Below are 57,671 nucleotides of genomic sequence, written 5' to 3'. Positions count from 1 at the left end.
GGCCGGCGCTGTGGCCGCCAGAGCGGCATACCGACGCTCGAACTGGGTGGTGCGACCCGCGGAGCTGATCCGTCCAGCCCAGAAGAGGTACTCCAGCGCCTGCTTCACCTCCGACCAGTTCCAGCCCCAGTTGTCGTTTCGGCGCGGCTGGTCGTGCTCGAGTGCGACCTCGACCTCGCGCGCTGTCATCGGCCCGCGGGCCTCGACCTCGGCCTGGACCAGGTCGACGAAGTCCGGTCGCTCGGCCAGGACCCGCCGCATCGAGCCCCACGCCTTCTCGGCCGCCACGCGCATCCGGTGGTCGAGCAGGGGCCAGGTCGTGGGCGGGATGAGGCTCGCCTCGTGTGCCCAGTACTCGACGAGGCGCCGGGGGGCTCGGTCGCGGGCACGGTCGAGCAGCGCGGTGTCGTACGGGCCGAGCCGCGAGAACAGCGGGAGGTACTGGCTGCGGGTGAGGACGTTGACGCTGTCGATCTGGATGACGCCGACGCGGTCGATGACGCGCTGCACGTGGCGCATGGTCGCGGCGAAGGGCGCGGGGCGTGGGTCGAGGAAACCCTGCGCGGCGATCGCGACGCGCCTGGCCTGTGCGCGGGTCATGGGGCGCGTCGGGGTGCCCGCGCTGTGGGCAGACCCGTTGGTGGTGGGGGTGGGAGCGGCACCGCTCGGGCGCGTCGTCATGGCTTCCGCCGCCGGCGTGAGGCTCACGCGCTCACTCCCCGATGTCGATGAGCCGCTGGCGGACGGCATACATCGCCGCCTCCATGCGCGAGTGCATCTGGAGCTTGTCCAGGATGTTGCGGATGTGGTTGCGCACGGTGTTCTCGGAGATGAACAGGTCGGCCGCGATCTCACGGTTGAGCTTGCCGCGGGCAACCTCCTTGAGGATGCCGAGCTCGCGCTCGGTCAGCCGGGGCAGCTCCAGCCCGGGCGAGGGGTCCGGCTCGGTCGCCTCCGCTCGCTGGCTGATCTGCGCGAACTCGGTCAGCAGCTTGGAGGCCATCATCGGCGACAGCAGCGACTGGCCGTGGAAGACCCCACGGATGCCCGTGGCGACCTCCTCGGGTGGGACGTCCTTGAGGAGGTACCCGTTCGCGCCGGCGCGGACCGCCTCGAACAGGTTGGCCTCGTCGTCGGAGCTGGTCAGCATGAGGATCCGGACCGACGGCACGCGCTGCTTGATGACGCGGCAGGCGTCGATCCCGCCGCGCTTCGGCATCCCGACATCCATGACGATGACATCGGGCATGGTCTCCTCGGCCTGGTCCACGGCCTCGACGCCGTCTGCTGCCTCGCCCACGACCTCGATGCCCTCCTCGGTGGCCAGCACCGTCTGCAGGCCGCGGCGGTAGAGCGCGTGGTCGTCGACGATGAGGACACGGATGACGTCGGGGGGCGGGTTCACCGTCTTATCTTGGCAAAGAACGCCGACATCGCACGCGCGTAGCCTGGTCGTTTCGACGGCATAGGTTCCCGTATGCCGCCAGGCCCGTCAGCCGTAGCGGCCACATCCGCCTCCCGGCGACGACGACGGGGCGCCACCGGCGTGTGCCGGTGGCGCCCCGTCGGGCTCACGGGAGCAGAGGTCAGCCGGTGGCGGCGACCTCCGCGTCGGTCTCGAGGTAGAGCACGCCGTAGCTCCAGCCGCGGCGCCGGTAGACCACGCTCGGGCGGTCCGTGTCGGCGTCGTGGAACAGGAAGAAGTCGTGGCCCACGAGCTCCATCTGGTTGACCGCGTCCTCGAGGGTCATCGGTGTGGCCGTGTGGATCTTCTCGCGGACCTCGATCGGCGAGTTGCCGAGGGCCCCGAACCGGTCGAGGTCATCGACCCGGCCCTCGCCGGTGTCGGGCTCACTGGGCGCCGAGCCGTTGCTCGCGACCGCCACACGCGCGGTCGCCTGTGCGACCGACTCCGGGATTCGTCGTCCGCGGCTCACCCGCCGCTTGTCGTGCATCCGCCTGAGGCGTTCCATGAGCTTGTCGACCGCGGCATCGAGGGCGGCGTACTTGTCGTTGAGGCTGGCCTCGGCCCGGATGACCGGGCCCTTCGCGTAGCAGGTGATCTCCACCTTCTCTGACCCCGACCCGCGAGACACCTTCTCGTGGGTGACGACGACATCGATGCGGTGCACCTTGGGCGCGAGTGCCGGCACCTTGGCCAAGCGCTCTTCGAGCAGCTCACGGAATCGGTCGGGGATCTGGACGTGACGTCCAGTGACGACGATCTCCACGGTTCCTCCTTGATCGCGCACGTCTTCTTCGTGCGGCGCAGTGTGGTGGTCCGGGGCCCGACTTGGTAGACAGGCCCACCTGTCAGCTCGGCACCACCCCTTCCGCTCGATCACGCCCCGAGGAGCGACCTGCTGGCCACGTCGTAGGACGGGGGTCTGTGTCTCCGACAGTACTTCGGTGCTGCGTCCGCTGGGAAGGCATCGGCGGAAGCCGGATAAACATCACAACGCGTCGCCGGTTCAGCTCGCTCCGGAGCGCTGCGTGGCCGCGATCGTGGCACCGACGACGTCTGCCGCCCCAGCGCTCCGCAGTGCCCGTGCCGCTTCGGCCATGGTCGCTCCGGTGGTGACCACGTCATCGACCACGATGCACCGTCGACCGCGAACCACGTTGTGCCACAGGGGTTTCACTCCCATAGCGCCACTGAGGTTGGCCCGTCGCTGACTCGTGTCGAGACCAGACTGGTCCCGCACCGTACGCACATGGACCAGGGCTGGCGACACCTCGAGGGACGTTCCGACCCCCGCGCCCGGCGTGTCGCGACAGATGCTCACCGCGGCCGCGCAGAGGCCTATGAGCGGTGCGTCGCCGCGGGCCCGCACCGAACGCCGCGAGGAGGGTGCCGGGACCACCAGAACCGGACCCTTCACCCACCCGGCCGCGCCCGCCGCACCCAGCAGAGCGGTGGCCAGCCGCGGCGCGAGCACTCTCCCGAGGTCGCGGCGGCCGGCGTCCTTCCACGCCGACACCGCGGAGCGCAGCGGGTCCGCGAACACACCCCAGGCGTGGACCGGGGGAAGGCCTCTCGGCGACGGCCGAGGAACCACACGGTGGGCCACGTCGCCTCCAGGGCCCGCCCGTGGCTCGAAGGCCAGGGACCCCAGCGCCCGGTCACACCGGGCACACCACTTCGGTCCGGCCCGGTGGCATCCCCCACACTCCGCCGGAAGCACGAGGTCGAGCAGAGCCGAGCCGAGCGTGCGCAGCCGACCCAACGAACTCGACGCCGGTCCTGGTCCTCCCATCGCTCCATCGAAGGGCACCGCATCCCGCGACGGGGCGGAGCCACACGCGCCTGTGGACGGCATACCTCGGCGAGGCCGGGGATGTGGACGCTAGCCGCCCGGGACGAGGACGTCGGTGCCGCTCTTGATCTTCTGCCAGGTCGAGCCGGTGCGCGCCAGCACCCGGCTGTCGCTGGTCACGATGAGCAGCCCTCGCGGACCGCCGACGGTCATGATCGTCGTCGCGCCGGGCACCGCCGTCAGCTGGCCACCCTCGCGTATGCCGTCCAGGCCGGCGCCGAGGGTGCCCAGCCACGGCCGCATGGGGTCGGTCGCCGCAGGCTGGCCCAGCACGGCATACGTCGTGGTGTCGATCCACGTGACGTCCTGGATGTTCACGAGCGCAGGTGCCTCCCGCAGGGGTGGCGCGAGTGCCGTGGGCTCGCCGTTGGCCGACCGGACGATGCCCGTCAGGCTGAGCTGGATGTCCATCCCGTTGCGGTCACTGGAGACGACGAGCAGACGCGTGGCGTCTGCTGCGACGCTGAGGGCGAGCACCCGGCGGTTCGCCAGCCATGGCGCGGACACGGCCTTGGGCGCAACGGACGGGTCGCTGGAGACTGAGTCGAGGATGTACATGCGGTCGGCGCCCGGGCGATCGGCACCCGCGATCCACAGGTAGCCGGTCGAGTCGAAGGCGGGACGAGTCATCGACGTGGCGAAGCCCTCCACGAAGCGGGGCTCGGCGTTGGCCCGCCACAACGACAGTCGCGAGCCGTCGTTGAGCACGGCAGCGATCTGCTTGGAGTCGACCGACAGCGCCAGCTTTCCCCAGCTGTTGGGGATGCGGGCGACGTCGGTGTCGCGGCGCTGCAGATCGGGCTTGCGTGAGGTCGTAGAGGTCTCCGGGGTGAACCTGGGGTCCATGCGCGCGATCGTGTCGCCCTGCCGCAGCAGGGCCGTGTCGACCGTGAGGCGGGGCACCGTGGCGTACCCGAGGTCGGCGGCCGATGACACGCGGGTCACCCCGTCGGGCAGCTCGAGGGTCGTGTTGTCGACCGCGAGCGACACCGAGGTCACGCCCTGCACCTGGGACAGCGCCGCCGTCAGCTGCGCCAGCATCTTGGTGCGCCCGTCCGGGTCTGCCGACAGGGCTGTCGCGGAGAGACTGACCGTGGCCAGGCCGTTGTCCACCGGGACGGCGTCGACCGCGAGGCGGGTCCCTGTCGGGACACCCGTGACGACGGCTCCGGCCAGGTAGCCAGGCACATCGTCGAGCTGCGCTCGGGCGATCGTCGTGGCCAGGCGCGGGCCGGCGGGGAACCATCGCGAGTCCGGCACGAGGTCTCGACCGGTCTTGGTGACGTAGTAGAGGTCCTGGTTGATGTACACGCGGTCGAACTGGTCGCTGTCGAGCCACATGCCGAAGCCCGAGGGCGGCAGCTCGATTCGCCACTCGCCGCCGACCTTGGTCATCCCGAACGTGACCTTCGCCGTGGTGCCGGCGCGCATCTCGACGTAGCGGCCGTCCGTGGTGAGGCGCCCCACCTCCCGGGCGGACACCTCGACCTTTCCGTGGCCGAGCTCGCGGACGCTGACCTCACCGCTGTAGATGACGACCTCCTGGCTCGACCAGCGCCACAGGTCGACCGACTGGGAAGCGAGGAAGAGCTTCCCGGTCTGATGGGTGTCGTCAGTGTCTTCTGCTGCCGCCAGGAAGCCGCGGACGATCGCCGCCTTGCTCGCGCCGTCCACCGGGCCCGATGCCGACACGCGCACTCGGGGGTTGAGCACCTCGCCGAGCATCCGTCCCTCGGTGACGGGGCCGGTGCTGGGCAGGCCTCCACAGGACGACAGCGCCAGCGCCGCGAGCATCGCGACGAGGGCGGCGGCAGCCCGGCGCCTCACGGCGCACGCTCCACGGTGATCCGGCGGAGCCGGAGGGTGTCGTCGTCGGCCGCCGGCGCAAGCGCGTCAGCGGCGGCGCCCCGGGCCTCGGAGGAGTCGGCTTCGTGCGTGCCGCCGCCTGGCCGCGATCCGGCAGGACGCTCCCTGGCGAGGCGAGCGCGCGCAGCCTCGGCCGCCAGCGGGCTCAGCGGCAGCGGGGAGCTGGTGATGGTGGACTCGGCCCGTCGTGGCAGGGTCAGCCGGAAGCACGAGCCCTCCCCCAGCGCGCCCCAGGCCTCGAGCCGCCCGGCGTGCAGACGGGCGTCCTCCAGGGCGATCGCGAGGCCGAGGCCCGTGCCGCCCGTCGTCCGAGCCCGCGCGGGGTCGGCCCGCCAGAAGCGCGTGAACACCAGGGCCGCCTCGCCCGGGCGGAGACCCACGCCGTGGTCGCGGACCGTGACCGCCACCGCCGTGTCGTTCGCCCCGACGGTGACCTCGACGGGCCGCCCCTCGCCGTGCTCGATCGCGTTGGACACCAGGTTGCGAAGGATCCGCTCGATGCGCCGGGAGTCCATGTCCGCGACCACCGGCAGGGAGGGCATGTTGAGCACCAGGGAGGTGCCCTTGCGGGCAGCGAGCGTGCGGTGCGCGTCGACGGCACGGTCGACCGAGGCCCGCAGGTCGCCGGCCTCGACGTCGAGCACGGCGGCCCCGGCGTCGAACCGGGAGATCTCGAGCAGGTCGCTGAGCAGCTCCTCGAACCGGTCGAGCTCGCCGCGGAGCAGCTCGGCCGAGCGGGCCACGGTCGGCTCGAAGTCACCGCGGGAGTCGTGGATCAGGTCGCCGGCCATGCGGATCGTCGTCAGCGGCGTGCGCAGCTCGTGGGACACGTCGGAGACGAACCGCTGCTGGACGCGAGACAGGTTCTCCAGCTGGGCGATCTGCTGCTGGATCGAGGCCGCCATCGCGTTGAACGAGTTGCCGAGCCGGGCCAGGTCGTCCTCGCCCTTGGCGCGCATCCGCTCGTTGAGGTTGCCCTCGGCGAACTTCTCGGCGACGATCGCCGCCCGACGCACGGGGTCGGCCACGAGGCGGGTGACGACGAACGCGATGGCCCCGACGAGCAGGATCAGCGCCGCGCCGCCGAACAGGAAGGTCTGCCCGATGAGCGAGATGATCTCGCGCTCGCGGTTCATCGGGTAGATGAAGTAGAGGCCATAGTCGCCCGCGACCTGGGTGGCGATGCGCTGGCCCACGATGACGGCCGAGATCGAGTCGTTGCCCTCCTCGATGGTGGCCACCTGCAGGTGCTGCCGGTCAGGCTGGGCCGCCACCTGCTTGCGCAGCTCGTCGGGAATGAACCGCATCCCGACGCTGCCGCTCTCGATGAGCGGGAGGATGAGCTGGCTGGTGTTGCCGTCCAGCCTCGAGAGCACGACATACCGCGTCTCGTTGTCCGCGTTGCGGCTGTACTTCTTGACCAGGTCCGTCGCGAACTGCTTCAGCTGCTCCTGCGTCTTGTTCTGGTCCGTCGTGTCGAACGCGCCCTGGATGGCCGTGGCATCGCTCAGGCTGTCCTCGGCGGCGATGCGCTGCCGGCTGTCGACGAGGCCCTGGGCGATCGACCCGTAGAGGTACGTGCCGACGGCCGTGAGGACCAGAACCCCGAGCAGCATCGTCACGACGACGACGCGGAAGCCGAGCGAGGAGCGCCACAGGTGGAGCGTGCGGTTCCAGAGCGAGCGCAGGCCTCCGCCGACCCGTGAGACCAGGCCTCCGAGTGCTCCGGCGCCGGTCCGCTCGCTCATGTCAGGAGGGACCGGCCTTGTAGCCGACACCGCGCACCGTCACGACGATCTCGGGGCGCTCCGGGTCGTGCTCGATCTTCGAGCGCAGGCGCTGGACGTGGACGTTGACCAGGCGCGTGTCGCCGGCGTGGCGGTAGCCCCAGACCTGCTCCAGCAGCACCTCGCGGGTGAACACCTGCCACGGCTTGCGCGCGAGCGCGACGAGCAGGTCGAACTCGAGCGGCGTCAGCGACAGCGACTGGCCGTCGCGCTTGACCGAGTGCCCGGCGACGTCGATCTCGAGGTCGCCGATGGAGAGCTTCTCGGGCGCGGGCTCGTCGCCGCGACGCAGCCGGGCGCGCACCCGCGCGATGAGCTCCTGCGGCTTGAACGGCTTGACGACGTAGTCGTCCGCGCCGGACTCGAGGCCGACGACGACGTCGACCGTGTCCGTCCGGGCGGTGAGCATGACGATCGGCACGCCACTCTCGGCACGGATGCGACGGCATACCTCCATGCCGTCCAGCCCAGGAAGCATGACGTCCAGCAGGACGAGGTCGGGACGGGAGTCGCGGAACGTCGCGACGGCCTCGGAGCCGTCGGCGACATGGGTCACCTCGAGCCCCTCGTTGCGCAGCACGATCCCGAGCATCTCGGCGAGTGCGAGGTCGTCGTCGACGACCAGAACCCGACCCTTCACGACACACTCCTTCCTGGGACCGTGTGCACGCTCCCCTGCTTCCTCAGCAAATCATCACACAGGTATGCCGTGTGACCCGTCCACGCACAAACGCCCAGGGGCGCGGGTCGGTTCCCGCAGCCCTCACGTCGACCTGTGGTGGCGCCTCAGCCCTCGGTGATGTACCACTTGCCGCCCACCTTGACCGCCTTGAAGGTTGCGACGACGTCGGCGGCCATCGGCGGCTCGGTGGTGACGCTCTCGAAGGTGGCGCTGTTGCCGTTGACCGTCGCGCCCTTGATCGACAGGCCCTCGAAGGCCCCGCCGAGCTGCTTGATCTGGGCGAGCATCGGCTCGATCTTCGAGGCGCAGGCGTTCGCGGCCCCCGGGATGCTCTCGATCGTCTTGCCCTTGATGGCCATCAGACGGCATACGTTGCCGGCGTCGCCTCCGACCATGGCATTGAGCCACGATGTCATCGCCAGCTCTGGCGTCGACTGGTCGACCGGCGCCCCCGTGGCAGGGGCCGTGGAGGTGTCGGACGTCGTGCCGCCGCTCGCGTCCGTCGACGCCGATGTGGTGGTCGTGTCCGTGGATGAGGTGGACGGCTCGTTGGTCGCGGTCTTGGAGCAGGCGGCGAGCGAGATCGAGATGGCCAGTGCCAGTGCACCGGTCATGAGCTTCTTCATGGAGGGAGGTCCCTGTCGGTGGCGGTCGGGGCGGTCGGTGGCGGTCGGTGGCGGATCAGGACCCCAATCCTTGCACGGCCTGATGTGTCCGGTACGCGTAGTTGCCGGCGCAACCCGACCTGGACGGTCGGGACCGCGCGACCCAGCACGGATGACCGGGCAATCCGCCCGAACTCTCCCGCTCATCCTGCCGAGCGGGGATGATCGCCCGGTGACGAGTGACGCGACCGACACCGCAGCGGCAGAGCCGCCCACGGCCGCAGCAGTCGACTCGTCGTCCGCGGCGGCCCTCGACGCGGGGACCGCCCAGACACGGGCGCGGTTGGGGGTCCTGCCCCTGCGCCTCCTGCAGTTCCTGCCCGGAGTGGCCACGGTCATCGTGGTCCTGCAGGTGATGCGTCCGGTCAGCGACCCGGACACGTTCTGGCACCTCGCCGCCGGAGACCGGCTGCGCGAGACGTGGACGTTCAGCGGGCCGGACCCGTGGAGCACGATGTCGACCCTGCCGTGGCGCATGCACGAGTGGCTGCCGGAGCTGCTCATGAGCGTGGTCCAGCAGGCGGTCGGCCTCGCAGGCGTCTCGTGGCTGCTCCCGCTCGGCGCCGCCGCGATCGCTCTGACGCTGTGGGCCGTCCTCCGGCGACACGCCGGCCTCCTCGTCACTGCCGTCGTCATGCTCGTGGCAATGCTCGCCATGAGCGCCAGCATGTCGCTGCGCCCGCAGCTGGTGACCTTCGCGCTGACAGCCGTCACCGCGGGCGCCTGGCTGCGCACGCGGAAGGACCGGCGGCCGCGGTGGTGGCTCATCCCCCTCACCTGGGTGTGGGCGTGCAGCCACGGAATGTGGTTCGTCGGCGTGGCTGTGGGGGTGGTTGCGCTGGTCGGCCTGTTCCTGGACAGGACGGTCCGCGGTCGCGCGTGGCTGCGGCTCGCGGTGCTGCCGTTGGGATCCCTTGCCGTCGCGGCCCTCACACCCGTCGGGCCAGAGCTGCTTACCGCACCGTGGGCGGTCCGCGGGTACGCGCAGTTCATCAGCGAGTGGCGCTCGCCGTCGCTGACCGACATCGGCTTCGTCGGTTTCCTGGTGCTGGCCGGGGTGGCCCTGCTCGTCTGGGTCCGGTCGCCGCGCCGACCGTCCTGGACCGAGATCCTCCTGCTCGGCCTCGCCGTCGGCTTCGCACTGCTCTACGTCCGGACCATCGCCGTGGGCGCCGCCATCGCGGCCCCGGTCACCGCCATGGCGTTGCAAGGTGTGCTGCCGGCCGCGCCGGAGCCGGTGCGGCGCCGTGAGGTGTTCCTCACCCTGTCGCTGGCCGCCGCAGCGCTGGCCGTTGCCGGGTTCGTGGCGACGATGCGCGGAGCCGAGCCTGCGCTGGGCGCGAACGACCTGGACACGCCGATCGCCGCGCTGCCTGCCGGCACCGTCCTCTGCAACGACTACACCGTCGGCGGCTGGTTGATCTGGAAGCACCCGAACGTGCGCCCGGCCATCGACGGCCGCGTCGAGGTGTACTCCGTCCAGCACCTGCAGTCATATGTCGACTTCCAGGCCGCCGTGCCCGGCTGGCAGAAGTACCTGACCCAGACGGGATGCCGGTGGGCCCTGGTGCCGAACAACCTGCCCGTCGCCGAGGCGCTCACCGCTCAGGCGCACTGGAACGTCGCCGCGCGCGGCACGGGCTACCTGCTGCTCAAAGCACCCGGCTGAGGCCCAGACCCGATGGGCCCGAGCACGACGTATGCCGCCCGCCTGCGAGGCGGACGGCATACGTCCTGGTGTGGCCGGGTCGGCCCGCTCAGTAGCGGTAGTGGTCGGCCTTGTAGGGGCCCGCGACGTCGACGCCGAGGTACTCCGCCTGGCCCTTGGACAGCTCGGTGAGCCGGACGCCGAGCGCGTCGAGGTGCAGACGGGCGACCTTCTCGTCGAGGATCTTCGGCAGCGTGTAGACCTGCTTGTCGTACTCGGCCGTCTTGGTGAACAGCTCGATCTGGGCGATCGTCTGGTTGCTGAACGAGTTGCTCATGACGAAGCTCGGGTGGCCCGTCGCGTTGCCGAGGTTCATCAGCCGGCCCTCGGACAGGATGATGATCGAGCGGCCCGACGGGAACGTCCACTCGTGGACCTGCGGCTTGATCTGGGTCTTGGTGACGCCGGGCACCCGCGCCAGTCCGGCCATGTCGATCTCGTTGTCGAAGTGGCCGATGTTGGCCACGATCGCCTTGTCCTTCATCCGCTCCATGTCCTCGGCGCGGATGACGTCGTAGCAGCCGGTGGTCGTGATGAAGATGTCGGCGGTCTCGACGACGTCCTCGAGGCGGGCGACCTGATATCCCTCCATCGCGGCCTGCAGCGCGCAGATCGGGTCGACCTCGGTCACCACGACGCGCGCACCCTGGCCGGCGAGCGACTGGGCGCAGCCCTTGCCGACGTCGCCGTAGCCGCACACGACGGCGACCTTGCCGCCGATGAGGACGTCGGTGGCGCGGTTGAGGCCGTCGATGAGCGAGTGGCGGCAGCCGTACTTGTTGTCGAACTTGCTCTTGGTCACCGCGTCGTTGACATTGATGGCCGGGAACAGCAGGTCACCGGTGCGCGCCAGCTCGTAGAGCCGGTGCACGCCGGTCGTCGTCTCCTCGGTCACGCCCTTGATGCCGGTCGAGATGGCCGTCCACTTCTGCGGGTCGGCCGCCATCGTCTGGCGCACGAGCTCCTTGAAGACGCCGAACTCCTCCGAGTCGTCCTCGGTCGTGGCGGGAACCTGCCCGGCCTTCTCCCACTCGGCACCCTTGTGGACGAGCATCGTGGCGTCGCCGCCGTCGTCGAGGATCATGTTCGGGCCCTCGCCACCGGGCCAGGTGAGGATCTGGTCGGTGCACCACCAGTACTCCGGCAGGGTCTCGCCCTTCCAGGCGAAGACCGGCACGCCCTGGGGGTCCTCGGGCGTCCCGTTGGGGCCGACGACGGCAGCTGCGGCCGCCTCGTCCTGCGTGGAGTAGATGTTGCAGGAGGCCCAGCGGACCTCGGCGCCGAGCGCGGTGAGCGTCTCGATGAGGACCGCAGTCTGGACGGTCATGTGCAGCGACCCGGCGATGCGGGCGCCCTTGAGGGGCTGGGCGTCGGCATACTCGGCGCGGATCGCCATGAGGCCGGGCATCTCGTGCTCGGCGAGTCGGAGCTGGTGGCGGCCTGCCTCGGCGAGGCTCAGGTCGGCAACCTTGTGGTCGAAGGACATGGGTGATCTTCCTGTCGATGGTCGGTGTGCAGACCCGGCGCGCCCCTCTGGGCTCATCTGGCGGGTCATCACCCACGCCGGCGGTGCACCAGTCTAGCGAGGTCGGCCACCCGAGGTTTCCGGGCGAGTCCGGTGGCGTCAGTGCGCGGAGGAGGGCGTCTTGCGGCGGGGCAGGACGTGCAGCACGGCCACGATGACAGCGCCGACGACGAGACCGATCAGGGCCGAGGCCAGGGTGTTGACGAGCCAGGCCAGCAGCCCGCCGACGCCGGCAACGCCGGACACCGCCTCTTCGAGGTGGTGGACCTGGTCGTACAGCCAGTGCCAGCCGAGCTCGTCGACACCGGCGAGCAGGATATGACCACCGACCCAGAGCATCGCCGCGATGCCGACCGTCGACAGCACCTGGAGCAGCACCGGCATGGCCTTGACCAGACCGCGCCCGACCCGCTGGGAGGCACCGGACTCGCGGGCCGCGAGCCGCAGGCCGAAGTCGTCCATCTTCACGATGAGCGCGACGACGCCGTAGACGAGTGCCGTGATGAGCAGCGCGACGATCACCAGGATGATCAGCCGCGACAGGAACGGCTCGTCCTCGACCTCGTTCAGCGCAATGACCATGATCTCGGCGGACAGGATGAAGTCGGTCCGGATCGCGCCGCTGACGACCTTGTCCTCGTCGACGGCCTCGACCCCCTCGCCGTCCTCCTCGTGGTGGCCGGAGACGGCCTCCCACACCTTCTCGGCGCCCTCGTAGCAGAGGTAGGCACCACCGATCATGAGGATGGGGGTGAGCAGCCATGGCACGAACTGGCTGAGCAGCATGGCCGCGGGCAGGATGAAGACCAGCTTGTTGCGCAACGAGCCGAACGCGATCTTCTTGATGATCGGCACTTCTCGTTCGGGCGACAGACCCTGGACGTACCGCGGGGTCACGGCGGTGTCGTCCACCACGACCCCGGTGGCCTTGACGCTCGCCCGCGCAGCGGCGGCGCCGACGTCGTCGACCGATGCTGCCGCGAGCTTGACGAGAGCGGCGACGTCGTCGAGCAGCGCTACCAGTCCACCTGCCATGCGGACAGCCTATGGCCACGCAGCCCGCTCCCAGGAACGCATCTCAGCACGGCTGGGAGGACTGCGGGCCCTCCCGTCGGCAGGTGCGGATCAGCCCGGTGACACGAACTCCCCTGCGCCACCGGCATTCTCGTCGAGATCAAGCCCGAGCAGCGCGTTCTCGGCGACCTCCGCGAGCGCGGGGTGGATCCAGAACTGGCCGCGGGCGACGTCGCGCACATGGGTGCCGAACGCCATCGCCTGTACCAGCGGCTGGATGAGGGTCGTGGCGTCGGGCCCGAGCAGGTGCGCGCCGAGGAGCTCCCCAGTGGCCGGGTCGGCGACGACCTTGCAGATGCTCGTGGTGTCCTCCATCGCCCAGCCGTATGCCGTGTCGCCGTACTTCTGGACGTACGTCACGTGCCGACGCCCGAGGTCGCGGCAGTCCTGCTCGGTGAGCCCGACGGTCGCGATCTGCGGGTGGCTGAAGATCCCCGCCGGCACGTGGGTGCGGGGCAGCGGCATGAGGTCCTCGGGGTGGACGAGGTTGTGGGCGATGGCGCGCGCCTCGGCGTTCGCGACGTGCTTGAGCTGGTGCGGCGAGCTGACGTCGCCGAGGGCCCACACTCCGGGGGCGGACGTCCGTCCGTACGCGTCGACCGCGACACGCCCGTCGTCATGCAGGCGGATGCCGCCCGCCTCGGTCCCGAGGTCGGCCGTGTTCGGCGACCGCCCGGTTGCCACGAGGAGCAGGTCCGCGTCGAGGACGGAATCGCCGTCCCCGTCGTCGGGGGCCGACACGAGGTGCAAGCGGATCCCGTCGCCACGTCGTTCGACCCCGACCACGTCTGTGCTCGTGCGCACGTCCCACCGCCCACGCGCGAGGTCGGTGAAGGTGGTCGAGAGGTCGTCGTCGAGGTGGCGAAGCAGCAGCGGTCCACGGGCCAGGATCGTCACATGCGACCCGAACGCCGAGAAGATGTGTGCCATCTCCGCGGCGATGTAGCCGCCGCCGATGATCGCCAGACGCGCAGGCACCTCGTCGATGCGCATGATCGTGTCCGACGTGTGGAAGGGCACGCCGGACTCGCTGACGACGTCGGGGACGTTCGGGTGGGCCCCAGCGGCGACGACCACCTGGTCGGCGGTGATCGTCTCCGCTCCGTCGTCGAGGTCGACGGTCAGCCGCCGGTCGCCGGTGAACCGCGCATGGCCGAGGTATGCCGTGGTGTTGCGGCCGTCGACCCGATACCGCCGGCCGCTCTCGGAGATCGGGTCGATCCGGCCGAACACGCGGTCCCTGATATCGCGCCAGCGAACCCCGTCGAGGGTCGCGTCCACGCCGTACCGCCCGGCGTCACGGACGTGCGAGGCGATGTCGGCGGCATACACGAACATCTTGCTCGGGATGCACCCCCGGTTGAGGCAGGTGCCACCGAAGGTTCCCTCTTCGACGACGGCGACCCGTCGGTCCGTGAAGTCGCGCGTGACGAGCGAGTTTCCGGAGCCGCTCCCGATGATCGCGAGGTCGAAGTGCTGCGTCACGCTGGGCAGCCTACGGGGACGCGCCCTGGCCGGGCCGCGGACGCGCCTGGGCGGGGTGCCGGGACAGCCAGAAGGGTCAGCCGTCGCGAGCGCCGCGCAGCAGCCGGACGTGAGGAGATGTCGCGGGGTCGTACCCCAGACCCAGGGCCAGGTACGTCGCCGCGAAGTCGGTGAGGGCTACATGGTGCGCGAGGCGCAGCAGCGGGTCCGTGGCCGGCGCGTCGACGAGCGAGACCCGCACGCCTGCATCCTCGGCGACAGACACGACGGTGTCGGTGAGCTGCCGCTCGGCGCCGTCCGACGCGTCGCGCAGCATGATCAGCCGCAGCGGTGGCCGGGTCGGCCCGTCGAGGTAGGGGTCGGCAAAGATGTCGGTGGCATCCGGCGCACCGTCGCCTCCGGCGAGGGGGCCGTCGAAGCAGGCGACGATCTGGCTCGCCGCATCCGGAAGTGCCCCGAACGCCACGGGAACCCGACCGGTCCGGCCGAACATCGCCGCGGCCCGTCGTGCCGCGACCTCGCCGAAGGGCCCGTCGCCGAGGATGATCGGGGCCGACTCGGCGACCTCGGTGGCGAGCACCTTCGCGGGGTTGACGAACGACTCGGAGCTCGGCCGCGCGTCGGCCGCGCACCGGTCGAGCACGTCGGCGACGGCCGACATCGTGTCGAGGCTCACCGGGGCCAGGCCCATCGCATCGGCGGCGATCAGGGCCGGGGTGGCCTGTGCCCACATCGAGGTGCGGGACGAGGACCCCGTCGCATCGATGGGCACGTGGACGCCGCGTGCTCTCGCGCTGACGTCGGCCAGGGGTGAGTCGGAGGCGCCGATAGTCACCAGGAAGGCGCCCCTGCGGGCCGCCTCTGCCGCGAGCGCCAAGGTCCCGGCGGCACGGCCGGACTGCGACACGGCGATGACGACATCGAGCGTGCCGACCCACCCGGGCAGCGGGCCCGAGGAGCAGCTCTGGACCGGTTTGGCCGACGCCCCGCGTGACACGGCCTCGAACAGCTCGGCGACCGCAGCGGAGCCTCCCGCGGCCGCCACGACGACCCCACGAGGCTCCATCTCGCGCAACCGCTCGAGCCCGGCCTCCCCCGCCGCGACGATGGACCGCCGGACCTGCGCACCGGCGCCCGCGAGGGCCCGCAACGTGTCACTGCGGTCGAGAGAGCCGATCGCGCCTTCGTCGTCGAGGCGGGTCTCGTCGAACATCGGTCGACGGACTCAGGCTTCGAAGTGGCGGGCCAGGTCGGTCAGGAGCACCGGCACGCCGGACTCGATGGGATAGGCGAGAAGGCAGGTGGGGCAACGGAGCTCGGCGATCGAGGTGGCACCGCTGGTGTGCACGGCGTCAGTCAGCTCGCCCTTGCACTTCGGGCAACGCAGGATCGCCCGAAGCCACGGCTCGACGGTCTTCTGGCTCTGGCTCACGAGGCATCTCCTGCATCTGGAGCGGTGGTGCGCCCGGTCTCGGGCGTCTCCGGGGGATCCGGCGTCTCAATCGTCACGTCGTCCGACCTGATCAGGCCGAGCAGCTCGTCGCGGACGCGCTCCATCGTCTCACGGTCGCCCGCCTCGACGTTGAGCCGCAGCAGCGGCTCGGTGTTGGAGGCCCGGACGTTGAACCACCACATCGGCTCCTGCCCCTCGGGACAGCTCACCGTGAGGCCGTCGAGCTCGTCGGTGCCGGCGCCACGCACCTGGGCCCAGGCCCGGACCTGCTCGACGACGGCCCCCTGGTCCGCGACGGTGGAGTTGATCTCGCCGGACGCGACGTAGCGCTCATAGCTGTCGGTGATCTCCGCAAGCGGCGCGGCCTGCTCACCCAGGGCCGCAAGGACATGCATCGCCGCGAGCATCCCGGTGTCCGCGAACCAGAAGTCGCGGAAGTAGTAGTGGGCGGAGTGCTCACCGCCGAAGACGGCCCCGGCTCTGGCCATCTCGGCCTTGATGAACGAGTGGCCGACCCTGGTGCGCACGGCCGTCGCGTCCGCCTCGACGACGATCTCGCGGACGGCCCTGCTGGAGATGACGTTGTGGACGATGGACACCTCTATGTCTCCTCCGTCCCTCGCCCTGGCGATCTCGCGGACGGCGACGAGGCCGGTGATCGCGCTCGGCGAGACGGGCTCGCCGTTCGCGTCGACGACGAAGCACCGGTCGGCGTCGCCGTCGAACGCGAGCCCGATGTCGGCCCGGTGCCGCTTGACCGCAGCCTGCAGGTCCACGAGGTTCGCCGGGTCGAGCGGGTTGGCCTCGTGGTTCGGGAAGGTGCCGTCCAGCTCGAAGTAGAGGGGGACGATCTCGAGTGGCAGCTCGGGCAGACCGGCCGACGTGCCGAGGACGGCCGGGACCGTGTGGCCGCCCATGCCGTTGCCGGCGTCGACGACGACCTTGAGCGGTCGCGACGAGGACAGGTCGACGAGCCCGCGCAGGAAGCCGGCGTAGTCGGCGAGCAGGTCGCGCGTGGTGACCGAGCCGGGCCCGTCCGCGGGCGCTGCGAGACCGCTGCCGCCGTCGAGCATCCACTGCGCGAGGTCCCGGATCTCGACGAGCCCGGAGTCCTGGCCGACCGGACGCGCAGCCGAACGGCAGAGCTTGATGCCGTTGTACTGGGCCGGGTTGTGGCTCGCGGTGAACATCGCGCCAGGCAGGCCGAGGGCGCCGCTGGCGTAGTAGAGGCCGTCGGTGGAACAGAGCCCGATGTGGGTCACGTCAACGCCCCGTGACGTCACTCCGGCAGCGAACGCGCTGGAGAGCTCAGGCGAGCTCGGCCGCATGTCGTGCCCGATCACGACGCCCGAAGCGCCGTCGGGGATGGCCACGACCTCGGCGAACGAGGCACCGATCGCGTACGCCACCTCAGGGGAGAGCTGGTCGGGAACGATCCCACGTACGTCGTAGGCCTTGACGAAGTCGGTGAGGTGGGGCACGACGCCCACCCTAGTGGTCAGGAGTCGCGCAGGATTCGCAGGTGCCCCCGCCGCCCGGCCTCGACGACCCCCGACTCCGCCTCCGCGGCCACCTGGCCGCGAGCGCTCGGATGTCCGCTGGCGCGAGCCTGGGACGGGGCGGTGTCTGCGGGCCGGGGCGTCCGCGGCCGTCCGGCCTCACGAACGGCGTCGGCCAGCGCGAGCAGGTCGTCATCTGCCAGCGCGGGCTCGGGGAAGTCACCGCCGACCCGGACGACGTCCCAGCCACGCGGGGCGGTCATGCGCTCGGCGTGCTCGAGGCACAGGTCGTAGGTGTGGGGCTCGGCATAGGTCGCGAGCGGCCCGACGACGACTGCTCGGTCGGCATACGCGTAGGTGAGTGTCGCAACGGCGGGACGGGCACATCCCGTCTTCGAGCACCCACGTGTCAGACCCACGACCGGGACTCTAGTCGGCACCTCCGACAGCGACGTTGCACCACGCCGCACGCCCGCACGATCTGAGTGCTACGAGCGGCAGCTGGCGTCCCGCGGACGCTCCCGTCGGCCTCGCCTCGTCTGCGTCCGCGCAGCTCCGGGTGCGATCTAGAGTGGTGCCGTGGGCACCTCCGAGATCGAGATCCAGGGTCGCGGACACCGTCGCGACCGGCACGGCCGGGGCCTTCGCGGACCCCTGGCCTGGCCGCCGGTCCCGGCCATGACCTCGAGACGCGACGAGTTCGACGACTTCGTCCTCGATGCGGCTGCTCGGCTCGAGGCCACCTGCGGGCGCGCTTTCCCCGCAGTGGAGTTCGCGGTCGAGGATGTGCCTCGTGGCCCGGCGCCGTGGGACCACCGCGAGGTGCCCCTCGGGCGCCTCTACCCGGCCACCGGGTCCCGGCCGGCCCGCATCGTCGTCTACCGCCGGCCGGTCGAGACCAGGGTCAGCGACCGGCGGGACGTGGCCGCGCTCGTCGCCGACATCGTGACCGAGCAGGTGGCCGGCCTCCTCGGCGTCTCCCCCGAGGAGCTGGATCCCGGCTTCGGCGAGTAGTCCTGGTTCGGGCTCAGTTGCGCACCTGGCGGACCGGAAGCGACAGGGCCCGCAGCGGCGCGTCGGTGAGCGAGGCGACGGAGTAGAGCGGAACCCCGGAGTCGGCACCCACCACCGACACGGCACCTCGCAGTCCGGCACCTGTTGGCACGACCCAGACGGCGTCGGCGTCCCCGAGGTCGACGACCCGCGTCGAGTCGGCGGGGACGTCCACGGTGGTCGTTCGGCCGGTCGCACCCGACCCGATCCGCACCTGGGCGCTGGACGCCGTCGAACCCGTGCTGAGCAGCAGCCGCTTGGTCATGCCGCCGAGCGCCGGGAGCGCCAGGCCCGAGACGCCACGCAGGGCGGGCGTCGCCGGGGACCACGCGAAGTCACCCATGTGGTCGGCCGTGGTCGCACGTCGCTCGGTCCACGCCGAGGCGACGACCGGCTCGTCGGAGCGCAGCCCGAGGCCGACCGCACCGGACGCTCCCGGGACCTGCACGGCAGTGGTCGACTGGCCAGGGACCCGGACTGCTCGCAGGACGTCCGGCTGCACCGCACCTTTGTCGGTGAGGAGCCGGACCTGGACCAGGGCCTCGGTGTCACCGAGGTTGGCGATCCGCACCCAGACCGCGCCGCTGACGTCGACGCCGGCTATGACGAGGTCCTTCGACGGAGGTGCGGCGCGGGTGCCGTCGTCGATGCCGCGCGCGGTCGCTCCGTCGACCCACTGCTCGTCGAGCACGGCGGACACCACGCCGCCGGTCGCGGTGACGTGCACGACCGGCCCCGGCTCGTCGGGGGCGACTGCATCGAGCGAGATCACGGCCCTGGACAGCGGCGGGATCGACACCGAGTGGTCGTCCGTGCCGGGAAGCCGTCCCTTGGTGCCGAAGATCTCCAACGACGCCGTCACCGCGTTGGCTCCGGGGTTGCTGACGATCAGCCGCTCGGTGCGCGACGCGCCAGCCCCTCCGGCGACGAGCCAGACATCGGACGAGGGGGGCTGGCACGGCGTCACGGCCAGGCCTCGGTCATCGTCGCCGGTATGCCGCCAGACCTGGGTCGCCACTGCGCCGGGCGCCAGCGCGCTCTTGGCTCGCGCGACGACGGGGTATGCCGCTGTGACCGGTGCGCTCACGACCAGGCCACTCTGCCCACCGGAGGAGATCTTGGTCGCGTCCGGCCCGCCTTCCAGGGTCACGGTGCCGGAGCCGCCGTCGGGCACGCCTGAGACGAGGCCTTCCGGGAGCGGCGCCACTGCGGTCACGACGTCGCCCTTGACGTCACGCAGGCCCACGGCGCCGAGTCGCTGCTGGCCCGGGCAGACGAGTGTGGCCTGGTCGACGAGCACGCTCGAGGAGTCGGGAAGTCCGGCTCCGCTGTGCCGGTCGGCGAGCTGGACCGAACCGCTGACGTGCGTCGCGGCGAGCGCGAGCGCGGCCGCGGTCAGCGTCACCGCGCCGACCCGGGCGACACCTCCGAGATGCCTCATGCCCGCCTCCTCGACCGGCGGTTACCGAACGGCAAGGCCATGAAGACGACGAAGCCGAGCAGCAGGGCCTGACCCAGGCGCCACCACGGCTGGCCGGCCGCGAGGTCGACGGTCAGCTGACCCGCGCCGGGCGGCACGGCATACGTCGGCTGAGCTGCGCCCTTGACGGGCTGCAGCAGCCGCCCGTCGAAGCTGACCGTCGCGTGGTCGGCCCACTCGAGCGGCTCGGCGAGGACGAGGAGGCGGGTTCCGCTCCCGGACTTCGGCGCGGCCTCGAGGGAGGCGTCGACCGCGGAGTGCGGACCGATGGTCGGCACGACCGCGATGAGCCTGCCCGACGCGTCGACGAGGCGCGCCCGCGACGGAGCGCTGGCCGCCTCCGCACCCGGAGCCGGGGCGATCGGCTGCACCTTCCAGAGGATGCCCTGGTCGCTCGTGCCGAGCCGGCTCAGGCCCTGGCCGGAGTCGATGCGGCGCGCGGTCGCGGAGTCGGCGCCCGCCGTGGCCTGGACGAAGCCGATGCCGAGCCGCGCCAGCGCGGCGGAGTCGAGTGCGTCCGCCTCGCGCCCACCGACGAAGGTGGCGACGGCGTCGACGAGCGGCTGTTCGTCAGCGTCGGGGACGCGGTCGAGGTCGCGCAGGAGCTCGCCAGGCTCCTGCCCGGCGAGGACGAAGTCGACGACGTCGTCTGACGGTCGGATCACCAGAAGCCGGTTGGCGGTGGGTCCGTTGGCCTGCTCGACCGCTACGGCAGGCAGCGCCGCCTGGCCCACCGACAGGGTGCGGCCGGTCCCCTCGAGGCCCCACAGGGCGGCGCCCGCCGCGAGCGGCAGCACGACGAGGCTGACCGCACACACGGCTCCGACGAAACCCCACCTCCGGCCCGGCAGCTCGAGCTGGGCGAGGACGGACCGGCTGCCCGCGAGCAGCCCGACGAGGACCCCGGCGAACCACAGCTGCAGGCCCACACCCGCCCAGAGGCGGGCGTCGCCGGACTCGCCGACGCCCGTCTCGGCAGAGCCGAGCACGAAACGGCTCGATGCCAGCGCGATGGCGAGACCCGCGACAACCATGGCGCCGCCGGCCGCAAGGCCTGCCGTCTCGGCGCGGCTGCGGGAGCGGGTCGCGTAGCCGAGCACGCCGAGGACGACGACGGGCAGGACCAGCCACAGGGCGGCGGACCCCCGGCCCGCCTGCGCGAGGGCGCTCGTCAGGGGCTCCCACGGGCTCGGCGCGCCGTCCGTCGACACGAGTCCCGGACCGCTTGCGAGCAGCGCAGGGTCCTGGAGGAACCGCACGACCCACGGTCCGAGCAGCGCGGTGGGCACGACGAGAAGCACCAGCGCGCGTGCTCGGCGCAGGCCGGGACCGACGACGAGCAGGGCGAGCGCGGCCACGACGGAGAGCGCGAGGTAGGGCGGCGCGAAGGCTCCGAGGACGGCCGTGGCCAGTGCGGTGGCAAACGTCGCGGTGAAGGTGCCGTCCCCCCGTGCGGCAAGACAGAAGCCGGCGAGGACCAGCGGCAGCAGGACATGGGCGACCGCGAACGTCAGGCGGCCTTGCGCCACGCCGGTCGTGAGCACACCCGCGGTGGCCCAGGCGAACGCCGCCACGGCACGAGCCACCCGGGACGAGGTGACGACACGTCCGGCGAGGTATGCCGTCCACGCGGACAGCGCCGGCGCGAGGAACAGCAGCCAGGCGATGGTCACGCCCGCCGTCGACCGGCTGTCGGCCACACCGGGCACCCGCTCGGCGATCCAGGTGAGACCCGCGAGCACAGCGAGGTGCGGTCCGGACTCGGTGCCCGTGCCCAGGCCGGCGCCGTGCCAGGCGTCGCGGAAGGCGTGCCAGAGCCCCGACGACCCCGTGGTGACGGCGCGCAGCTCGCCTCCCGCGAGGCCGACGCGGGTCGGCGACAGTGCTCCTGCCCGCAGGGCGTCTCGCCAGGCAGCGGTCGTGGCGACCAGGGTGGCAACAACAGCCAGCAGCCCGGGGTGCGTCAGGAGCCGCCGAGGCAGCGAGGCCGGAAGGTTGTCGAGTGACTCGGACTCCTCGGCCACCGGGCCCGTCTCGGTCGTCGTCGCAACCTCACGCTTGGCTCCGGCGCGCTCGGGTGCGACCGCGTCCTGGATCTGGTCGAAGGTGGCACGCGCCGCGACGGACGGGGGGACGAACAGCGACCCCAGGTCGCCGCTGTGCAGGCGCCTCGTGCGGCGGCTGCGCCATCGTGCGCCCGTCGTGGCCACGGGGTGCAGGACCGCCGACAGGTCCGTGATCTCCCGCCAGGCCCGCCGCGGGCGCTTCGCGACGAGGAGCATGACCGCCGCGACGATCGCGGCCAGCACCATCCACACCACGAGCAGTGGTGCCAGCAGCAGCGAGCAGCGAGCCAGCGCGACCTGCCGGGCGGCGCGGCGGGCGCGCCGCTCGATGTCACCGGGACGCGGGACTCCCGTACGGCGGCCGTCAAGGCTCGCGGACGCGTCGCGCACGACGGCGGCGGGCACGACGACGACGCGATGTCCGGCGAGCTGGGCCCGCCAGCCGAGGTCGAGACCAGCACCTTCGGCGACAAAGGTGCGGTCGAACCCGCCGAGGTCGTCATAGACCGAGCGACGCAGGAGCATCCCGCTCGTGCTGACGGCCAGGACGTCGGCGCGGTGGTCGTACTGCCCTTGGTCGACCTCGCCGCGCGCGGGCGACCCGAGCAGGCGCCCCGTGCGGGTGACCTGGATGCCCAGGCCGACGAGGCGCCGCTGGTCATCCCAGCTGACCAGCTTCGGGCCGACGATGCCGACCGACTTGGACCGGAGCCCGGCATGGAGCAGCAGTGCGAGCGCATTCGCCCTGGGGACGGAGTCGTCGTGCAGCACCCACACCCAGCCGGAACGCTCACCGGGCAGCTGCTGCATACCGTGCTCGATGGCCCCTCCGACGGGAACCGCGGCGTCGAGCGTGACGATCCGAACGGATCCGACGGCCTGGCGTACGCGCTGGTGCGCGCGGGCGATCGCGACCGACGTGTCGCTGCTCGCGACGTCGACGATGACGAGCCGGGCTGGCGGCAGTGTCTGTGCGGCGATGCCGTCGAGACACTGCGCCAGCCAGGCGGCTCCGTCGTGCACGACGACGATCGCGTCGACCAGTCCGATGGGTCGGGGTCCTGTGGAGGGAGGGGCGGACACCGATCCAGACGGGGATCCCCCCGCGGTGGCGGAGGTGGTCAGGTCAGCGGCGAGCTCGTCGGGCACAGCGGTCACCTTCACCCGGACACCTGCTCGGAGCCGGGTCGGAACCACACGGTCAGACCGCGCGCTTCTTCAGCTTGCGGCGCTCCCGTTCTGACAACCCACCCCAGATGCCGAACCTCTCGTCATTGGCGAGGGCGTACTCGAGGCACTCGGCGCGCACCTCGCATCCCACGCAGACCTTCTTGGCCTCGCGGGTGGAACCGCCCTTCTCGGGGAAGAACGCCTCCGGGTCGGTCTGGGCGCAGAGCGAACGCTCCTGCCAGGAGAGCTCGCTCTCCCCGCCACCCGGATCCGACATGACCAACATCAACTCGTGCATGACCCCTCCTCGACCCTGACTTCCACTTGTGTCAGCACTGGCTGCATCCGGCGATACCGTTCCCCTGCGAGCGGGGTGCGAGAGCTGGCTGCCCACGCACGGTTCCGACCACCACGACGACCGACTTCGACGAATACAACAATGAAATTACAAGCGTGTCATACCCCGTGAGTCAAGCCCGTTAGTGATATTCGCTCCGTCCGATGACTCCACACCGACCCGCGATGCGCTGGCGCCCGGCGCGGCTGAGAGGATCGGCGCATGCGCATCACAGCCCTGGCCGGCGGAGTCGGCGGAGCCCGATTCCTTCGTGGCCTGCTGCATCATGTCGAGCTTGCCCGCACCGCCCCCGGCCCTGTGCGGGATGCCCTCACCGGCACTGACGAGCTGGTCGAGCCGGTCGAGCTGACCGTCATCGGCAACACCGGCGACGACATCACGCTGTTCGGCCTGCGCGTGTGCCCCGACCTCGACACGCTCCTCTACACCCTCGGCGGAGGCATCCACGAGGGGCAGGGCTGGGGGCGGGCCGACGAGACTCACAACGTCGCCGCCGAGCTGGCCGAGCTGGGCGCGACCCCCACGTGGTTCACCTTGGGCGACAAGGACTTCGGCACTCACGTCTTCCGCTCGCAGCTGCTCGGCCAGGGTATGCCGCTCAGCGCAGTCGTCGAGCGGCTGTCCCTGCGCTGGGGGCTGGACCGCCAAGGGGTCCGGCTGCTGCCGATGACCGACACCCCGGTGGAGACCCACGTCGTCGTCGACGAGGACGGCGAGCAGCGCGCGATCCATTTCCAGGAGTGGTGGGTCCGGCACCGGGCCGAGCTCCCGGCGGAGCGCTTCGTCGTCGCGGGGCTCGACCACGCCGCGGCGGCTCCCGGCGTCCTCGACGCGATCCGGGACGCAGATGTCGTGATCCTGCCGCCGAGCAACCCCGTCGTCTCGATCGGCATCATCCTCGGCGTGCCCGGGGTGCGCGACGCGCTCCGGGGCAGCCGCGCACCGGTCGTCGGGGTCTCTCCGCTCGTCGGGGGCCGTCCCGTCCGCGGGCACGCCGACGTGTGTCTTCGCACGATCGGCGTCGAGGAGACCAGCGCTGCCGTGGCCGGGCTCTACGCCGACTTCCTCGACGGCTGGCTCGTCGACGAGGAGGACCCGATGCAGGCGAGGCCCGGGCTCGAGGTCGTCCACCGGCCCCTGCTCATGACCTCGGTCGACGCGGCCGGGGCGATCGCCGGGGCCGCGCTGGACCTGGGGCTGCGGCTCCGCTCCGAGCGAGCTCCCGCATGACCGACGTAGCCGCCGGGACCGGCGCGAGCGAGCCGGACGTCCCCTCCGAGAGCGGCACCGCGCTCGTGACGATCATCCCGCTCACCGGCATACCCGAGGTGCGCGAAGGCGACGACCTCACCGCGCTCGTCGACCTCGGCCTCGAGCACGCGGGCGTGCGCCTCGCCGACGGCGATGTCGTCGTCGTGTCCAGCAAGATCGCCAGCAAGGCCCTCGGCCTGGTCACCCACGACCCCGACAAGGACCGGGTCGTGGCCGGGGAGACCGAGTACGTCGTCGCAGAGCGGACCGCCGGCGACCGGGTGACCCGGATCGTGCGGGCCAAGGCCGGGCCGATCATGGCCGCGGCGGGTGTCGACGGCTCCAACACCGGCGACCGCGGTGGATGGCTGCTGCTCCCCCACGACCCCGACCGGGTGTGCGAGCAGATCCACGACGGCCTCGGCGCGCGGCATGGCGTCCGGGTCGGCGTCGTCCTCAGCGACACGGCCGGTCGTCCCTGGCGGGTCGGTCAGGTCGACTTCGCGCTCGGTGCCCACGGCCTGCGCGTCCTCGACGATCTCCGCGGGGGTGTCGACGCGGACGGCAAGCCGCTCGAAGTCACGACGCGAGCGCTCGCCGACGAGATCGCCTCGGCCGCCGATCTGGCCAAAGGGAAAGTGGCGGCCGTGCCGGCCGCGGTCATTCGCGGCCTGCGCAACATCCTCGTCGACGAGCCGCTCGAGAGCCACCCGCGCGGTCGCGACCTCGTGCGCACCGGGCCGGGCGACTGGTTCGGCTACGGCCGTGCGGAGGCGGTGCGGGCCGCTCTCGGTGTCGAGCCCGGCACCGATGTCGCCACCGAGGTCGGGATCGCCCCGGCCGGCCCGGACACGCGAGTCGATGCCGTGTCCCGGGCTGTGCGCGCGGCGCTCCACGGCCTCGACTCGGCCACCGCCGACATGGGACCACTCACCGTCACTCTCGGCGCCGACACGCCATACGAGCTCGGCATGGTCGTTGCACGCCTGCAGGCCGCCCTGTGGTGCGAGCTCCTTCATGGCGATGCCGAGACGCCGTCGGCGGACGGGCTCTCCGTGGTCGTCCACGTCAGCGCCGACCACTCCTGAGACGCGTACCGCCCCGGGCGCGCGCCGGCGCGGCGATCCCGGAGCGCGCCGCTGCGCTCACCCGACCGTGAAGACCACCTTGCCGAAGACGTCGCCGTCGACCATCCGCGCGAACCCGTCGCGAGCCTGAGCCAGCGGCAGCACCGAGTCGACGGCGGGCTCGATCCGCTGCTGCACGACCAGCTGCGCCAGCTGGGCGAGCTCCTCTCGGGTCCCCATCGTCGAGCCGACGATGCGCAGCTGGCGGAAGAAGATCTTGGTCAGCTCCGCCTTGCTCGGGGCGTCGCCGGACGTCGCACCCGAGATGACGATCGTGCCGCCCGAGCGCAGCGAGTTGACCGAGTGCGACCAGGTCGCCGCGCCGACGGTCTCCATCACGGCGTCGACGCGGTCGGGCAGCCGTTCACCGCTGGCGAAGACGCGGTCGGCGCCGATGTCCAGCGCCCGTCGGCCGCGGGCCTCGTCCCGGGACGTGACCCACATCCGGTACCCGGCGGCCGAGCCCAGCTGCACCAGAGCGGTCGCCACTCCCCCGCCCGCGCCCTGGACGAGCACGGTGCCACCCGGCCGGACGCCGGAGTTGGTGAACAGCATCCGGTATGCCGTGAGCCACGCCGTCGACAGGCACGCCGCTGTCTCCCACGACATCGACTCGGGCTTCGGCACGACGTTCGTCGCCGGCACGGCGACCTTCTCCGCCAGGGTCCCGTCGTGCAGCTCCGACAGCAGCGTGCGTCGTGGGTCGAGCGTCTCCTCGCCACGCCAGCCCTCCGAGGGCACGACGGAGTGGATGATGACCTCGTTGCCCTGCTCGTCGACTCCGGCCCCGTCGCAGCCGAGCACCATGGGCAGCCTGTCTGCGGGCAGCCCGACGCCGCGCAGCGACCAGACGTCGTGGTGGTTGAGAGCGGCTGCCTTGAGGTCGACCGTGACCCAGCCAGGAGGCGGCGTCGGGTCCGGGCGCTCGCCGACGACGAGACCCGACAGCGGGTCGGATGCGGACTGACTTGCGGCGTAGGCAGCGAGCATTCCAGCACCATACTGACCGGGCTCGGCGCAGGGTCCGGCCCGTGATCGACGACACGCGTCACGTCCTCTGGACGCCGCACGTCGAGGGGTCGCCGCCGACATACCTGCCACCCAGCCACGTCCTCCTCGATGCGGGCGCGTCTCGAGCGCCTCGCGGGCCACCGGTAGGGTCCTGCGCGTGAACGACGACACCCAGGTCGAGCCGCGCCCGGCGACCGAGCCATCCCGTATGCCGGCTGCAGCCGAGCCCCGAGCGCCGCGCGGCACCGACGCGCGGTCGGTGGCTCTGGTGGCGGTCTTCACGGCGCTGCTCGTGGCCGCCGCGGTCGTCCCCGGCATACCCGTCGGCGGCTTCGGTGTGCCGCTCACCCTGCAGACCCTCGCGGTACTTCTCACGGGTCTCGTGCTCGGGCCGGCGCGCGGCGGGCTCGCCGTCCTGCTCTACCTCGTGCGCTCGGCTACGTCGGTCTCCCCGTCTTCAGCGGCGGCACCTCGGGACTGCAGGTCCTGGCCGGACCGACAGCCGGCTACCTGCTGTCGTTCCCGGTCGCCGCCGTCGTGGCCGGCTTCGCAGCCGTCCAGGTGGTGCGGCGCGCCCGACGCGCGCTGTGGGCGCCCCTGCTCGCTGCGGCCGGCGTCGCGACGTCGGTCCTCGTCGTCCACTCGCTCGGCATCCTCGGCCTCATGGTCAACGCGAAGCTGCCCCTCGGCGCCGCGGTCGTCGCGGACCTGCCGTTCCTGCCCGGCGATGTCCTCAAGTCCATCGTCGCGGGTGTGGCCGCGGCCGCCGTGCACCGCGCCTTCCCCGACGTGCTCGTGAGGCGCACCCGCCGCATCCTGTGACCTCGATCCGGCTCGACCACGCGACCGTCGCGGTCCTGCTCGACGGAGACCGCGGCCCTCGGCAGAAGACCATCCTGGAACCGGTCGACCTCACGCTCGACGAGTCCCGGGTGACCGTCATCGGCGCCAACGGGTCGGGCAAGTCGACGCTGTTGCGACTGCTCAACGGCCTGGTGCACCCGACTCAGGGCACGGTGACCGTCGACGGGATCGACACGGTCCGCGACGGAGCGCGCGTGAGGCGGCGCGTCGCCTTCGGATTCACCGACCCCCTCTCCCAGCTCGTCATGCCGACAGGGCGCGAGGACGTGGAGCTGTCGCTGCGGCGCATCCACCGGTCACGGTCCGAGCGCCGTGCGGCGGCCGAGCAGGTGCTTGCGCGCTTCGGCCTGACGGGACTCGCCGACCAGAGCGTCTACGACCTGTCCGGCGGCGAGCGTCAGCTGCTGGCGCTCGCGGTCGTGCTCGCCACCGAGCCGGCGGTCCTCGTGCTCGACGAGCCGACCACGCTGCTGGACCGGCGCAACACCACCCTGCTCCGCCGCACGCTGGCGGCCCTGCCGCAGACTCTCGTGGTCGCGACGCACGACCTCGACCTCGCCCTCGACGCCGAGCGCACACTCGTCGTCGACAACGCCCGCATCGTGTACGACGGGCAGCCTGCGGACGCGGTGGCCTTCTACCGTGCCCTTGCGGACTCTTCATGACCGGGCCAGGTCTCTTCACGGCGCATGTGCCCGGCACGTCGTTCCTGCATCGAGCGCCCTTGTGGCTCAAGCTGGTCGGCGTTCTGTTCATCGGTGCCGTGCCATGGCTCGCGTCGAGTGTGTGGCCGATGGCCATCGTGTCGCTGGTCCTCGTGCTCGTAGTGGCGGCCGCGGGCCTGCCGGCCCACCGCCTCCTGAGGTCCTTGCGCGCGCTGGCACCCGTCCTCGTCGTGCTGGGCGCGTACCAGTGGTGGGCTCGAGACCTCCCGTATGCCGTCCGCGTCGTCCTCGGCATCGCCAACGCCTTCGTGGCGGCCGGCATCCTCACGGCGACGACGCCGGTGACCGAGCTGCTCGACGGCGTCGTGCGAGCGGCACGACCGCTGCGCCGGATCGTCGATCCGGAGGTCGTCGCGCTGACGCTCGGTGTCGCTGTCCGCTCGGTGCCGTGGGTGGCCGGGTCGTTCGCAGCGGTGCGCCAGTCGGCCCGCGCGCGCGGCCTGGACCGCAGCCTCCGCGCACTCGTCGTGCCGACCGTGGTGCACACCGTCGCCTACGCGAGGGCGACCGGTGAGGCACTCGCGGCCCGTGGCCTCACCGATCCGGACGACCGCGCCTGATGGTGTGGTGCCAGGCGCACAGCAGAGGGTGCGCCTGGCACCACAGGCATCGGCCCTACTCGGCCAGCCGGGACACCGCAGCCGCGACGCTCGGGGCGACCCGGTCGTCGAAGACGCTCGGAACGATGCGATCCGCTGTCGGCTCCGGGACGAGCGCGGCGATCGCCTCGGCGGCCGCGAGCTTCATCTCCTCGGTGATCGCGCGAGCCCCGGAGTCCAGGGCACCCCGGAAGATCCCGGGAAACGCGAGCACGTTGTTGATCTGGTTGGGAAAGTCCGAGCGCCCCGTGGCCACGACCTCGGCGAAACGGGTGGCCACGCCCGGGTGGACCTCGGGGTCGGGGTTCGCGAGCGCAAAGATCACGGCCCGCGGCGCCATACGCATGAGGTCGCGCTCGGCGACGGTCCCGCCCGAGACCCCGATGAACACGTCGGCCCCGCTGAGGGCGTCGCCGAGACTGCCCGTGACGCCTCGTGCGTTGGTGTCGGCGGCCAGCTCGGCCTTGTGCGGCGCCAGGTCGCCGCGGTCCGGGCCGAGCACGCCCCTGGAGTCCGTGACGATGACGTCGCCGACACCTGCCGCGAGCAGGATCCGGGTCACCGCGACCCCGGCGGCACCGGCCCCGGACACGACGACGGTGAGGTCGGCCAGCTCCTTCTCGACGACCTTGACGGCGTTGAGCAGCGCCGCCAGGGCCACGATCGCCGTGCCGTGCTGGTCGTCGTGGAAGACGGGGATGTCGAGCCGCTCCTTGAGGCGCCGCTCGATCTCGAAGCAGCGTGGCGCCGAGATGTCCTCGAGGTTGATGCCCCCGTAGGTCGGCGCGATGCGGGCGACCGCCTCGACGATCTCCTCGACAGTCCCGGTCTCCATGCACACCGGCACGGCATCGACGTCGGCGAAGTGCTTGAACAGCACCGCCTTGCCCTCCATGACCGGCATGGCGGCGAGCGGCCCCACCGCGCCGAGGCCGAGCACGGCGGTGCCGTCGCTGACCACGGCAACGGTGTTGCGGCGGGTGGTGAAGATCGTGGCGAGGGCCGGGTCGGCCGCGATGGCTCGTGACACCTCGGCGACGCCCGGGGTGTAGAGCAGCGAGAGGTCGGCAGCGTCGCGCAGCGCCGACGTGGCGTGTACCCCGAGCTTGCCGCCCTCATGGGCCACGAAGATCGGGTCCCTCGGGTCGAACAGCTGGCTGGTGGGCAACGCACTCATGGTTGGAAACACCTCGTTCGCGTGGGAAAGACGAGGGCAGACCGCCCTCACTGATAGACAGTGCCGGGGTCTGGCCTGCGAGTCGTTCGCGCGACGGGGGTTGCCCGAAGGTCGCCATTCTGGCATGCGAGACGGCCTTGCTCAAAGGGGCCGGCGCCGGACTGTGAGCACCGTCTCAAGGCGTCTCAAGGCGTCTCAAGGCGTCTCAAGGCGTCCCAATGCGGTGTGGGGTCAGCCGGTGGGCGTCGTGGCGCCGAGCGCGCGCAGCAGCGCGTCGACGACGCGCGGGTCGTACTCGTATCCGAGTCCGAGGTAGATCCGCTCGATCGCGGCCTCGCGGGCGCGGACGCTGCGGGCCCCCGCGGTGAGGTCCTCGTAGGCGTTGACCACCTTGACGATCCGGCTCGTGAGGGGAATCTCCTCGCCGAGCTCGCGGACCTGGCGGTACGGCGTCGTCTGGTGCTCGAGGATCCGGGCGACGCCCTCGAAGACACCGGTCTCCCGGACGATGGCCACGGTGTCGGCTTCGATCCGCCGCTGGTCCGCAGGGGCGGCGAGAACGGTCGCCCCTCCGGGGATCGGCTCCACCAGGGCGACCTGGCCGATGTCGTGCAGCAGCGCGGCATACTCCAGGTCGAGCAGCTCTCGCTCGGACAGCCCGAGCTCCCGGCCGACCCGGACGGCGACGTCCGCGACGCGCTCGGAGTGGCCGGACGGCGTGTACCCGGCTGCGTCCGTGAGCCGGGAAAGGGTGCGGATGCTCTGCAGGTAGGTGGCGCGGATGCTGACGTAGCGGCGGAAGGCGAAGAGCGTCAGCACCAGGGGCACGAGGAACAGCGGCAGCGCCGCGATCCCGAGCGGTGGCGCCGCGAGAGCGATGAGCACACCGGTCACGGCGACGGCGGTCGACAGGGCGAACGAGGACCACAGCTCCTCGACGAACGCGCGTCGGACGTTCGCGGTGGCCGACCAGGCCCGCAGGGTCGACGTGAACAGGATGTCGGCCAGCAGGGCGACTCCGGAGATCGCGAGCATGAGCAGCGCAAGCTGCCACGGAACGAGGCTGTCGCCGGGGACCGCTGTCCCGGGCTCCTGTCCCAGGTAGAGGGTCCGGTAGAGCACCGCCACGACGCCGACCGCGACGAACCGGCCGGCCGTCTCGACGAAGCTGACCGGCCGCCCCGCGAGCAGTCTGGCCCCGGCCCCCAGTCCCATCGAGACCCCGGTGGCGGCGACGACGAGCGCGGCGGCATACGTGACGAAGTGCCCCTCGGGCACCTCGACCGTGAAGGCCAGCCCGAACGCAGCAGCCGTCGCGATCGGCGCCGCCCCGCGCAGCCCGGGTGCCGACAGCTGGAACCACTCACCGAGCACGATGGTGACCGAGAACGCGGCGACGACGCCGATGCTGGACTGCTGGTGCCAGCCGGGCATGTCCCCCGTCCGCGTCGCGACCACGACGGACAGCACCAGCCCGACCGCGCCGAGGACGAGCGCCACCCCCTCACTGCGAGACGGCCCGCTCACCGGCCGGCCCCTGACGTGACTGCGGCCTGCCAGCCGTGCTTCTCCAGGGCGGCACGGGTGGCCGAGACGACACTCGGGTCGAAGCGCCCGGAGTCCCGGTCGAGCGGCCGCAGCACCTCGGCGACCGCCACGCCGGGCGCGGCCGGCGTCGCCGTCGACAGGTCCTCGACCGCAGTGACCACGGCCACGATGCGCGCCGCGACCGGGATGTCGAGCCCAGCGAGACCGTCGGGCCGGCCGCGCCCGTCGAATCGCTCGTGCTGGTGGCGTATGCCGGACCGTGCGTCCTCGAGGAAGTCGATGCCCTCGATCATCCGGGCTCCCATGACGCAGTGCCGAGCCACGACGCGGCGCTCGGCGTCGGTCAGCGACTCGGGCGCCCGGCGCAGCAGGCGCGTGGGCACACCCAGGTGCCCGATCTGGTGGAGCGTCGCGGCATACCGGACCGTGCCGATCTGGTGGGGGCCGAGCCCGAGCTCCTCGGCGACCCACTCGGCGAGCATCGCTGCGCGGCGGCTGCGCGCGACCGCCTGCGGCTCCTTGGTGCCGAGCGCGGTGACGAGGGTGTCAACGGTCCGCTCGTGCGATCGGAGCTCCTCGCCGTACTGGATGAACGCCCACCGGGCCGCCAGCAGCGGAGCCATGATGAGCAGCGCGCTGAAGGCGCCAAGGTCGGCAGGGAACCACAGGATGACGAAGAGGAACCCGATGATCCCGTAGCCGACGTAGGCCACACCCGAGCTGACGAGCACGCGGCGGACGAACACCCCGAAGGGCACCCGTTGGTACAGGTGGATGACTCCGGAGAGCAGCACCGCGTTGGTGATGCACTGGACGACGTCCGCGACCATCAGGGGCACGCCGACCTGCACCGCGAGGTTCGCCAGACCCGTGACGTCGTTGAGGTTGTCGGCCCCGTTGGCGAAGACATACGCCCACGCTCCGGCGGCACCGATCGTGCCGGTCATCGCGACGTTGAAGAGGTTCTGGAACCACTTGACCTCGCTCTCCCGGTCGATGACGACCGAGAGACTCCCGACGCACCACGCGCCGAACGGCCCGAGGATCGCCCCCGAGGCGAGCAGGATGATCGACAGGAACGAGAAGCCGATGCGCGAGGTCACCGCCGGTTCGCGCAGGTTGAAGCTGAGGATCCCCATGGCCGTCAGCAGCAGCAGCGGAAGCAGGTCCGGGTGGCGGCCGAACATCCACGAGACCACGCCGAGCGCGAGCCCGAGCACGACGACGAACGCGATGTAGAAGGGCAGCAGCCGCGACGGGGGTGGCTGCTCGGGACGGGTGGTCACACGCTATTCAAGCCTGAGGACGGATGGGTCCTGCAAGACATGGACGGATCGCAGGACGAGCAGCATGGGACGAACCGGCACGAGACCGTGCAGTGTCGGGGCGTTCTCGCGCCCGTTCCGGGCCGGATGCCAACGCGGGTACGCAGGCCGGTTCCACGCCAGCCGGGGCGACTCAGCCGCCGCCCCAGGTCCAGGTCGTCAGGTACTGAATCGCCTGGAGGGTCAGGTCGTCGACCGCGAGGGCCGACAGAAGTGCGGCGAACATGGGGGCTCCTTACCAAGCGTCCTTGTTCCGAATGCGTGCACCGCTAGGGGCCGCGCCGCACGCAGCACGGAACATGTGAGGTCTCCCTCGCGCGGTAGCCTGCCAAAATGGCCAGCCGCCTGGAAAGTTGAGCGAACTCGCACGGTCGCTTCTTGACCAAGAATTTAACGTCTCTTGGTGATCAGCAGACCGATTGGGCCCTGAGGTGCCCATGTGGAAGAATCGGCCTTCGTGTCTGGCGTCGTGACGACCGACCCGCGCCGACGAGGCGTCCAGGTCCCCTCACCCGCCCGGACACGACAGACCACCAGCATCATGAAAGAGAGCAGACGATGAGCAAGCGCGCCCGCAAGCGCCGCTCCCGCAAGGGCAACGCCGCCAACCACGGCCGCAAGCCCAACGCCTGAGCAGCGAGACAGACGACAAGGCCCGTCCCGATTCTTCGGGACGGGCCTTTCGTATGCCGTGAGCCGCGCCGGCGCCAAGCTGGCCGGATGCGGGGGGGGCCGGGTGGGCCGTGGCCGCGTGGCCTGGCGCCGCGCTCAGCCGCGGTCGATCCGGATCACGGTCATCGAGATGCGCGACATGATCGTGGTCCGCAGCGCCTCGGGAGCGTGCTCCGCGCCGCACGAACGCCGTACGAGCGCCTTGAGCGTGGTGTCGAGGTCGTACTCCTTGAGGCACGGGCCGCACTCGTCGAGGTGGGCCTGGATCTTGGCGCAGTCCTCCGGGCCCAGCTCGCCGTCGAGGTACTCGTAGACCCGCAGCAGGGCTTCGGAACAGTCGGTGCCGGACCGCTCGTGCAGCTCGTCGCCCTGGGTGTCGTCGTTCATGACGCGGTTCCTTCCGTGCCCGCCCCCGCGCCGGTGCCGGCCGCGACGAAACCCCGCTCCGCGGCATACTCCGACAGCAGCTCACGCAGCTGCCGCCGCCCGCGGTGGAGCCGGCTCATCACGGTCCCGATCGGTGTGTCCATGATCTCCGCGATCTCCTTGTAGGAGTAGCCCTCGACGTCGGCGAAGTACACCGCGAGCCGGAACTCCTCCGGAATCTCCTGCAGCGCACGCTTGACGTCTGAGTCGGGCAGGTGGTCCAGCGCCTCGGCCTCGGCCGACCGGAGCCCGGACGACGAGTGCGACTCGGCGCGCGCCAGCTGGTAGTCCTCGATGTCGGACGAGTCCGACTCGAGCGGCTGGCGCTGCTTCTTGCGGTAGCTGTTGATATATGTGTTGGTGAGGATGCGGTACATCCACGCCTTGAGGTTCGTGCCGGGGCGGTACTGGTGGAAGGCGGCGAACGCCTTCGCGTACGTCTCCTGGACGAGGTCCTCGGCATCGCTGGGGTTGCGGGTCGTGCGCAGCGCAGCGCTGTAGAGCTGGTCGAGCAGGGGCATCGCCTCGACCTCGAAACGGGTGCGACGCTGGTCCTCGGTCTCGGTGGCGACGTCGACCGTCCGGTCGTCAGTCGCCGCGGCCTGTGCTGCGGCCGGGGTCGAGGCCGTCGCGGCGGTGTCCGTGGCGCGCGCGCTACGTCGTGACGCCTTCGCTCGCTCGGGCTGGGCGTGCGGCTCGGCGACCCACGTCGCCGCGGCCTGGTCAGTCTGCTTGTCCTTTGCCATCGCCATCCAGCCTAGACCGGCGCTCTGAGAGGCCGATTCACGCAGGGTCGAGGTGGTCGAGGTGGTCGAGGTGGTCGACGGGGTCGATGTCGTCGCCGGGCGGACTGAGGCGTTCGGCGGGCAGTAGACCATGGCTGGTGCAACGACGGTCAACCGGGGAGCATTCCCGCGATGCGGACCAGCGCGTCGGTGAGGGCACCCCGGGAGCCCTTGGGAAAGCTGTGCGCGCCGGGGACCTCGACGAGGGTCGCGCCACGCGGCAGGTGTGGGCGCACCTCCGCGGGCGTGCCGAAGGTGTCGTTGGTGCCCTGCACGACCCAGGTGGGATCTGGTGCGAGGGCCAGCTCGTGGGCGCGTAGCTTGTCGGGCTGTCCAGGCAGATGCAGCGGGAAGCTGAGCATGAGGCCCGCGTCGGCCTCCAGTCGCTCGGCAGTCCGGCACGCCACCCGCGCTCCGGCGCTGCGTCCGCCGACCACGAGCGGGCGCGGCAGCTTGCCGCGCCCTGCCAGCAGCGCCTCGACGATGGGCACCCAGGCGACGTCGAGCGTCGGCGGGCGTCCCGCCACGCTACGGCCGGCGACGAGCCACGGCTGCTCGACCAGGACGACTGCCCAGCCCGCTGCCAGGAGCACCTCACGTGCGACGGTCAGATCGAGGGCGCGAAGGCCTCCCCCGGCCCCGTGCCCGAGGACCACCGTGCCGCGGGCGCGCGTGGGACGGCATACGTGGGCGCGGCCCGGCCCCTCGGGGGTGTCGATCTCGCGCACGGTCTCCTTCGGCTGCGCCGTCACGCCCCGATCACCTCGCCGGTCATGGGGTCGACGACCCCGTCGAGCTCGGCGGCGGGCACGGGCGCGACGAGCCACGCGCCGTTGTTGCTCGTCGAGCCGACCGCGCGGCTCACGGGGTGCGCCTCGAACCGGCCGGGCTGGGCGAACTCGAGGAGCGAGCGCACCACCTCGGGGTCCTTCTCGGCGGGGTCGAGCCATTGCTGCCACTGCTCGGGCTCGAGCACGAGCGGCTGCCGGTCATGGATGCGGTCCATCCCGGGGTCGGCGGCGGTGGTGATGATCGTGAACGTCGTGAGCCAGGCCTCGGGATCCCCGTCCGGACGCTCCTTGTCACGCCAGAACTCGTAGAGCCCGGCGAACGCGACCGGGCGCCCGTCGGCGCGGTGGATGAAGAACGGCTGCTTGCGGGGCTTGCCCTTGGCGTCGACAGCGGTCGGCGAGGCCTGCCACTCGTACCAGCCGTCCGCCGGCACGATGCAGCGGCGCGACAGCGCCGCCTTGCCGAACGCGCCCTTGCCGAGGACCGACTCGGCGCGGGCGTTGGTCATGCGCAGACCCATCTTGACGTCCTTGGCCCAGGCGGGCACGAGCCCCCACGTCAGCAGCCTCAGCTGCCGGGTCGGCGGCGTTGCGTCGTCGGCGCCGCGCGGGGACCGGGTCAGCACGACCGCAGCCTGCTTGGACGGCGCCATGTTCCAGTCGGGCTCGCCGGCAGGCGGGGACTGGGGGTTCTTCAGGACGCTGCGCCCGGGCTCGCCCATGTGGTCCTCGTCGATGTCGAACTCCTCGACGAGCTCGTCGGGCCGCGCGCTCGCGGCATACCTCCCACACATGCGGCTCAGCGTATGCCGCCCCGCCGACGACGCGACCGCGCGGCGAATCCCTGTGGGCGGCTCCGCTGCCGGGTCGGGTATGTCGATAACGTAGGAGCCAACCAATCCGCGAGGCCAGGCTTGCCGCACGGCGCCTCGGCCGAAGGAGGAAGCCGCAATGATCGTCCGCCGTCTCGCCCGTCCCCTGCTCGCCTCCGTGTTCGTCGCGGCAGGCATCGACGCCTTGCGCCATCCCTCCAGCCGCAGCCACCAGGCTGCCAACCTGCTGGAGAAGGTCCCCGACCGGGTCCCGGGCTCCGAGGTCGCAGCCCGGGCCGCCAAGGACCCCGACGTCTTCGTCCAGGTCAACGGCGGCGTGCTGATCGCCGGCGGTCTGCTCCTCGCGACGGGCCGGATGCCGCGGCTGGCCTCCACGGTGCTCGCCGCCTCGATCGTGCCCACGACGGCCATCGACCACGCCTTCTGGGAGGAGACCGACCCCACCCGCAAGGCACAGAGCCGCAGCCTCTTCTTCAAGAACGTCGGCCTGCTCGGTGGGCTGCTACTCGCAGCCGTCGACACCGAGGGCAGGCCGGGTCTGGTCTGGCGCGCGCAGCACGCCAGCAGGACGACGCGCCGCGAGGCCCGTCACGCCGCGCGAGCCGCCTCGCGCGAGGCCCATTTCATCGCCCATCGAGCACAGGACGTCGTGAGCGCACATTGAGTCCCGCTGATCCATCGCCCACCGCGCCGGCCACCGGCGACACCCTCATCGCCCCGCCGGACTGGGCCGCCCCCGTAGCTGGAGGGCCGCTCGACGCGACCGTCGTCCTGCCCGGCAGCAAGTCACTGACCAACCGCTACCTCATCCTGGCGGCGCTCGCGAGCGAGCGGTCGCGGCTGCGGGCCCCACTCCGGTCCCGCGACACGCTCCTGATGGCCGACGCCCTGCGCACGCTGGGCGTGCGGATCGTCGACGTCCCCGCCGAGGGCGAGCCCTCGGGATCGGTCGACGACTGGCTCGTCACGCCGCCCGAGCGCCTGCGCGGAGACGTGACCATCGACTGCGGCCTCGCCGGGACCGTGATGCGCTTCCTGCCTGCGGTCGCCGCGCTCGCCGACGGCCCGGTCCGCCTCGACGGCGACCCGCAGGCGAGGGTTCGGCCGATGGCTCCTGTCGTCGACGCGCTTCGCGTGCTCGGCGCGGCCGTCGACGACGCCGACGGGCACCTGCCGGTGACGGTGCACGGGCAGGGCGGTGTGCCGGGCGGCTCGGTGACCATGGACGCGTCGGCGTCGTCGCAGTTCATCTCGGCGCTGCTGCTCGCCGGAGCCCGCTACGACGAGGGCGTGACCGTGCACCACGACGGCAAGCCGGTACCGAGCGAGCCGCACATCATCATGACGGTCGAGACCCTGCGTGACGCCGGGGCCATCGTCGATGACAGCGAGCCCAACACGTGGCGCGTCGAGCCTTCGGAGATCAACGCGTTGGACGTGTCTGTCGAGCCGGACCTGTCCAACGCCGGTCCTTTCGTCGCGGCCGCGCTCGTCGCCGGAGGCACCGTCCGCGTCCCGGGCTGGCCGCAGCACACGACCCAGGCCGGTGACATGCTCCGCGAGATCCTCGACTCCATGGGCGCGGACGTGCGGCTCGACCGGTCGGGGCTGACGGTCGTCGGCGGCGACGAGCTCGTCGGCATCGACATCGACCTGCACGACGCGGCCGAGCTGACGCCGACGGTCGCAGCGCTCGCGGCCCTCGCCTCCACTCCGTCGTGGATCCGCGGCGTCGCCCACATCCGGGGCCACGAGACCGACCGGCTGGCCGCCCTGACTGCCGAGCTCTCAGCGCTGGGCGGCCGGGTCACCGAGACCGAGGACGGACTGCGCATCGCCCCGGCGTCCTTGCACGGCGGGCGATTCCGCTCGTACCACGACCACCGCATGGCCACCGCGGGCGCCATCATCGGCCTGCGCGTGCCCGGGGTGAGCGTCGAGGACATCGGGACCACGCGAAAGACGCTGCCTGACTTCGTCGGCCTGTGGCAGGGCATGCTCGCGGGCGACCTCGGCCCAATGCCGGCAGTGCGGCTCGCATGACCGGGCCCGCTCGATGAGCCCGCGGGACCTCGACGAGGACGACGTCCGCGTCCGCCCGAGCCGCAAGGGATCGAGGCCCCGCACGAAAGAGCGCCCGGCCCACGCCGACGCGCTGGTCGGCATGGTGATCGGTGTCGACCGTGGCCGCTACACGTGCCTGCTGCCGCGCGGATCCGGTGGGCGCAAGGAGCGCGAGCGGGTCGTGGTCGCGATGAAGGCACGCGACATCGGGCGCACCCGCGTCGTCGTCGGCGACGACGTCGCTCTCGTCGGCGACACCTCCGGCGCGCAGGACACCCTGGCCCGGATCGTGCGCATCGAGGAGCGGCGGTCCGTGCTGCGCCGCACAGCCGACGACACCGACCCCTTCGAGCGCGTCATCGTCGCCAACGCGGACCAGCTCGTCATCGTCACGGCTCTGGCCGACCCCGAGCCTCGCCCGCGGATGATCGACCGGTGCCTCGTCGCGGCATACGACGCGGGGCTCGAGCCGCTGCTCGCGCTGACCAAGTCCGACCTGGTCGACCCCGCCGAGTTCCTCAGCTCGTACGCGCCGCTGGAGGTGGAGCACGTCGTGACCTCGTGGAACGGCGCCGACTTCACCGGTCTCAAGGAGCTGCGCGACCGGCTCTCCGGTCAGGTCTCCGTGCTTGTCGGCCACTCCGGTGTCGGCAAGAGCACCCTGGTCAACGGTCTTGTGCCCGGTGCGCAGCGAGCGACGGGTGACGTCAACGACACGACCGGGCGGGGGCGGCATACCTCCACGAACGCCGTGGCGCTCCGGCTCGTCGACGCCGCGGGCGACCCGGACGGCTGGGTCATCGACACGCCCGGGGTGCGGTCCTTCGGGCTGGCCCACATCGACGTCGACCGGATCATCGACCATTTCCCCGACCTCGCGGCCGGCACCGAGGGCTGCCCCCGAGGCTGCACGCACGACGAGCCGGACTGCGCCCTCGACGACTGGGTCGCGCAGGGCCACGCCGGACCGGCCGGTCCCTCGCGGCTGGCCTCGCTGCGGCGGCTGCTTGCGAGCCGTTCGGGTGAGGAACGCTGACGCTCTGGGCATTCCGCCCGCACGGCTGTCCGTGGCGCTAGGTTGACCGGGTGACCTCCTACGACGACGACCTTCGACTGGCCCACGTCCTCGCGGACGCCGTCGAGCGCGTGACCGTGGCCCGGTTCCGCGCAGCCGACCTCGTCGTGGAGAGCAAGCCCGACCTCTCGCCGGTCACCGACGCCGACCGGGCCGCCGAGGAGCTCGTCCGCGGCCAGCTCAAGCGCACCCGGCCGCGCGACGCCGTCGAGGGCGAGGAGTTCGAGACGACGGGTCACGGGCCGCGGCGCTGGATCATCGACCCGATCGACGGCACGAAGAACTTCGTCCGTGGCGTCCCGGTGTGGGCCACGCTCATCGGGCTCGTCGTCGACAACGAGCCGGTGCTGGGCCTCGTCGCAGCGCCCGCGCTGCAGCGGCGGTGGTGGGCCGCAACGGGATCCGGCGCCTGGACCGGGCGGTCGCTGTCGTCGGCGAGGCGCATCAACGTCTCCCAGGTCGGCCGGCTCGGTGACGCGTCCCTGTCGTACTCGTCGCTGGCCGGCTGGCGGGTGCGGGGCAAGCGCGACGACTTCCTCGACCTCATGGACGACTGCTGGCGCACGCGCGCCTACGGCGACTTCTGGTCCTACATGCTCGTCGCCGAAGGCGCCGCGGACATCGCAGCGGAGCCGGACCTCGCGGTGCATGACATGGCCGCCCTCGTGGCCATCGTGCAGGAAGCCGGAGGACGCTTCACCGGCCTCGACGGACGAGACGGGTGCTGGAGCGGCAACGCGCTCGCGACCAACGGCCTCCTCCACGCCGAGGTGCTCCGGCGGATCGGTATGCCGTCCGGCTGAGACGGGCGGGCGCACCTCCGTCGGGGCGGCATACCCTCGGCGCATGACCTGGCGCCTCCGCTTCGCTACAGCGCGTGATCTCGCATGAGCCTCTCTGTTCGCGCGGCCACGGCCGATGACGTGCCAGTGCTCTCGGAGGTGGCGGCGGCCACGTTCGGGCTCGCGTGCCCGCCGAGCATGACCCAGGACCGCGTGGAGGCGTTCATCCGCGAGGTGCTCTCACCGGAGCGGTTCGTCGAGTACGTTGCCGACCCCGAACGGCACGTGCTCGTGGCCGAGGACGCCGGCGGCGCCGCCCTCGGCTACGCGATGCTCGTCTCCGGCGAGCCCTACGACGCCGACGTCCGCGACGCCATCCGGCTGAGGCCGACGGTGGAGCTGAGCAAGATCTACGTCCTGCCCGCGGCCCACGGCACCGGAGCGGCCGCCGAGCTCATGAGAAGGTCACTCGACTGGGCGCGCTCGAGCGGAGCCACCGGGGTGTGGCTCGGGGTCAACCAGCAGAACGAGCGAGCCCAGCGCTTCTACGCCAAGAGCGGTTTCGAGCGCGTTGGCACCAAGCGCTTCCTCGTCGGTGGGGTCTACGAGGACGACTACGTCCTCGAGCGCCCGCTGCCCTGACCCGCCGGATCCCCTGGCCCACGCCATCCTCCAAGTCGAGTGAGCACTCCGTCCCACCGGCCACACGTGCAACGTGACGGGTGTGACGGGGTGGCCACTCGACCTGAAGGGGGGAAGGGGTGGGGTGATCAGGCGTCGGTCACCACGGTGACCTCGCCGAGACCCAGTCCCTGCACCGCGGCACGGTGCTCGTCCGCGTCGCCGACCATGACGATCGTCCAGCCGGAGCCCGGCGTCCCGGTGCCGATGCCGGCCCCGGCCGCGAAGCGGGCGTATGCCGCGTCGACCCGAGCCGTGTCGACCGTGGCCAGATCGCGCAGGTTGGCGGTCGTGAACTCGGTGGTCCGACCGTCGAGAGCCATACCCACGGCCTCGTCCGCGATGGTGTCGGCGGTGGCATAGCGCCCGGGCGCGGTCTTGCCGATGAAGTCGACGCCAGAGCGGATCTCCTTGTCGCGGAATCCTTCTCGCCCGCTCTCGAGGATCTCGACGAGAAGGCGCAGCGACTCGGTCGTCGAGTCGGAGCGCACGGAGCCCGAGGTCAGGAACACCCCACCGCGCCGGCGCGGCCGGAAGGTCGACCGGATGCCGTAGGTGTAGCCCTTCTCCTCGCGCAGCACCGCGTCGATGCGCGCGTTCGGGGACCCGCCGACGACGAAGCCGAGCACCGGGTACGGCGCCCAGCCGCCCTCGACCGAGCGGTCCGGACCGGGCGCGCCGATGACGAACTCCGTCTGCACCGACCCCGGCCGCGAGACGAGGACGATGCGCGCCCGGTCGGGCGCGAGCGTCGCCTCGTGCTGAAGGTAGCGGTCGCGGTCGCGTGGACCGCGTGCCCACTCACCGAGGGCGGCCGACACGAGCGCGGGCACGTCGAGCCCGGCGAGGTCACCGGCGATGCAGATCGTCGCGCCGGCGGCGACGACGTGATCCGCGTGGAAGGCGGCGACGTCCTCGCGCGTGATCGCGCCGACGGTCTCGGGGGTGCCGCCGGTGGGGCGGGACGAGCGGTCGCCCAGGTCGTAGAACGTGCGGACGAACTCGAGCCCGGCGCGGTTGGCCGCGACCGACCGCTCCTGCTCGATCTCGGCCAGGCGGGTGCGGACCTGGCGGGCCACCTCGGTCTTGGGGAAGACCGGCTCGGTGATGATCTGCCTCAGGAGGTCGAGCGCCGGCTCGAGGTTGCCCTTGACGACGTCGATGTCGAGCGAGAGCCCGGCATCGGACATCCCTGCGCCGAAGCTGACGCCCTTGCGCTCGAGGAGCCGGGCGAACTCCTCGGCCGAGTACGTCGCGGTGCCCTCGTCGAGGGTGCGCGACATGATCGTCGCGACGCCCTCGCGGTCCGTCGGCTCCTCGCGCAGTGGCACGGGGAGCCCGACGCGCACGGACAGGACGTACTGCCCGGGCACGTCGTAGGTGACGAGGCGCAGCCCGTTGGGCAGGTCGTGGGTCGTCGCGGCCGGGAAGTCCCACGGCTCGGGAGCCGCCACGACGGGGCGGGCGATGGTCGTCACTGGGCCTCCTCGGCAGCTGCGTCGGTGTCGTTCGGTGTGGCTGTGGCGAGGTATCGCACCACGGCCCGGGCCTCCGGGTCGAGCCACGTGGCGGCGACCTCCCGCACCTGCTGGGCGGTCACCGCACGGATGCGTTCGACGAACGTGTTGACGTATGCCGGGTCGCCGGTGAGCAGAGCGTGGTGGCTGATGTGGTCGGCGCGCTCCTCGATGCTGGCAAGGGCGCTGAGCCAGGAGCGCTCGGTGTCGGCGATGACCGACTCGAGCTCGGCGTCGTCCGGGCCCTGCTTGATGAAGTCGCGGATCTCCTCGCAGACGGCCGCCTCGACCTGCTCGACATCGGCGCCGGCGGACACGTCGACGGTGATCGTTCCGAGGCCCACGCCGTCGACCAGGCCCATCGTCCAGCCGCCGACGGCGACAGCCGTCTCGTCATTGCGGACCAACCGTCGCACGAGGCGTGAGCTCGACAGGCCGCCGAGCACGTCGACGGCGATCTGGCAGGCGAGGTACTCCGGTGTGGTGTCGACCGGCAGCCGGAACGCCACGTAGATGCGGTCGTTCGGGACGTCGCCCACCCGGTCGAGCCGCACCGGCTCGCTGATCGGCGAAAGCTGCGGGAGCCGCCCGCGGGCGTGCAGCTCGATCGGCGGAAGGTGGCCGAAGTACTTCTCGGCCGCGGCGAAACCGTCCTCCCGAGTGACGTCGCCGACGAGCGTCAGCACGGTGTTGTTGGGGCCGTAGTGGGCCCGGAAGAAGGCGTGGACGTCCTCGAGTGTCGCGGCGTCGAGGTCCTCCATCGACCCGATGGTCGGGTGGTGGTACGGGTGGTCCTGCGGGAACGCGGTCGCGTAGATGTCGATGAGGGCGGATCCGTAGGGCACGTTGTCGTACCGCTGACGCTTCTCCTCCTTGACGACATCGCGCTGGTTGTCGAGGTTCTCCTGGGTCACCGCGTCGAGCAGGTAGCCGTGCCGGTCCGCCTCGAGCCAGAGGGCCAGCTCGAGCGCGCCGGTCGGGACGGTCTCGAAGTAGTTCGTCCGGTCGAACCAGGTCGTCGCGTTGAGCCGGGCCCCTTCGTCCATGAGGGCCGAGAAGTGCTCGCCGGAGGCGACGTTGCGGCTGCCCTGGAACATCAGGTGCTCGAAGAGGTGCGCGAACCCGGTGCGGCCTGGCGACTCATGCCGGGAGCCCACGCCGACCCAGAGGTTGACCGCGACGTTGGGCACGGTGTGGTCCTCGCTGACGATGACCCGCAGGCCGTTGTCGAGGGTGCGCTCGACGAGCGGGTAGGAGATCGCTGTCACGCGCTCGACCTTATGCGACTGTCCCTTGCGTTCGAGGTAGAGGTCGGGCTCTGGAACGACCGCATACTTCCAATGACCTGCGGACAGGTAACTGATGGTTATGTTTTTTGGATCTAGCATCACTCCACGCTATAGTCATGGACATGAGCGCCGCCGAAGACCTGCTGACCACGATCCGTGAGAGTGTGATCGGCGAGGACCAGGTCATGCCCGGCCCGTACGGTCCCCGGCGCGTCACCTACGCCGACTACACGGCCTCCGGCCGCGGCCTCGCCTTCATCGAGGACTTCATCCGCGACGAGGTGCTCCCCCGCTACGCCAACACTCACACCGAGAGCTCCGGCACCGGCCTGCAGACGACGCGCCTGCGTGAGGACGCGCGCCGCGTGATCCGCGACGCAGTCGGCGGCGACGACGACACCGTCGTGATCTTCGCCGGGTCCGGGTGCACCGGAGCGATCGACAAGCTCGTCGGCATCCTCGGACTGCGCGTGCCGTCCAACTTCGAGGACCGTTGGCACGCAAGCGATCTCGTGCCAGCGGACCAGCGGCCAGTCGTCTTCATCGGTCCCTACGAGCACCACTCCAACGAGGTGATGTGGCGCGAGTGCGTCGCAGACGTGGTCGTCATCCCGCAGGACCCCGACGGGCACGTCAGCCTCGACGTGCTTCGTGCGAAGCTCGAGGAGTATGCCGCCCGGCCCCTGCTCATCGGGTCCTTCTCGGCGGCCAGCAACGTCACCGGCATCGTCACCGACACCGACGCCATCTCGAGCCTGCTGCACGAGCACGGCGCGCTCGCCTTCTGGGACTTCGCGGCCGCCGGTCCCTACATCGACATCGAGATGTACGGTCGCGGCGGGCGCGGCCAGGCCGACGCGACGGCATACAAGGACGCCGTGTTCCTCAGCCCGCACAAGTTCATCGGAGGCCCGAGCACGCCAGGCGTGCTCGTCGTGCGGCGCGAGCTGATGACCAACCGCGTGCCCGACGTCCCGGGCGGCGGAACCGTCACGTACGTCAACCCGAGCGACCACGACTACCTCACCGACCCCGCCCACCGCGAGGAGGGCGGTACCCCGGCCATCATCGAGGCGATCCGTGCCGGCCTCGTCTTCAAGCTCAAGGAAGCGGTCGGCGTCCCGACGATCCGCGCGCGTGAGGAGGAGTTCCTCCAGCGGGCGGTCGAGTCGTGGCGTCACGAGCCGAGCATCGAGATCCTGGGCAACCTTTCGGCAGAACGACTTTCGATCGTGTCGTTCGTAGTTCAGGCCGACGGCGGCCGCTACCTACACCACAACTTCGTCGTGGCCGTGCTCAACGACCTGTTCGGCATCCAGGCACGCGGCGGGTGCTCGTGCGCGGGGCCGTACGGCCACTACCTGCTCGGCATCGACCTCGAGCGCTCGCATGAGTTCGAGCGTGAGATCGGCCGCGGCTGTGAGGGCATCAAGCCGGGGTGGGTCCGCGTCAACTTCAACTACTTCATCTCCGACACGGTCGTCGACTATGTCATCGAGGCCGTGCGGCTCGTCGCGCGTGACGGCTGGCGCCTGCTGGGCGACTACGACTTCGACCCGGCCACCGGTCGCTGGCGGCACAAGAACGGCCCGGTCGAGCCCCCGCTGCGCCTGCACCAGGTCGGCTTCGAGGGTGGTCGGCTCACCTATCCGGCCCATGTCGACCGCGCCGGTGAGGATGCCCTCGCCGGATACCTCGACGAGGCGCGAGCCATCCTCGCCGGCGCCGAGCCCGTCGCGGGTCCCGCGGCCAGCGTCAACGTCGACTTCGACCACCTGCGGTGGTTCGAGCTGCCGGTCACCAGCATTCGCGCCTGAGCCCCGGAGCGGGCCCCAGGGCGCCCGTCGCGCATCCGGTCAGGGCACGAGGACGAGCTTCCCCCCGGCACGACCGCTGTCGCTCAGCGCCTGCGCGTCGGCCGCCTCGGTGAGGGGGAAGACCCGGGCGATCGTCGTGGTCAGCTCGCCCGAAGCCCGGAGCGCGACGTACACGCCGAGGTCGAACGCCCCCGGCTCGCCGCCGGTCGTGAAGGTGATCCCCATCGCGAACGCTGCCGGGTCGGCGATCGTCACGACCCGCTCCTTCCCGCCGACCAGATCGACCGACTCCTCCAGCACACCGGCCCCGCTCGTGTCGAAGACCGCGTCGACGCCGTCCGGCGCGAGCGCCCGGACCCTGTCGAGCCAGCCGTCACCGTAGGTCGTCGGCGTCGCGCCGAGGGCCGCGACCCGCCCCTGGTTCGCCTCGGACGCGGTCCCGATCACCCGCACCCCGTCGCGGACCGCGAGCTGGGTGGCCACCTCCCCCACCGCGCCGCTCGCGCCGTGGATGAGCAGGGTCTCGCCCGGCTCGAGAGCCAGCAGGCCCAGGGCGCGCTGCGAGGTCTCGGACGCCACCGGCAGCGAGACGCCGGCTACCGGGTCGAGCCCGGCCAAGGCGGCATACGCGCCCAGCAGCGCCAGCTCCGAGTAGGCGCCTCCGGCCGCGAAGCCGACCACCCGGTCGCCGACGGCGACGTCACTGACGCCCTCGCCGAGCGCGTCCACGACGCCGGCGGCCTCGGCTCCGAGCAGCAGCGGGAACTTCGTGTCCGGAGACGCCATCCGGCCGCCGCGCACCTTGCCGTCGATCGGGTTGACCCCGACCGCCTCCACGCGGATCCGGACCTGGCCGGGGCCCGGCTCCGGGTCCGGCAGCTCGGCCTCGTGGAGCTCCTCGGGTCCGCCGAAGCGGTCGATGACGATGGCCTTCATGGGTCCTCCTCGGACGGGTCCGCCGGCCTGCCGCCGGATGGGGTGAGAACACCGCGCGACCTCACCGTATGCCGCGGCCGAACAACGGCTGGCGGCGGCCCGCCGACTTGCGCCGGCGGACCGCCGCCTGCGTCCCGATCCAGGTCAGTCGTTGTCCGACGGCGGAAGGTACGCGCCGGGGACCTCCGAGGGAGCCAGGATCTTGGAGTCACCCGGGTACGCGGTGTTCCAGTGGTGGGAGTCGTACCACGTGAAGCGGTTCATCAGCTCCGGGTTCGCGTAGTCCGCCACCGCGCCGTTGCCGGCGAGGTGTTGGGAGGTCTTCCACGTGTCCCACGCACCCGCGACGGCCTTCTTGTCCGAAGGCACCGCGGTCTCCGCAGCGACCTTGGCGTTGAGGGCTGCCGCGGCGGCACCGGTCTGGCCGAGCGTGTCGAGGCCGCAGTCCGGTGCAGTCTTGACGCCCTCGGTGAGCGGCACCTGGTTCGGCACCGCGTCGAACGGCGTGTAGTCAGGGGTCGACTGGAACGCATCGAACATCGGCGTGGCCGCGGCGACCTTCTGGTTCAGCGGCGCGGAGCCGAGGATCTGCTCGATCGTGCGGATCATCGAGATCTGCGAGTAGTAGGTGCTGACCACCTTGCCGTGTGCGGCATACGGGCTGATGATCTGGATCGGGGCACGGTGCCCGTCGACGTGGTCGGCGCCGTTCTGGCTGTCGTCCTCGACCACGAAGATCGCGGAGTCCTTCCAGTACGCGCTGTGCGAGATCTCGTCGACGATCTTGCCGACCGCGACGTCACCGTCCGCGACCTGGGCGCGGGCGTCGGGCGCGCCACCGGTGTGGTCGCTCGAGAGCCACATCATGTTGAGGTTGGCCGGCCCGTCCTTCTCGAACTCCTGCTTCCAGACCTGGTAGCGGTAGGTGTCCGGGATGTTGCTGTCGAACATCGGCGAGTCGTGGTTGGTGATCGCGTTGAGCGACGGGATCGGCGACTGGACATTGAGGCGGAGAGACGGGTCGACCAGCTGCGCCGGGTCGCCACCGCCGTCGACGGACTTCGTGGCGCAGTAGTACTTCTGCCACGTCGCGCCGGCCGGCTTGTTCTCCCAGATCATGAACTCGCCGAAGTTGCGTGCCGTGTTGCCGGCCGACTGGACTGCCGTCCACAGGAAGCCCGACCGCTGGTGACCCAGCACGTCGTCCTCGGTGTCGTAGCTGCGGGTGTACTCGCCGGCGCTGGACTCGGTGTACTCCGGGTTGTCACCCTGCATGAGCCAGTTGTGCCCCTCGGCCGAGTTCGTGCCGACGTCGTACGTGTTGTCGTAGAGCCCGAACTGCTTGGCCAGGGCGTGCTGGTTCGGCGTGACGGTCGCGCCGAACTGGGCCAGGGTCGCGTCGCCCTTGCCGCGCGCGTCGTCGCCGTACACCTGGTCGTAGGTGCGGTTCTCCTTGACGAGCAGGAAGACGTGCTTGATCGTCGACGGGTCGCCGATCCGCTTCGGGACCGGCACTGCCTTCTGCTTGTTGCCGTTGGAGACCTTGACGTCCGTGTCGCTGTCGCCCCAGCCGTTCTGGGCGAACACCGTCGGGGTGTACGTGTCGGCGATCTCCTGGTCGGTCGGGAGCGTGAAGCGGGTCAGGGACGCCGTCGTGCCGTGCGTGCCATGGCCCTTCGCGGGGGTGGTGTTCGCACCCTGGTTGAACGTGAGGAGCGGGCCACGCGCGTCGATGCCGCGGGTGTTGGTCACGACGACCTGGTCGCCGACGGTTGCGATCTCCGACGGGTAGTAGTCCGTCGGAAGCAGGCCGACGAAGTTCATCGGCTCCTGCGGGTCTCCGTGGTAGCGGTAGACGGCCACCGCGTTCGCCCGGCCGAGCGTGACGAGCAGGTGCCCGTCGGCCGTCAAGGTCACGCCGTTGGGCTGGTAACCGACCTCGGAGCCCTTCCACGGCTGGGTGCTGATCGTCTGCACGACCTTGTCCGAGTCGGTGTTCACGACGGACACGGAGTCGTCGGACGTGTTGGTGACGAACAGCGCCTTCCCAGCGGCATACATCGCCGTCGGGTGCAGCCCGACCGCGATCGAGCGGACCTGCGCGCCAGGGTTGTTCGTGTCGATGACGCTGAGCGTGCCCGTCGTCGACGTGCCGAGGTAGCCGTCTGCCGGGACCTGCGTGCCGTACGAGTTGATGGTCGTCTCACCCGGGTTGGCGAACCGGCCGCCCTCGTTGCTGACGTAGAGCTTGTCGCCGACGAAGGTCAGGTGGCGCGGCGCGATGCCCACGGTCCAGCTCTGGGTGATCGTGCCGGCGACCGGGTCGACCAGCACGACGCGGTTCTGGCCGTTCACCGCGACGTAGAGCTTCGAGCCGTCGGGCGAGAAGACCGCCTTGCCCGTGAGGGCCTGGGCGCCGTTCACGGTGGGGATGGCCACCTTCGTGCCGGCCCCGAGGGTGCCGTCGGCGTTGACCGGGTAGCGGGTGAGGCCGGTGGCCTGCGGCACCCAGAGGAACTTGCCGTCCGGGGAGTAGGTCGGGCCCTCCTGGCCCACGGTGTTGTCGGAGACCTTCTGGTTGGCCGAGGCAGCGCTTCCGACCGTCCAGATCAGCTGGTACGTCTGGAGGTCGAAGATCTGGACGGAGATCGAGCGGTCGTTGCTCGTCGAGGCGAGGTAGCGGCCGTCGGCGCTCACCGTCGAGCCCATGAACTTGCCGATCTGGGTGAGCAGGCGCTCGCCGTACGGCTTGATCACCTGGTTGGCGGAGACCTGGATGCCGGCGCTGTACTCGGTGCCGACCTGCTGGTCGCCGAAGCCCACGGTGGTCGCGAAGGCCTCGACGCCCGAGCCGGCGACGACCAGGGCGGCGGTGCCGGCCAGGACGATCCGGGTGCGGCGACCGAAGTGCCCGGAGCGGCCGGACAGACCGGAGAGGCCGAGGTGCCCGGAGAGCCCGGAGAGCCCGGGGCGCGCCTGCGAGTCGCTGCGGCGGTGTCGGGTGACGTGCATGAGTGTGGCTATCCCTTCGAAATGGGGTTCAGCAGGTCGACGCTGCCGTCGAGCTGCCAGAGCGGGTTTGGTGCATCCCCTCGCGGGGTCCTCACGGTGAAGCTGCCATTGACCTCCTTGGGCCCGTCTCCGTCGGCGACGTACCGCCCGTCTGCGGTGACGTCGAGCTGGTAGATGGCGCTGCCGACCGACGCCGCGCCGGGCAGATGCCAGGTGACGACGCAGCGCCAGTTGCCTCCGGGCCCCTCGTCCTCCATCCGGTCGCCGCCCTTGTCGCACGACGCGGTCGCGGCCAGCTGCGCCTCCGTGACGTCGGGGCGGTGCAGCTCGGAGGTCTGGAGCCGGTACAGGTGCGCGAAGGAGGTTGCGAGCGACGCATCGAGCTTCGGCTTGTCGATGCCCGTGCCGCTCGCGGGAGTCGCGACGGCGACGACGAGGCAGGTGAGTGCTCCGAGAGCGGCGAGCGGAGCGACTGCCCCCAGTACGCGGCGGCCCGACCCGTCGTAGGAGAGGTCGGTGAAGTCCCGGCGCATGAACAACCGGTAGGCGAGCGAGGTCGCGGCGACCGTCCAGGCGAGGCCCACGACGAGGCCGATGACCAGTGATCCGGTCTGGGCCGGTTCGGTGAACAGCCCACGCCAGGCGATGAAGCCCTGGCTCGGCAGGGCCACCCGGAGTGCCACTGGGAGCGGCAGCATCTCAGCGAGCTGCATCCCGAAGGCGACTACCGCCGGCACGAGCAGACCCATCGGCGAGCGTCCGAGGACGACCGAGCCCAGCAGCCCCAATGCCCCGAACGCGAGGGTCGGCACGAGCACGCAGAGCCAGGCGAGCACCACGCGCAGTGCCGCGTCCGATGGTGCGAGCTGCGAGCCGTCGAGCCCGACGAGCGGGTGGCTCCCGATCGCGGCGAGCCCGCCCACGATGCCGGAGACGCCCAGAGCGACGACGAGCAGGACGATGACCGTCAGCGTGGCCAGCGCCTTGGCGGCGAAGATCCGCCTGGGGGAACGCACCGCGATGAGCAGGTGGCGCCAGGTGCCGAGACGGTCCTCGGAGGCGAACACGTCGCCGGCGACGACCGACGTCAGCAGCGGCAGGGCGAACGAGCAGCAGAAGCCGAGTACCACCAGCGAGCTCGCCCAGCCGGTGGCGGCCATCCAGCGCCCGAAGACCGTGTCCGCTGGCAGCGAGCTCTGGCTCCCCATCACCGCGACGAAGACGGCTGGGCCGACCAGGCACGCGGCAAGCAACAGGCGGATCCGCCAGAGCGAGAGGATCTTCAGCAGCTCGAACCGGTATGCCACACGCACCGCGGCCGGGCGCGTCGCATCGCGCTGCGCGGTGTGGGCGGTGTGGGCGGGGGGTCGCGGCGCGGCGAGCGTCGCGGTCATCGGGACTCCTCGGTGTCGGTGGAGGCGACGCGGCCGGGGTCGGCTGGGTCGGGGTCGGCTGGATCGGGGTCGGCTGGATCGGGGTCGGCTGGGTCGGCGCCCGCGCCGCCGTTGGCGCCTGCGTCGCCTTCGGCGACCGCCCCGGTCAGGGCGAGGAACGCCGATTCCAGCGGCGACACGACCGGAGCGAGCTCACGGAGGGCCACCCGTGCGCCGACCAGCCGCACGACGAGCTCGTCCATCGCGGCGACGCCGCCCCGGACGACGAGGTCGGGCTCCTGGCGACGGAGCGCGAGCTCGTCGTCACGCAGCACCCGCAGGCCGGGCGTGCCCGATGCGACCTCGAGCGCCGCGGCGGGGTCTGACGTGACGACGCGGTAGTCGAGGTCGCGGCTCTCCGCGGCGAGCTTGCCGACCGGTCCGGAGAAGACCACTCGTCCGGTCGCGAGCAGGGTCACCTCCGAGCACAGGGCCGCGAGGTCGTCCATGCGGTGGCTGGACATGACCACCGCAGTCCCTTGTGCCGCAAGGTTGGACAGGACGCGGTGGACCTGGTTCTTGCCGGCGGGGTCGAGGCCGTTGGCGGGCTCGTCGAGCACGAGCAGCCCCGGGCGAGTGAGCAGCGCGGCGGCGAGCCCGAGGCGCTGGCGCATCCCGAGCGAGAAGCCGCGCAGCGGGTCGTCGGCCACGCCCGTCAGCCCGACCTGCTCCAGAGCGTCGTCGACCTCCAGTCGCGACGGGACTCGACCGCGCAGGGACATGAGGGCTGAGAGATTCTTGCGCGGGCTCAGGGCGGGGTAGAGCCCCGGCCCGTCGACGAACCCGGCCACCCCGTCCGGCACAGCCAGGACGCGACCGACCGGCGACCCGAGGATCTCGAGGCTGCCGTGGCTGGCGACCGCGAGACCGAGGAGCAGGCCCAGGAGGGTGGTCTTGCCGGCCCCGTTCGGGCCGACGAGCCCATGCACCTCCCCCGCCGCGACGTCCAGGTCGACACCGTCGAGCGCGACGACGTCTCCGAAGGTCTTGGTGACCCCACGAGCCCGAACCACGAACGTTGTTTCCATAGCAATCCCGTCGACGCAGAGGCGGACATCGAGGAACCTACGAATGCGGCTATGCATCGACGGGGCGCCGAGCCAAACGTTGCGTGAATGACCCCAGGCCTACTGGGGAGTTGTGCACCAACTCGTTGATTGACCAGAGGAATGTTGACGCGTGTGCAACAGAACGTTGAAAACCGCCTGCCCGGCACTGTGCGCCGGGTTGTGCAGCAGCGCCGACGACGGGCAGACCAGGGACACAACGTCGTTCGCGTAGGTCACCGAGAACGAGCGCGGTATGCCGTGTCGTGGCCCCCACGGCATACGGCGGGGGCCTGCTGCTCTGCCCAGCCTTTTCTCAGACTATTCTCAGCGATTTAGCGCCATACGTCAGAGGGAAACGGCGCGCGGGGCAGAATGTCGGGGGAAATGCAACGGATCGTTGACAGCAGGGCCTGACAAGGCCCGCTCGAAGGCGTCTTCCGAGATCCCGAGCGCCAGGCGGATGCTCGCGATGACGCGCTGGAAGATGACCTGCTCGGCCTCCGGGCTCACTGGGACCCAGTCGGTGTGCAGCTCCAGGGCGTCGGGGTCGTAGCCCATCCAAGCCTCGACGGTCCAGCCGGAAGGCACCTCGACGGTGAGGCCGCAGTCCTCGGGAAAGCGGCTGAAGCACAGTCTCACCGGCGCGCCGGTCAGGGCCACCTCGCGGCGCCGGCTGCGCCAGCTCAGCGTCATCGGCCCGGCTGGCGCCGGGGCGGCCTCAGGTCGCACGACCAGGGTGACCGGCCCCAGCCAGAAGTCGGGGAAGTGGGCCATGACGACGTCGGGCCGCAGGTGTGCGGTGCGGACCGGCTCGAAACAGCTGAAGCCGTATGCCCCGTATGCCATGTCCAGGACTGCGGGCAGGTGACGCACCCTCCCGGCCCGTCCGACCTCGTAGTTGTGCACCTGCATCGGCGACACCCCGCGCCTGCGCGATCCCGGGTGCGGCCACATGGGGTCGCCGGTCCGCAGCACCCTGGTCGCCGCCTGCGCCGCCTCAGCCTGCGAGAGACCGCGGGCGTGCCGCAGCTGCCGGTGCAGGCTGCGTAGGTCGTCGGGCGTGCGGGACGGCGTCGGGTCGCGGTGGGCGTCGCTCATCGGCCGGTCGGCTGAGCCGGCTCCCGAACGCCACTGGTGCTCCAGCGCATCCCAGCGGTCGCCGTCGACCAGAGACCGGATCCGGGTGCGCAGCGTCCGCGGGTCGCCGCGGTCGAGCCGTCGGACGCTGTCGACGAGGCGGCCCATCATCGGGTCGCCGGGATGCCTCAACACGACGTCGCGCAGCCCGATCGAGGACATCCGCGGCACGTCAAGCCACGCCGGCGGCACGCCCCGCCCGAAGTCCACCCAGACGGGCTCATCGGTGAGGACGTTGACCGCCCAGTTGGGGTCCATCCACGGTGCGACCATGAACAGGCCTTCCGGCCCCACCTCGTGGTCGATGCGCAGGCCGAAGACACGCAGGCGCGCGAGGCCGCGGACGCGCCCTGCTCGCGTGGGCCTGATCCAGGCCCATACGGGCCCCGGCTCGCCGTGGAAGGCGTGCCCCCAACGAGTGCGAGGCTCCAGGGTCGAGGTGCCGATCGCCCGGGCCAGGTCGACCAGGCAGCCTCCGGCACCGAACACGCCGTCGAGCCGTTCGAGCGCCCCGAGCGGTATCCCCCGCACCCCCGTCTCCCAGGCGCTCACCGCGGCCGAGCTGACATGGACCTCGGCGGCCAGCTCGGCCTGGGTGCGGCCGCTTGCCCTGCGCCACGCTCGGAGGAGGGAACCTGAAGACGTCGGCACGAGGCTTCAGGCTACGGACGACACATGAACGCCAGGAGACCAGTTTGGGTAGATCTGCGAAAAGTATGCCGGCCGACGCAGCCTCACGACAGCCCTGTCGGTGCAACGACCGGCCCGCGAATGACGAAGGCCCGGACCATCTGGTCCGGGCCTTTCGCTCGCTGACGCGAATTTGGTAGCGGGGGCAGGATTTGAACCTGCGACCTCCGGGTTATGAGCCCGGCGAGCTACCGAGCTGCTCCACCCCGCGTCGGCATCCGTAAGGTTACGCGAATCCCTCGCCACGACCAAATCGGGGTGCTTTGGGGCCCCCGATCCGGTCGTGGCGCGCTCCGGCTCAGGGCGACGGAGCCCCGGTGCCCTGCGGCGAGGCGGCCACCGCCCGCGCGAGAGCCTCCTTCAGCTTCTCCTGCGCCTGCCCGTATGCCGCGAAGTCACCCTTCTTGAGTGCCGCCTGGCCGTCGGCGTAGGCCGACTCCGCGTCCTTGAGCGCCTGAGCGAGCGCGCCGGCATTCGGCGTGCCCTGCTGCGTGGACGGTGAGGACGTCGGGGGCGACGACGGACCGGTCGTCGGGTTGCCGCTCGTGCCGCCACCCGGCGTCGCGGGCGTGTTGGCTCCCGTGTCGCCGGCCGATGCCCCGGACGAGCCCCCGAACAGCTCGTTGAGCGCCGTGTCGAGGGAGCCGGCCCAGGCGATCTTGTCGCCAAAGGCCACTGCGACGGCATTCAGCTTCGGGAACGTCCCGGTTCCGGTCGAGCGCGCCTGGACATAGATCGGCTGTACGTAGAGCAGACCTCCACCGACGGGCAGGGTCAGCTGGTTCCCGAACGTCACGACGGCCCCGTTGGACGATGTCGTCGAGATGAACTGCGCCAGCGTGAGCTGGCGTCCCAGCGACGTGTCATTGGAGGTCGTGCTCGATGTTCGCATGTCGTTGTAGACCTGGCCCGGTCCGTTGACCGTGCCGCCCGTCATCTCGAGCAGCCGCATCGTCCCGTAGCTCGTCGAGCGTTTGCCGTCCTGCGAACCGGCGTCACCGTCGACGGCGAGGAAGCCGGACAGGACGTTGCGGTCACCGGTGGGCATGAACGTCGAGGTCAGTGAGAAGGCCGGCTGTGACTGCCCGGGCATAGCCAGGGACAGGTAGTAGGGCGGTTGGAGCAGGTCCGAGCCGGACTGGGTCGGGTCGTCCGGGATCCGCCAGAAGTTCTGTCCGCCGTAGAACGAGCCTGCGTCAGTGTCGTGGTACTTCTGCAGGAGCTGCCGCTGAACCTTGAACAGGTCCTCGGGATAGCGCAGGTGCTCCATGAGAGCGCCCGGGATGTCGCTCAGCGGCTTGACGCTACCGGGGAAGATCGACATCCAGGCCTTGAGCACCGGGTCGGTCTCGTCCCACTGGTAGAGCGAGACCGTCCCGTCGTAGGCGTCGACGGTGGCCTTGACGGAGTTGCGCACGTAGTTGACCTGGCCGCCCTGAACTGCGCGAACCGACTGGCGGGTGCTCGTCACGGCATCCTCGGTCGCCTGGTCGAGAGTGGTCATCTCCGAGTACGGGTAGTTGGCCGAGGTCGTGTACCCGTCGAGGATCCACAGCACGCGGCCGTTGACGACAGCGGGGTACGCGTTGCCGTCCAGGGTCAGCCACGGCGCGACGCGCTGGACCCGCTCGCGCGGTGTGCGGTGGTCCAGGATGCGGGAGTCGTTCGTCACCGCGTCCGAGAGCAGGAAGTTGATCTCGCGGTACTTGATCGCGTAGGCGATCCGCCGCATCGCATCGAGCTGGACGCCGCCGGTGCCCTGGTAGGTGTAGGTGATCTGCCCCGTACCGTTCGGGTCGGGGTAGTCGAACTCCTTCTGCCACCGCCGACGATGGAGTACTCGGGCGAAGACTCGCCGAAGTAGATGCGCGGCTCGTACTTGCCGAGCTTGCCCTCGGTGCCGATCTGGGACTCGAAGAACGTCGGACGCCCATCGTCCTCACGGGTGTTGCCCTTGGCCGCGACGACGCCGTAGCCGTGGGTATAGACCGTGTGGTCGTTGAGCCAGTTGCGCTGTGCGTCGGGGACGCCGTTGAGGTCGAGCTCGCGGGCGGCGATGACTGTGTCGGTGGGCTTGTTGTCGATGGTGTACCGGTCGACATCGAGCACGTCGGCGAACTGGTAGTACCCCTTGCTCGCTTCGAGCTGCTTGAACGTGGGGCTGACGATGTTGGGGTCGATCAGGCGGATGCCGGGGATCGTGGCGGCGTCGCCACGGAGCTGTCCCTGGGTCGCGATCGTCTTGGTGTCATACGGCTTCACATCGATGTTGTTGAAGCCGTATGCCGCTCTGGTGGCGTCGATGTTGCGCTGGAGGTAAGGGATCTCGAGCGACTTCTCCGACGGCCTCACCTTGAGGGACTGGACCAGGGCCGGGTAGATGCCGCCGACCGCGACGACGATGACGGCCAGCACCGCGACGCCGACGAGCGGCAACCGCCACGAGCGGGTCCAGATCACGGTGAGGAACATCAGCGCGCACATGACCGCCGCGATCGCAAGGATCCCCTTGGTCGGGATGACGGCGTGCGCCTCGGTGTACTGGATGCCGGTGATCTTCGTGGACTCGGCCGTGGCGAGGTTGTAGCGGTCGACCCAGAAGGCGACGGCGCGGATCAGCACGAGGGCCGCCGCGATGATCGACAGGTGGACCCGTGCGGCGTGGGTCGAGCGCATCCGCTGCCCGATGACGATGCCGCCGTAGAGGTAGTGGGTGAAGGCCGCGGTGATGAACCCGATGACGAGGATCATCGTCAGGAAGGCGACGACGAAGTTGATCCACGGCAGGACGAAGACGAAGAAGCTGATGTCCAGGCCGAACTCGGGGTCGGTCGTGCCGAACGAGTTGCTGTTGCGCCAGAGCAGGAACGTGTCCCACTGCGTGGCCGCGGAGAGCCCGGCGAACAGCCCGATGGCCAGCGGCGCCGCGATCGTCGCGGTGCGGCGCATCGGCTCGACGAGCTGGCGGTAGTGCTCCATCGCCTGTGTGTCCGGCGAGGGAGCGTAAATGGGTCGGCTGCGGAAGGCGAAGTGGATGCTCGACCACACCATGGCGGCGGTGAGCAGTCCGCCGACCACGCCGAGGAGCACCTTGGTGACGATCTGGGTCGTGAACACGCCGGTGAAGTCGACCGACTGGTACCACAGCACCTCGGTCCAGAACTGCGCCAGGATCGCGATGACGACGATGAGCGCGCCCGCGATGACGAGGGAGGTGACAAGGGGCCGTCGCGTGGGCGGCAGCGCCGCCGTGTCGCCGCGCCCGGGCGTGCCGGAGTCGTCGCCGTTGAAGTTGCCCGGCGGGGGGCCGAAGTTGCTGTCGCTCACGTGGAGTGCCTTGCGTGCGGGGGCGGAAGAGGTTCAGGCGAAGCCGTCACGGCCGCCGGCGGCCGTTGCCGCAACCATAACCCGGCGTCCGCACGGACTGAGCACGGCGATACCGCACCGTGACCCGGGGTGTGAACGCTCGGCCCCGCACGCCGGGTTCCGCAGGTCCACGGTTACACCACCCCCCAGTCCCCCACCTCGGCACCGCGGCCCCCAAAACGCGGCCACACCACCCCGATACCCACCACCTCGGCGCCGCGGCCCCCAAAACGCGGCCACACCACCCCGATACCCACCACCTCGGCGCCGCGGCCCCCAAAACGCGGCCAGACCACCCCGATACCCACCACCTCGGCGCCGCGGCCCCCAAACCGTGGCCAGACCACCCCAATACCCACCACCTCGGCGCCGCGGCCCCCAAAACGCGGCCAGACCACCCCGATAGCCACCACCTCGGCGCCGCGGCCCCCAAACCGTGGCGTCCCCCCGCGGCGGGTGGGTCGGTCAGCGGCGTCGAGGCAGGTAGCGATGCTCGGGGCG

47 protein-coding genes, 1 tRNA gene and 2 pseudogenes (1 of these 50 running past the window's edge) are annotated in these 57,671 nt (G+C 71.1%); 15 read left to right on the top strand and 35 right to left on the bottom strand.

Translation table 11 applies throughout. The features are described 5' to 3' along the window. The 8 genes from ACWEOW_RS20990 to ACWEOW_RS20955 form a co-directional block, all read right to left on the bottom strand. On the bottom strand, nt 1-600 hold the 5' portion of the coding sequence (locus ACWEOW_RS20990; RefSeq protein WP_452271223.1) for a winged helix-turn-helix domain-containing protein. Its footprint begins 582 nt before the window's first position; 600 of the gene's 1,182 nt are visible here — the first part of the coding sequence; the start codon lies at nt 598-600; its stop codon lies off the left edge, out of view. Between the two features lie 112 nt (nt 601-712). Further along, nucleotides 713-1,405 carry a response regulator gene (locus tag ACWEOW_RS20985; protein ID WP_452271188.1) on the bottom strand — a complete coding sequence of 231 codons (693 nt, stop codon included), beginning with the start codon at nt 1,403-1,405 and terminating at the stop codon, nt 713-715. Between the two features lie 181 nt (nt 1,406-1,586). Beyond that, nucleotides 1,587-2,231 (bottom strand): ribosome hibernation-promoting factor, HPF/YfiA family, encoded by a 645-nt coding sequence (gene hpf, locus ACWEOW_RS20980; protein ID WP_452271187.1) that lies wholly within the window; start codon nt 2,229-2,231, stop codon nt 1,587-1,589. A gap of 240 nt (nt 2,232-2,471) precedes the next feature. Then, nucleotides 2,472-3,008, bottom strand: coding sequence for a ComF family protein (locus tag ACWEOW_RS20975; RefSeq protein WP_452271186.1), 537 nt, complete (start codon nt 3,006-3,008; stop codon nt 2,472-2,474). Nucleotides 3,009-3,347: 339 nt separating this feature from the next. Further along, on the bottom strand, nt 3,348-5,144 hold the full coding sequence (locus ACWEOW_RS20970; RefSeq protein ID WP_452271185.1) for a GerMN domain-containing protein: 1,797 nt from the start codon (nt 5,142-5,144) through the stop codon (nt 3,348-3,350). Beyond that, nucleotides 5,141-6,931 carry an MtrAB system histidine kinase MtrB gene (gene mtrB, locus ACWEOW_RS20965; protein ID WP_452271184.1) on the bottom strand — a complete coding sequence of 597 codons (1,791 nt, stop codon included), beginning with the start codon at nt 6,929-6,931 and terminating at the stop codon, nt 5,141-5,143. Before mtrB ends, ACWEOW_RS20970 begins: the two co-directional genes overlap by 4 nt. Nucleotide 6,932: 1 nt before the next feature. After that, on the bottom strand, nt 6,933-7,610 hold the full coding sequence (mtrA, locus tag ACWEOW_RS20960) for an MtrAB system response regulator MtrA (RefSeq protein ID WP_452271183.1): 678 nt from the start codon (nt 7,608-7,610) through the stop codon (nt 6,933-6,935). A 146-nt stretch (nt 7,611-7,756) separates the two neighbouring features. Beyond that, nucleotides 7,757-8,278 carry a hypothetical protein gene (locus ACWEOW_RS20955; RefSeq protein WP_452271182.1) on the bottom strand — a complete coding sequence of 174 codons (522 nt, stop codon included), beginning with the start codon at nt 8,276-8,278 and terminating at the stop codon, nt 7,757-7,759. Between the two features lie 211 nt (nt 8,279-8,489). Here ACWEOW_RS20955 and ACWEOW_RS20950 point away from each other — a divergent pair, with 211 nt between their 5' ends. Then, nucleotides 8,490-9,986 (top strand): hypothetical protein, encoded by a 1,497-nt coding sequence (locus ACWEOW_RS20950; protein ID WP_452271181.1) that lies wholly within the window; start codon nt 8,490-8,492, stop codon nt 9,984-9,986. Nucleotides 9,987-10,074: 88 nt separating this feature from the next. Here the strand turns inward: ACWEOW_RS20950 and ahcY are convergent, their stop codons facing one another. The 7 genes from ahcY to ACWEOW_RS20915 form a co-directional block, all read right to left on the bottom strand. After that, the gene (ahcY, locus tag ACWEOW_RS20945) at nt 10,075-11,511 is read right to left on the bottom strand and encodes an adenosylhomocysteinase (RefSeq protein WP_452271180.1); all 1,437 of its coding nucleotides are present in this window, start codon (nt 11,509-11,511) and stop codon (nt 10,075-10,077) included. Nucleotides 11,512-11,649: 138 nt separating this feature from the next. Next, on the bottom strand, nt 11,650-12,585 hold the full coding sequence (locus ACWEOW_RS20940) for a DUF808 domain-containing protein (protein ID WP_452271179.1): 936 nt from the start codon (nt 12,583-12,585) through the stop codon (nt 11,650-11,652). Nucleotides 12,586-12,675: 90 nt separating this feature from the next. Further along, nucleotides 12,676-14,109 carry a mycothione reductase gene (locus ACWEOW_RS20935; RefSeq protein ID WP_452271178.1) on the bottom strand — a complete coding sequence of 478 codons (1,434 nt, stop codon included), beginning with the start codon at nt 14,107-14,109 and terminating at the stop codon, nt 12,676-12,678. Nucleotides 14,110-14,185: 76 nt separating this feature from the next. Further along, the gene (locus ACWEOW_RS20930) at nt 14,186-15,322 is read right to left on the bottom strand and encodes an SIS domain-containing protein (protein WP_452271177.1); all 1,137 of its coding nucleotides are present in this window, start codon (nt 15,320-15,322) and stop codon (nt 14,186-14,188) included. A gap of 12 nt (nt 15,323-15,334) precedes the next feature. After that, complete coding sequence (locus tag ACWEOW_RS20925; protein ID WP_452271176.1) at nt 15,335-15,541, bottom strand: Trm112 family protein; 207 nt, start codon at nt 15,539-15,541, stop codon at nt 15,335-15,337. Continuing rightward, nucleotides 15,538-17,043, bottom strand: a complete 1,506-nt coding sequence (locus ACWEOW_RS20920) for a phosphomannomutase/phosphoglucomutase (protein WP_452271175.1) — start codon at nt 17,041-17,043, stop codon at nt 15,538-15,540. Before ACWEOW_RS20920 ends, ACWEOW_RS20925 begins: the two co-directional genes overlap by 4 nt. A 17-nt stretch (nt 17,044-17,060) precedes the next feature. Then, nucleotides 17,061-17,480, bottom strand: coding sequence for a DUF3499 domain-containing protein (locus ACWEOW_RS20915; protein WP_452271174.1), 420 nt, complete (start codon nt 17,478-17,480; stop codon nt 17,061-17,063). Nucleotides 17,481-17,640: 160 nt separating this feature from the next. On the opposite strand from ACWEOW_RS20915, the gene ACWEOW_RS20910 reads away from it, so the two are divergent. Further along, nucleotides 17,641-18,075 carry a metallopeptidase family protein gene (locus ACWEOW_RS20910; protein WP_452271173.1) on the top strand — a complete coding sequence of 145 codons (435 nt, stop codon included), beginning with the start codon at nt 17,641-17,643 and terminating at the stop codon, nt 18,073-18,075. A gap of 13 nt (nt 18,076-18,088) precedes the next feature. Here the strand turns inward: ACWEOW_RS20910 and ACWEOW_RS20905 are convergent, their stop codons facing one another. Genes ACWEOW_RS20905 through ACWEOW_RS20895 form a run of 3 tightly spaced genes read right to left on the bottom strand, consistent with a single transcriptional unit; the run spans nt 18,089 to nt 23,128 of the window. Next, the gene (locus ACWEOW_RS20905; RefSeq protein WP_452271172.1) at nt 18,089-19,555 is read right to left on the bottom strand and encodes a DUF5719 family protein; all 1,467 of its coding nucleotides are present in this window, start codon (nt 19,553-19,555) and stop codon (nt 18,089-18,091) included. Then, nucleotides 19,552-22,824 (bottom strand): glycosyltransferase family 2 protein, encoded by a 3,273-nt coding sequence (locus ACWEOW_RS20900; protein WP_452271171.1) that lies wholly within the window; start codon nt 22,822-22,824, stop codon nt 19,552-19,554. Before ACWEOW_RS20900 ends, ACWEOW_RS20905 begins: the two co-directional genes overlap by 4 nt. Nucleotides 22,825-22,861: 37 nt before the next feature. Next, the gene (locus tag ACWEOW_RS20895) at nt 22,862-23,128 is read right to left on the bottom strand and encodes a WhiB family transcriptional regulator (protein ID WP_452271170.1); all 267 of its coding nucleotides are present in this window, start codon (nt 23,126-23,128) and stop codon (nt 22,862-22,864) included. A gap of 261 nt (nt 23,129-23,389) precedes the next feature. Between ACWEOW_RS20895 and cofD the strand changes: the two genes are divergently transcribed. Both cofD and ACWEOW_RS20885 read left to right on the top strand, forming a co-directional pair. After that, nucleotides 23,390-24,418, top strand: coding sequence for a 2-phospho-L-lactate transferase (cofD, locus tag ACWEOW_RS20890; RefSeq protein ID WP_452271169.1), 1,029 nt, complete (start codon nt 23,390-23,392; stop codon nt 24,416-24,418). Then, a complete protein-coding gene (locus ACWEOW_RS20885) occupies nt 24,415-25,527 on the top strand; it encodes a coenzyme F420-0:L-glutamate ligase (protein WP_452271168.1) in 1,113 nt (370 codons plus the stop codon). Before cofD ends, ACWEOW_RS20885 begins: the two co-directional genes overlap by 4 nt. 57 nt (nt 25,528-25,584) lie before the next feature. Here ACWEOW_RS20885 and ACWEOW_RS20880 read toward each other — a convergent pair whose 3' ends face one another. After that, nucleotides 25,585-26,556, bottom strand: coding sequence for a zinc-binding dehydrogenase (locus ACWEOW_RS20880; protein ID WP_452271167.1), 972 nt, complete (start codon nt 26,554-26,556; stop codon nt 25,585-25,587). 229 nt (nt 26,557-26,785) lie between these two features. On the opposite strand from ACWEOW_RS20880, the pseudogene ACWEOW_RS20875 reads away from it, so the two are divergent. The 4 genes and pseudogenes from ACWEOW_RS20875 to ACWEOW_RS20860 all read left to right on the top strand — a co-directional run. Further along, nucleotides 26,786-26,968: pseudogene (locus ACWEOW_RS20875) on the top strand (biotin transporter BioY); the annotation flags it as partial. A gap of 86 nt (nt 26,969-27,054) precedes the next feature. Next, the gene (locus ACWEOW_RS20870; protein WP_452271222.1) at nt 27,055-27,399 is read left to right on the top strand and encodes a biotin transporter BioY; all 345 of its coding nucleotides are present in this window, start codon (nt 27,055-27,057) and stop codon (nt 27,397-27,399) included. Continuing rightward, a complete protein-coding gene (locus ACWEOW_RS20865; RefSeq protein ID WP_452271166.1) occupies nt 27,396-28,106 on the top strand; it encodes an energy-coupling factor ABC transporter ATP-binding protein in 711 nt (236 codons plus the stop codon). The genes ACWEOW_RS20870 and ACWEOW_RS20865 overlap by 4 nt, the downstream gene beginning before the upstream one ends. Further along, nucleotides 28,103-28,726: an energy-coupling factor transporter transmembrane component T family protein gene (locus ACWEOW_RS20860; RefSeq protein WP_452271165.1), complete on the top strand. Its 624-nt coding sequence runs from the start codon at nt 28,103-28,105 to the stop codon at nt 28,724-28,726. Before ACWEOW_RS20865 ends, ACWEOW_RS20860 begins: the two co-directional genes overlap by 4 nt. Nucleotides 28,727-28,781: 55 nt before the next feature. Here the strand turns inward: ACWEOW_RS20860 and ACWEOW_RS20855 are convergent, their stop codons facing one another. The 3 genes from ACWEOW_RS20855 to ACWEOW_RS20845 form a co-directional block, all read right to left on the bottom strand. Then, nucleotides 28,782-29,942: an NAD(P)-dependent malic enzyme gene (locus ACWEOW_RS20855; protein WP_452271164.1), complete on the bottom strand. Its 1,161-nt coding sequence runs from the start codon at nt 29,940-29,942 to the stop codon at nt 28,782-28,784. A gap of 231 nt (nt 29,943-30,173) precedes the next feature. Next, the gene (locus ACWEOW_RS20850) at nt 30,174-31,469 is read right to left on the bottom strand and encodes an HD-GYP domain-containing protein (protein ID WP_452271163.1); all 1,296 of its coding nucleotides are present in this window, start codon (nt 31,467-31,469) and stop codon (nt 30,174-30,176) included. Continuing rightward, nucleotides 31,466-32,776, bottom strand: coding sequence for an HD-GYP domain-containing protein (locus ACWEOW_RS20845; protein ID WP_452271162.1), 1,311 nt, complete (start codon nt 32,774-32,776; stop codon nt 31,466-31,468). The genes ACWEOW_RS20850 and ACWEOW_RS20845 overlap by 4 nt, the downstream gene beginning before the upstream one ends. 597 nt (nt 32,777-33,373) lie before the next feature. Between ACWEOW_RS20845 and ACWEOW_RS20840 the strand changes: the two genes are divergently transcribed. Next, the gene (locus tag ACWEOW_RS20840) at nt 33,374-33,448 is read left to right on the top strand and encodes a 50S ribosomal protein bL37 (RefSeq protein ID WP_369791897.1); all 75 of its coding nucleotides are present in this window, start codon (nt 33,374-33,376) and stop codon (nt 33,446-33,448) included. Between the two features lie 135 nt (nt 33,449-33,583). Here the strand turns inward: ACWEOW_RS20840 and rsrA are convergent, their stop codons facing one another. From rsrA to ACWEOW_RS20820, 4 genes are read right to left on the bottom strand one after another with little or no spacing between them, the layout of a single operon-like run. Continuing rightward, entirely contained in the window at nt 33,584-33,874 is a 291-nt protein-coding gene (gene rsrA, locus ACWEOW_RS20835; RefSeq protein WP_452271161.1) for a mycothiol system anti-sigma-R factor, read from the bottom strand. Next, nucleotides 33,871-34,791 (bottom strand): sigma-70 family RNA polymerase sigma factor, encoded by a 921-nt coding sequence (locus ACWEOW_RS20830; protein WP_452271221.1) that lies wholly within the window; start codon nt 34,789-34,791, stop codon nt 33,871-33,873. The genes rsrA and ACWEOW_RS20830 overlap by 4 nt, the downstream gene beginning before the upstream one ends. A gap of 17 nt (nt 34,792-34,808) precedes the next feature. Next, nucleotides 34,809-35,450, bottom strand: coding sequence for an alpha/beta hydrolase family protein (locus tag ACWEOW_RS20825; RefSeq protein WP_452271160.1), 642 nt, complete (start codon nt 35,448-35,450; stop codon nt 34,809-34,811). Then, nucleotides 35,447-36,283, bottom strand: a complete 837-nt coding sequence (locus ACWEOW_RS20820) for an SOS response-associated peptidase (protein WP_452271159.1) — start codon at nt 36,281-36,283, stop codon at nt 35,447-35,449. Before ACWEOW_RS20820 ends, ACWEOW_RS20825 begins: the two co-directional genes overlap by 4 nt. A 157-nt stretch (nt 36,284-36,440) precedes the next feature. On the opposite strand from ACWEOW_RS20820, the gene ACWEOW_RS20815 reads away from it, so the two are divergent. The 5 genes from ACWEOW_RS20815 to ACWEOW_RS20795 all read left to right on the top strand — a co-directional run bounded on the left by ACWEOW_RS20815 (nt 36,441) and on the right by ACWEOW_RS20795 (nt 40,885). After that, nucleotides 36,441-36,986, top strand: coding sequence for a DoxX family protein (locus ACWEOW_RS20815; RefSeq protein WP_452271158.1), 546 nt, complete (start codon nt 36,441-36,443; stop codon nt 36,984-36,986). After that, the gene (aroA, locus tag ACWEOW_RS20810; protein WP_452271157.1) at nt 36,983-38,365 is read left to right on the top strand and encodes a 3-phosphoshikimate 1-carboxyvinyltransferase; all 1,383 of its coding nucleotides are present in this window, start codon (nt 36,983-36,985) and stop codon (nt 38,363-38,365) included. The genes ACWEOW_RS20815 and aroA overlap by 4 nt, the downstream gene beginning before the upstream one ends. Nucleotides 38,366-38,378: 13 nt before the next feature. Further along, a complete protein-coding gene (gene rsgA / locus ACWEOW_RS20805) occupies nt 38,379-39,422 on the top strand; it encodes a ribosome small subunit-dependent GTPase A (RefSeq protein WP_452271156.1) in 1,044 nt (347 codons plus the stop codon). 50 nt (nt 39,423-39,472) lie between these two features. Continuing rightward, entirely contained in the window at nt 39,473-40,264 is a 792-nt protein-coding gene (hisN, locus tag ACWEOW_RS20800) for a histidinol-phosphatase (RefSeq protein ID WP_452271155.1), read from the top strand. A gap of 84 nt (nt 40,265-40,348) precedes the next feature. Beyond that, nucleotides 40,349-40,885, top strand: coding sequence for an N-acetyltransferase family protein (locus ACWEOW_RS20795; RefSeq protein WP_452271154.1), 537 nt, complete (start codon nt 40,349-40,351; stop codon nt 40,883-40,885). Nucleotides 40,886-41,013: 128 nt separating this feature from the next. Here the strand turns inward: ACWEOW_RS20795 and ACWEOW_RS20790 are convergent, their stop codons facing one another. Together ACWEOW_RS20790 and ACWEOW_RS20785 are read right to left on the bottom strand one after the other, a co-directional pair. After that, entirely contained in the window at nt 41,014-42,402 is a 1,389-nt protein-coding gene (locus ACWEOW_RS20790; RefSeq protein WP_452271153.1) for a M16 family metallopeptidase, read from the bottom strand. Next, nucleotides 42,399-43,709 (bottom strand): M16 family metallopeptidase, encoded by a 1,311-nt coding sequence (locus ACWEOW_RS20785; RefSeq protein WP_452271152.1) that lies wholly within the window; start codon nt 43,707-43,709, stop codon nt 42,399-42,401. Before ACWEOW_RS20785 ends, ACWEOW_RS20790 begins: the two co-directional genes overlap by 4 nt. Before the next feature lie 143 nt (nt 43,710-43,852). Between ACWEOW_RS20785 and ACWEOW_RS20780 the strand changes: the two genes are divergently transcribed. Then, nucleotides 43,853-45,547 (top strand): aminotransferase class V-fold PLP-dependent enzyme, encoded by a 1,695-nt coding sequence (locus ACWEOW_RS20780; protein ID WP_452271151.1) that lies wholly within the window; start codon nt 43,853-43,855, stop codon nt 45,545-45,547. A 39-nt stretch (nt 45,548-45,586) separates the two neighbouring features. Here the strand turns inward: ACWEOW_RS20780 and ACWEOW_RS20775 are convergent, their stop codons facing one another. The 7 genes and pseudogenes from ACWEOW_RS20775 to ACWEOW_RS20745 form a co-directional block, all read right to left on the bottom strand. Beyond that, on the bottom strand, nt 45,587-46,483 hold the full coding sequence (locus ACWEOW_RS20775) for an NADP-dependent oxidoreductase (RefSeq protein ID WP_452271150.1): 897 nt from the start codon (nt 46,481-46,483) through the stop codon (nt 45,587-45,589). Between the two features lie 144 nt (nt 46,484-46,627). Next, nucleotides 46,628-49,495, bottom strand: a complete 2,868-nt coding sequence (locus ACWEOW_RS20770) for an alkaline phosphatase family protein (RefSeq protein WP_452271149.1) — start codon at nt 49,493-49,495, stop codon at nt 46,628-46,630. Between the two features lie 8 nt (nt 49,496-49,503). Beyond that, on the bottom strand, nt 49,504-50,889 hold the full coding sequence (locus ACWEOW_RS20765; protein WP_452271148.1) for an ABC transporter permease: 1,386 nt from the start codon (nt 50,887-50,889) through the stop codon (nt 49,504-49,506). Next, the gene (locus ACWEOW_RS20760; protein WP_452271147.1) at nt 50,886-51,956 is read right to left on the bottom strand and encodes an ABC transporter ATP-binding protein; all 1,071 of its coding nucleotides are present in this window, start codon (nt 51,954-51,956) and stop codon (nt 50,886-50,888) included. The genes ACWEOW_RS20765 and ACWEOW_RS20760 overlap by 4 nt, the downstream gene beginning before the upstream one ends. Before the next feature lie 366 nt (nt 51,957-52,322). Next, on the bottom strand, nt 52,323-53,765 hold the full coding sequence (locus tag ACWEOW_RS20755) for a helix-turn-helix domain-containing protein (protein ID WP_452271146.1): 1,443 nt from the start codon (nt 53,763-53,765) through the stop codon (nt 52,323-52,325). Between the two features lie 173 nt (nt 53,766-53,938). Next, nucleotides 53,939-54,015: transfer RNA gene (locus ACWEOW_RS20750), tRNA-Met, on the bottom strand. Between the two features lie 87 nt (nt 54,016-54,102). Further along, nucleotides 54,103-57,131: pseudogene (locus ACWEOW_RS20745) on the bottom strand (UPF0182 family membrane protein). Nucleotides 57,132-57,671: the final 540 nt, after the last annotated feature.

It is taken from the genome of Monashia sp. NPDC004114 (assembly GCF_053603855.1).
The sequence above is the reverse complement of the archived record's forward strand: the minus strand, read 5'-3'. Positions and strand labels throughout refer to the sequence as shown.

What these genes read in the sequence shown, in the direction of transcription:
- mtrB (WP_452271184.1), bottom strand. Translation starts at nt 6,931, where the DNA reads ATGAGCGAGCGGACCGGCGCCGGAGCACTCGGAGGCCTGGTCTCACGG.
- ACWEOW_RS20955 (WP_452271182.1), bottom strand. Translation starts at nt 8,278, where the DNA reads ATGAAGAAGCTCATGACCGGTGCACTGGCACTGGCCATCTCGATCTCG.
- ahcY (WP_452271180.1), bottom strand. Translation starts at nt 11,511, where the DNA reads ATGTCCTTCGACCACAAGGTTGCCGACCTGAGCCTCGCCGAGGCAGGC.
- ACWEOW_RS20940 (WP_452271179.1), bottom strand. Translation starts at nt 12,585, where the DNA reads ATGGCAGGTGGACTGGTAGCGCTGCTCGACGACGTCGCCGCTCTCGTC.
- ACWEOW_RS20930 (WP_452271177.1), bottom strand. Translation starts at nt 15,322, where the DNA reads ATGTTCGACGAGACCCGCCTCGACGACGAAGGCGCGATCGGCTCTCTC.
- ACWEOW_RS20905 (WP_452271172.1), bottom strand. Translation starts at nt 19,555, where the DNA reads ATGAGGCATCTCGGAGGTGTCGCCCGGGTCGGCGCGGTGACGCTGACC.
- ACWEOW_RS20895 (WP_452271170.1), bottom strand. Translation starts at nt 23,128, where the DNA reads ATGCACGAGTTGATGTTGGTCATGTCGGATCCGGGTGGCGGGGAGAGC.
- cofD (WP_452271169.1), top strand. Translation starts at nt 23,390, where the DNA reads ATGCGCATCACAGCCCTGGCCGGCGGAGTCGGCGGAGCCCGATTCCTT.
- ACWEOW_RS20885 (WP_452271168.1), top strand. Translation starts at nt 24,415, where the DNA reads ATGACCGACGTAGCCGCCGGGACCGGCGCGAGCGAGCCGGACGTCCCC.
- ACWEOW_RS20880 (WP_452271167.1), bottom strand. Translation starts at nt 26,556, where the DNA reads ATGCTCGCTGCCTACGCCGCAAGTCAGTCCGCATCCGACCCGCTGTCG.
- ACWEOW_RS20860 (WP_452271165.1), top strand. Translation starts at nt 28,103, where the DNA reads ATGACCGGGCCAGGTCTCTTCACGGCGCATGTGCCCGGCACGTCGTTC.
- ACWEOW_RS20855 (WP_452271164.1), bottom strand. Translation starts at nt 29,942, where the DNA reads ATGAGTGCGTTGCCCACCAGCCAGCTGTTCGACCCGAGGGACCCGATC.
- rsrA (WP_452271161.1), bottom strand. Translation starts at nt 33,874, where the DNA reads ATGAACGACGACACCCAGGGCGACGAGCTGCACGAGCGGTCCGGCACC.
- ACWEOW_RS20830 (WP_452271221.1), bottom strand. Translation starts at nt 34,791, where the DNA reads ATGGTCTACTGCCCGCCGAACGCCTCAGTCCGCCCGGCGACGACATCG.
- ACWEOW_RS20820 (WP_452271159.1), bottom strand. Translation starts at nt 36,283, where the DNA reads ATGTGTGGGAGGTATGCCGCGAGCGCGCGGCCCGACGAGCTCGTCGAG.
- ACWEOW_RS20815 (WP_452271158.1), top strand. Translation starts at nt 36,441, where the DNA reads ATGATCGTCCGCCGTCTCGCCCGTCCCCTGCTCGCCTCCGTGTTCGTC.
- rsgA (WP_452271156.1), top strand. Translation starts at nt 38,379, where the DNA reads ATGAGCCCGCGGGACCTCGACGAGGACGACGTCCGCGTCCGCCCGAGC.
- ACWEOW_RS20795 (WP_452271154.1), top strand. Translation starts at nt 40,349, where the DNA reads ATGAGCCTCTCTGTTCGCGCGGCCACGGCCGATGACGTGCCAGTGCTC.
- ACWEOW_RS20780 (WP_452271151.1), top strand. Translation starts at nt 43,853, where the DNA reads ATGAGCGCCGCCGAAGACCTGCTGACCACGATCCGTGAGAGTGTGATC.
- ACWEOW_RS20775 (WP_452271150.1), bottom strand. Translation starts at nt 46,483, where the DNA reads ATGAAGGCCATCGTCATCGACCGCTTCGGCGGACCCGAGGAGCTCCAC.
- ACWEOW_RS20770 (WP_452271149.1), bottom strand. Translation starts at nt 49,495, where the DNA reads ATGCACGTCACCCGACACCGCCGCAGCGACTCGCAGGCGCGCCCCGGG.
- ACWEOW_RS20765 (WP_452271148.1), bottom strand. Translation starts at nt 50,889, where the DNA reads ATGACCGCGACGCTCGCCGCGCCGCGACCCCCCGCCCACACCGCCCAC.
- ACWEOW_RS20760 (WP_452271147.1), bottom strand. Translation starts at nt 51,956, where the DNA reads ATGGAAACAACGTTCGTGGTTCGGGCTCGTGGGGTCACCAAGACCTTC.